At 68.5% G+C, this 57,671-nt stretch carries 49 protein-coding genes (2 of these 49 running past the window's edge); 25 read left to right on the top strand and 24 right to left on the bottom strand.

Annotation, left to right across the window (positions count from 1 at the left end):
* Positions 1–326, top strand: the 3' portion of a protein-coding gene (locus tag LQF09_RS01960; RefSeq protein ID WP_002925001.1) for a trimeric intracellular cation channel family protein. It extends 307 nt beyond the left edge of the window; 326 of the gene's 633 nt are visible here — the last part of the coding sequence; its start codon lies off the left edge, out of view; it ends in the stop codon at positions 324–326.
* A 25-nt stretch (positions 327–351) separates the two neighbouring features.
* Here LQF09_RS01960 and LQF09_RS01955 read toward each other — a convergent pair whose 3' ends face one another.
* Positions 352–2,802, bottom strand: a complete 2,451-nt coding sequence (locus LQF09_RS01955; RefSeq protein ID WP_270069031.1) for an EAL domain-containing protein — start codon at positions 2,800–2,802, stop codon at positions 352–354.
* Positions 2,803–2,999: 197 nt separating this feature from the next.
* Here LQF09_RS01955 and trhP point away from each other — a divergent pair, with 197 nt between their 5' ends.
* The 3 genes from trhP to LQF09_RS01940 all read left to right on the top strand — a co-directional run bounded on the left by trhP (position 3,000) and on the right by LQF09_RS01940 (position 5,975).
* Entirely contained in the window at positions 3,000–4,406 is a 1,407-nt protein-coding gene (gene trhP, locus LQF09_RS01950; protein ID WP_270069030.1) for a prephenate-dependent tRNA uridine(34) hydroxylase TrhP, read from the top strand.
* Positions 4,407–4,414: 8 nt separating this feature from the next.
* On the top strand, positions 4,415–5,083 hold the full coding sequence (locus LQF09_RS01945; protein ID WP_270069029.1) for a DsbA family oxidoreductase: 669 nt from the start codon (positions 4,415–4,417) through the stop codon (positions 5,081–5,083).
* A 79-nt stretch (positions 5,084–5,162) separates the two neighbouring features.
* Positions 5,163–5,975: an EcsC family protein gene (locus LQF09_RS01940; protein ID WP_002925008.1), complete on the top strand. Its 813-nt coding sequence runs from the start codon at positions 5,163–5,165 to the stop codon at positions 5,973–5,975.
* Positions 5,976–5,990: 15 nt separating this feature from the next.
* Here the strand turns inward: LQF09_RS01940 and LQF09_RS01935 are convergent, their stop codons facing one another.
* Complete coding sequence (locus LQF09_RS01935) at positions 5,991–8,558, bottom strand: EAL domain-containing protein (RefSeq protein ID WP_270069028.1); 2,568 nt, start codon at positions 8,556–8,558, stop codon at positions 5,991–5,993.
* Between the two features lie 185 nt (positions 8,559–8,743).
* On the opposite strand from LQF09_RS01935, the gene LQF09_RS01930 reads away from it, so the two are divergent.
* The 5 genes from LQF09_RS01930 (at position 8,744) to LQF09_RS01910 (ending at position 13,577) form a co-directional block, all read left to right on the top strand.
* Positions 8,744–9,937, top strand: coding sequence for a glycosyltransferase (locus LQF09_RS01930; protein ID WP_270069027.1), 1,194 nt, complete (start codon positions 8,744–8,746; stop codon positions 9,935–9,937).
* Between the two features lie 466 nt (positions 9,938–10,403).
* On the top strand, positions 10,404–10,607 hold the full coding sequence (locus LQF09_RS01925) for a heavy-metal-associated domain-containing protein (RefSeq protein WP_002925013.1): 204 nt from the start codon (positions 10,404–10,406) through the stop codon (positions 10,605–10,607).
* Between the two features lie 107 nt (positions 10,608–10,714).
* The gene (locus tag LQF09_RS01920) at positions 10,715–12,121 is read left to right on the top strand and encodes a 3'-5' exonuclease family protein (protein ID WP_270069026.1); all 1,407 of its coding nucleotides are present in this window, start codon (positions 10,715–10,717) and stop codon (positions 12,119–12,121) included.
* A gap of 142 nt (positions 12,122–12,263) precedes the next feature.
* Complete coding sequence (locus tag LQF09_RS01915; protein WP_002925016.1) at positions 12,264–12,650, top strand: group II truncated hemoglobin; 387 nt, start codon at positions 12,264–12,266, stop codon at positions 12,648–12,650.
* 6 nt (positions 12,651–12,656) lie between these two features.
* On the top strand, positions 12,657–13,577 hold the full coding sequence (locus LQF09_RS01910; protein WP_270069025.1) for a DMT family transporter: 921 nt from the start codon (positions 12,657–12,659) through the stop codon (positions 13,575–13,577).
* Here LQF09_RS01910 and LQF09_RS01905 read toward each other — a convergent pair.
* The 4 genes from LQF09_RS01905 to LQF09_RS01890 are packed head-to-tail and all read right to left on the bottom strand — an operon-like array spanning position 13,569 to position 17,591.
* A complete protein-coding gene (locus LQF09_RS01905) occupies positions 13,569–14,900 on the bottom strand; it encodes a DASH family cryptochrome (RefSeq protein WP_270069024.1) in 1,332 nt (443 codons plus the stop codon). The genes LQF09_RS01910 and LQF09_RS01905 overlap by 9 nt on opposite strands.
* Positions 14,897–15,052 (bottom strand): DUF2256 domain-containing protein, encoded by a 156-nt coding sequence (locus LQF09_RS01900; protein ID WP_083491447.1) that lies wholly within the window; start codon positions 15,050–15,052, stop codon positions 14,897–14,899. The genes LQF09_RS01905 and LQF09_RS01900 overlap by 4 nt, the downstream gene beginning before the upstream one ends.
* Positions 15,053–15,064: 12 nt before the next feature.
* A complete protein-coding gene (locus LQF09_RS01895) occupies positions 15,065–16,606 on the bottom strand; it encodes a cryptochrome/deoxyribodipyrimidine photo-lyase family protein (RefSeq protein ID WP_270069023.1) in 1,542 nt (513 codons plus the stop codon).
* Positions 16,575–17,591 (bottom strand): NAD(P)/FAD-dependent oxidoreductase, encoded by a 1,017-nt coding sequence (locus LQF09_RS01890; RefSeq protein ID WP_270069022.1) that lies wholly within the window; start codon positions 17,589–17,591, stop codon positions 16,575–16,577. Before LQF09_RS01890 ends, LQF09_RS01895 begins: the two co-directional genes overlap by 32 nt.
* Positions 17,592–17,833: 242 nt before the next feature.
* Between LQF09_RS01890 and LQF09_RS01885 the strand changes: the two genes are divergently transcribed.
* Together LQF09_RS01885 and LQF09_RS01880 are read left to right on the top strand one after the other, a co-directional pair.
* Positions 17,834–18,313, top strand: a complete 480-nt coding sequence (locus LQF09_RS01885) for a DUF3429 domain-containing protein (protein ID WP_002925024.1) — start codon at positions 17,834–17,836, stop codon at positions 18,311–18,313.
* Between the two features lie 39 nt (positions 18,314–18,352).
* On the top strand, positions 18,353–19,693 hold the full coding sequence (locus LQF09_RS01880; RefSeq protein WP_270069021.1) for an ABC1 kinase family protein: 1,341 nt from the start codon (positions 18,353–18,355) through the stop codon (positions 19,691–19,693).
* A gap of 25 nt (positions 19,694–19,718) precedes the next feature.
* Here the strand turns inward: LQF09_RS01880 and LQF09_RS01875 are convergent, their stop codons facing one another.
* A complete protein-coding gene (locus LQF09_RS01875; protein WP_270069020.1) occupies positions 19,719–20,603 on the bottom strand; it encodes an alpha/beta fold hydrolase in 885 nt (294 codons plus the stop codon).
* A 107-nt stretch (positions 20,604–20,710) separates the two neighbouring features.
* Here LQF09_RS01875 and LQF09_RS01870 point away from each other — a divergent pair, with 107 nt between their 5' ends.
* The 3 genes from LQF09_RS01870 to LQF09_RS01860 are packed head-to-tail and all read left to right on the top strand — an operon-like array spanning position 20,711 to position 22,646.
* The gene (locus LQF09_RS01870; RefSeq protein ID WP_270069019.1) at positions 20,711–21,475 is read left to right on the top strand and encodes a 2'-5' RNA ligase family protein; all 765 of its coding nucleotides are present in this window, start codon (positions 20,711–20,713) and stop codon (positions 21,473–21,475) included.
* Positions 21,472–22,101, top strand: a complete 630-nt coding sequence (locus LQF09_RS01865) for a chromate transporter (RefSeq protein ID WP_002925031.1) — start codon at positions 21,472–21,474, stop codon at positions 22,099–22,101. Before LQF09_RS01870 ends, LQF09_RS01865 begins: the two co-directional genes overlap by 4 nt.
* Positions 22,098–22,646: a chromate transporter gene (locus LQF09_RS01860; protein ID WP_002925043.1), complete on the top strand. Its 549-nt coding sequence runs from the start codon at positions 22,098–22,100 to the stop codon at positions 22,644–22,646. The genes LQF09_RS01865 and LQF09_RS01860 overlap by 4 nt, the downstream gene beginning before the upstream one ends.
* A gap of 24 nt (positions 22,647–22,670) precedes the next feature.
* Here the strand turns inward: LQF09_RS01860 and LQF09_RS01855 are convergent, their stop codons facing one another.
* Positions 22,671–23,279 carry a MarC family protein gene (locus LQF09_RS01855; RefSeq protein WP_002925045.1) on the bottom strand — a complete coding sequence of 203 codons (609 nt, stop codon included), beginning with the start codon at positions 23,277–23,279 and terminating at the stop codon, positions 22,671–22,673.
* Positions 23,280–23,555: 276 nt separating this feature from the next.
* Between LQF09_RS01855 and LQF09_RS01850 the strand changes: the two genes are divergently transcribed.
* Positions 23,556–24,479, top strand: a complete 924-nt coding sequence (locus LQF09_RS01850; RefSeq protein WP_270069018.1) for a LysR family transcriptional regulator — start codon at positions 23,556–23,558, stop codon at positions 24,477–24,479.
* Positions 24,480–24,611: 132 nt separating this feature from the next.
* Positions 24,612–25,922, top strand: a complete 1,311-nt coding sequence (locus LQF09_RS01845) for a Glu/Leu/Phe/Val family dehydrogenase (RefSeq protein ID WP_270069017.1) — start codon at positions 24,612–24,614, stop codon at positions 25,920–25,922.
* Between the two features lie 26 nt (positions 25,923–25,948).
* Here the strand turns inward: LQF09_RS01845 and LQF09_RS01840 are convergent, their stop codons facing one another.
* The 5 genes from LQF09_RS01840 to LQF09_RS01820 form a co-directional block, all read right to left on the bottom strand.
* The gene (locus tag LQF09_RS01840) at positions 25,949–29,026 is read right to left on the bottom strand and encodes an efflux RND transporter permease subunit (protein ID WP_270069016.1); all 3,078 of its coding nucleotides are present in this window, start codon (positions 29,024–29,026) and stop codon (positions 25,949–25,951) included.
* Entirely contained in the window at positions 29,023–30,075 is a 1,053-nt protein-coding gene (locus tag LQF09_RS01835; RefSeq protein WP_002925051.1) for an efflux RND transporter periplasmic adaptor subunit, read from the bottom strand. The genes LQF09_RS01840 and LQF09_RS01835 overlap by 4 nt, the downstream gene beginning before the upstream one ends.
* Before the next feature lie 178 nt (positions 30,076–30,253).
* Positions 30,254–31,891 (bottom strand): electron transfer flavoprotein-ubiquinone oxidoreductase, encoded by a 1,638-nt coding sequence (locus LQF09_RS01830; protein ID WP_270068140.1) that lies wholly within the window; start codon positions 31,889–31,891, stop codon positions 30,254–30,256.
* Positions 31,892–31,952: 61 nt separating this feature from the next.
* Entirely contained in the window at positions 31,953–32,792 is an 840-nt protein-coding gene (locus LQF09_RS01825; RefSeq protein ID WP_002925055.1) for an SDR family NAD(P)-dependent oxidoreductase, read from the bottom strand.
* A 24-nt stretch (positions 32,793–32,816) separates the two neighbouring features.
* Positions 32,817–33,584, bottom strand: coding sequence for an SDR family oxidoreductase (locus LQF09_RS01820; RefSeq protein WP_270069015.1), 768 nt, complete (start codon positions 33,582–33,584; stop codon positions 32,817–32,819).
* Between the two features lie 152 nt (positions 33,585–33,736).
* On the opposite strand from LQF09_RS01820, the gene LQF09_RS01815 reads away from it, so the two are divergent.
* The gene (locus LQF09_RS01815; RefSeq protein ID WP_002944534.1) at positions 33,737–34,624 is read left to right on the top strand and encodes a cache domain-containing protein; all 888 of its coding nucleotides are present in this window, start codon (positions 33,737–33,739) and stop codon (positions 34,622–34,624) included.
* A 21-nt stretch (positions 34,625–34,645) separates the two neighbouring features.
* On the opposite strand, the gene LQF09_RS01810 is transcribed toward LQF09_RS01815, so the two are convergent.
* The 10 genes from LQF09_RS01810 to LQF09_RS01765 all read right to left on the bottom strand — a co-directional run bounded on the left by LQF09_RS01810 (position 34,646) and on the right by LQF09_RS01765 (position 45,676).
* Entirely contained in the window at positions 34,646–35,785 is a 1,140-nt protein-coding gene (locus LQF09_RS01810) for a helix-turn-helix transcriptional regulator (protein ID WP_002925061.1), read from the bottom strand.
* A gap of 38 nt (positions 35,786–35,823) precedes the next feature.
* On the bottom strand, positions 35,824–36,768 hold the full coding sequence (locus LQF09_RS01805) for an electron transfer flavoprotein subunit alpha/FixB family protein (RefSeq protein WP_002944532.1): 945 nt from the start codon (positions 36,766–36,768) through the stop codon (positions 35,824–35,826).
* Between the two features lie 8 nt (positions 36,769–36,776).
* The gene (locus LQF09_RS01800; RefSeq protein WP_002925064.1) at positions 36,777–37,526 is read right to left on the bottom strand and encodes an electron transfer flavoprotein subunit beta/FixA family protein; all 750 of its coding nucleotides are present in this window, start codon (positions 37,524–37,526) and stop codon (positions 36,777–36,779) included.
* Positions 37,527–37,565: 39 nt separating this feature from the next.
* Entirely contained in the window at positions 37,566–38,018 is a 453-nt protein-coding gene (locus tag LQF09_RS01795) for a MaoC/PaaZ C-terminal domain-containing protein (RefSeq protein ID WP_002925065.1), read from the bottom strand.
* A complete protein-coding gene (locus LQF09_RS01790) occupies positions 38,015–39,097 on the bottom strand; it encodes an alkene reductase (protein ID WP_002925067.1) in 1,083 nt (360 codons plus the stop codon). The genes LQF09_RS01795 and LQF09_RS01790 overlap by 4 nt, the downstream gene beginning before the upstream one ends.
* An 8-nt stretch (positions 39,098–39,105) precedes the next feature.
* Positions 39,106–39,873 (bottom strand): SDR family NAD(P)-dependent oxidoreductase, encoded by a 768-nt coding sequence (locus tag LQF09_RS01785; protein WP_002925069.1) that lies wholly within the window; start codon positions 39,871–39,873, stop codon positions 39,106–39,108.
* A gap of 234 nt (positions 39,874–40,107) precedes the next feature.
* Positions 40,108–41,493, bottom strand: a complete 1,386-nt coding sequence (locus LQF09_RS01780; RefSeq protein ID WP_270069014.1) for a DUF1329 domain-containing protein — start codon at positions 41,491–41,493, stop codon at positions 40,108–40,110.
* A gap of 19 nt (positions 41,494–41,512) precedes the next feature.
* Complete coding sequence (locus LQF09_RS01775) at positions 41,513–43,174, bottom strand: DUF1302 domain-containing protein (RefSeq protein WP_270069013.1); 1,662 nt, start codon at positions 43,172–43,174, stop codon at positions 41,513–41,515.
* A gap of 204 nt (positions 43,175–43,378) precedes the next feature.
* Entirely contained in the window at positions 43,379–44,422 is a 1,044-nt protein-coding gene (locus LQF09_RS01770; RefSeq protein WP_270069012.1) for a ferredoxin--NADP reductase, read from the bottom strand.
* A gap of 30 nt (positions 44,423–44,452) precedes the next feature.
* A complete protein-coding gene (locus LQF09_RS01765) occupies positions 44,453–45,676 on the bottom strand; it encodes an acyl-CoA dehydrogenase family protein (RefSeq protein ID WP_002925077.1) in 1,224 nt (407 codons plus the stop codon).
* Positions 45,677–46,002: 326 nt separating this feature from the next.
* Here LQF09_RS01765 and LQF09_RS01760 point away from each other — a divergent pair, with 326 nt between their 5' ends.
* Positions 46,003–47,019, top strand: coding sequence for a WD40/YVTN/BNR-like repeat-containing protein (locus tag LQF09_RS01760; RefSeq protein WP_270069011.1), 1,017 nt, complete (start codon positions 46,003–46,005; stop codon positions 47,017–47,019).
* On the top strand, positions 47,019–49,445 hold the full coding sequence (locus tag LQF09_RS01755) for an efflux RND transporter permease subunit (RefSeq protein ID WP_002925081.1): 2,427 nt from the start codon (positions 47,019–47,021) through the stop codon (positions 49,443–49,445). The genes LQF09_RS01760 and LQF09_RS01755 overlap by 1 nt, the downstream gene beginning before the upstream one ends.
* 54 nt (positions 49,446–49,499) lie before the next feature.
* On the opposite strand, the gene LQF09_RS01750 is transcribed toward LQF09_RS01755, so the two are convergent.
* Positions 49,500–50,213 (bottom strand): TetR/AcrR family transcriptional regulator, encoded by a 714-nt coding sequence (locus LQF09_RS01750; RefSeq protein WP_270069010.1) that lies wholly within the window; start codon positions 50,211–50,213, stop codon positions 49,500–49,502.
* Between the two features lie 216 nt (positions 50,214–50,429).
* On the opposite strand from LQF09_RS01750, the gene LQF09_RS01745 reads away from it, so the two are divergent.
* From LQF09_RS01745 to LQF09_RS01720, 6 genes are all read left to right on the top strand, one after another.
* Positions 50,430–51,638 carry an acetyl-CoA C-acetyltransferase gene (locus tag LQF09_RS01745; RefSeq protein ID WP_270069009.1) on the top strand — a complete coding sequence of 403 codons (1,209 nt, stop codon included), beginning with the start codon at positions 50,430–50,432 and terminating at the stop codon, positions 51,636–51,638.
* 33 nt (positions 51,639–51,671) lie between these two features.
* Complete coding sequence (locus LQF09_RS01740) at positions 51,672–53,855, top strand: 3-hydroxyacyl-CoA dehydrogenase NAD-binding domain-containing protein (protein WP_270069008.1); 2,184 nt, start codon at positions 51,672–51,674, stop codon at positions 53,853–53,855.
* Positions 53,856–53,930: 75 nt separating this feature from the next.
* On the top strand, positions 53,931–55,019 hold the full coding sequence (locus tag LQF09_RS01735) for an acyl-CoA dehydrogenase family protein (RefSeq protein ID WP_270069007.1): 1,089 nt from the start codon (positions 53,931–53,933) through the stop codon (positions 55,017–55,019).
* Between the two features lie 15 nt (positions 55,020–55,034).
* Positions 55,035–56,264: an acyl-CoA dehydrogenase family protein gene (locus LQF09_RS01730; protein WP_270069006.1), complete on the top strand. Its 1,230-nt coding sequence runs from the start codon at positions 55,035–55,037 to the stop codon at positions 56,262–56,264.
* Between the two features lie 25 nt (positions 56,265–56,289).
* The gene (locus tag LQF09_RS01725; RefSeq protein WP_270069005.1) at positions 56,290–57,462 is read left to right on the top strand and encodes a CaiB/BaiF CoA transferase family protein; all 1,173 of its coding nucleotides are present in this window, start codon (positions 56,290–56,292) and stop codon (positions 57,460–57,462) included.
* A gap of 70 nt (positions 57,463–57,532) precedes the next feature.
* On the top strand, positions 57,533–57,671 hold the start of the coding sequence (locus tag LQF09_RS01720; RefSeq protein ID WP_002925102.1) for an AMP-binding protein. 1,484 nt of this gene lie beyond the right edge of the window; only the first 139 of its 1,623 coding nucleotides appear in the window; its start codon is at positions 57,533–57,535; its stop codon lies beyond the right edge, outside the window.

The raw sequence follows: 57,671 nt of genomic DNA, 5'->3' as shown, positions 1-57,671 counted from the left end.
TGGGCCTGTTCGCGATCTCCGGGGCCACCATCGCGCTCGCAGCCGACATGCCGGTACTGGTGGCGATGATGATGGGCGTGGTGACCGCGATCTTCGGCGGCGTCTCGCGCGACGTGCTGTGCAACGAGGTACCCAAGGTGTACAGCGATCATCGCCCCTACGCGATGTGCGCCCTGTTCGGCTGCGGCGTCTTCATCGTCCTCGACGCGATCAGCCTGCCCTTGCCCATCTCCACCCTCTCCGGCATCGCCGCCGCGACCGGCACGCGCCTGATCGCCGTCGCGCTCGACATCCGCCTGCCCGCCTGGCCAAAGCCCGGGGACTGAGTCCGGGGGCCGTCGCCACCGTCGCCTACATCGCCTGGATGAAGGCCTCCATGGCCGCGATGGTTCGATCGCGCATGTCGTTCAACCTCGCCAGGCCGGCATGCGCCTCGTCCTTGCGATCGCCGCGGTGCAAGCGCAACAGCTCGACGGCAAGCGCGTGGATCTCGACGTGAAGCTGGTCGAGCTCGCTCAACCGATCACTGCCCAGTGCGTAGGGATCAGCAATCACGCCGTCGAGCCAGCGGCCGAAGGCACATTCATGAGGATCGAGCGCTGGCGGCGCTGCGCGCTCGCCGGCAAGGCACTCGGCGATGGCCATGATCCAGCCGCGGTGCTCGACCGTGGCATACAGCAAGGGCATTGCCTCGGCCCCAAGCCGGCGCTGGCGGGTCCACCGCAGCGGCGGACGCCAGCCCGCAGCCCAGCCCGGCAGCGCTGATGGCGGCATCGGCCGCGCAATGCCATAGCCTTGGGCGCATTCGCACCCCAGCCGCAGCAGCAGTTCGCCCTGCGCCTCGGTCTCCACGCCCTCGGCAACGGCACGGCGGCGAAAGGCACGCGCAAGGCCCAGCACGCCATCGAGGATGGCAAGATCGTCGGCGTCGTGCAGCATGTCGCGCACGAAGCTGCGGTCGATCTTGAGCTCGGCGGCCGGCAAGCGCTTCAGATAGCTCAGGGAGGAGTAGCCGGTACCGAAGTCGTCGAGCGAAAAGCTGACCCCCATGCGCGTGCACGTGGCCATCGTCTCGGCGACCCGGTTCATGTCGGCCAGCGCACTGCTCTCGAGCACCTCGAGCTGCAGCTGGCCGGGCGCAACTTCCGGGTGCAAGGACAGCAACAGGTAGAGGCGCTCGGCAAAGTCGGCCCTTTGCAAGTGATTGGCCGCGATGTTGACGCTGACGGGCACGCGCAAGCCCTCGGCCTGCCACGCTGCGATCTGACTCAAGGCCGAGTCGATGACCCATTCGCCAAGCTGGACGCCGAGCTCATGGCGCTCGATCGCAGGCAGGAAGCGATCGGGCGGAAGCAAGCCCTGCTCCGGGTGTTGCCAACGGACCAGCGCCTCGGCACCGATCAGCTCGCCGCTGTGCATGTTGACCTTGGGCTGGTAGTGCAGCGCGAACTCGTCCCGCAGCAGGCCCTGGCGGATGCGCTCGACGCTTTCGTGATGGCTGCGCAGGTCATAGTCCTGGTCGCTGTCGAAGAGGTGGTAGCGATCCTTGCCGGCAAGCTTGGCCTGGTACATCGCCTGGTCGGCCTGGCGCAGCAACTGGTCGGCCTCGACATCCTCGCGCTGCGGGTAGAGTGTGATCCCGATACTGCCCGACACCTTCAGCAGCTGGCCATTCACCTCGACAGGCTCGGCAGCCGTAGCCAGCAGCCGCCGCACCAGCGGCCGGCAGCTTTCGGCATCGGGCAGATCGCTGAGCACGGCGACAAACTCATCGCCCCCCAGGCGAGCAAGCGTGTCGCAGTCCCGCATGGTCTTGCGCATTCTCAATGCAAGTGCCATCAGCAGCTTGTCGCCCACGTCATGCCCGAGGGTGTCGTTGACCGCCTTGAAGCCATCGAGATCGATGTACACGACCGCCAGGCGCTGACCACTACGCGTTGCACGCGCCATGGCCTGATGGAGGCGGTCCGCAAACAGGACGCGGTTGGGCAGCGCAGTGAGGGCGTCGTAATGTGCAATATGCTCGAGCTGGCGTTCGTGCTCCTTCTGCACCGTAATGTCCGAGAACAGACCGACAAAATGCCGGATCGCACCGCGTGCGTCGCGCACCGCGCTGATGGTGAGCAATTCGGCGAACAACTCTCCGCTCTTGCGCCGGTTCCACACCTCGCCGTACCAGTGCCCCTTGTCGTACAGGCTTTTCCACATCGCCGCATGGAAGGCCTGGTCATGGCGATCGGACTTGAGCAGGCTGGGGTTGCGCCCGAGCACTTCCTCTCGCGCGTAGCCAGTGATGCGCGCAAACGCCTCGTTGACCTCGACAATGTTTCCCTGGGCGTCCGTCACGATGATGCCTTCCCGGGCGTGCGCAAACACGGCCGCTGCCAGGCGGGCATCGGCGTCGCGCTGGTGGCGCAGCCGCGCATAGCGGATCGCTCGCCGCAACACCTCGCTGTCGCCCCCCTTGGGGAGATAGTCATCGGCACCGAAAGCAATCGCCAGACAGGTCACGGCCGGATCGTCCACACCGCTCAACACGATGATCGGCGCCTCGGTCAGCGCTCGGCAGCGCTCGACCGTGCCGGCTCCGTAGGAGTCCGGCAGACTCAGGTCGAGCAATACCACGTCGGGCTGGGCTCCAGCCTCCGCAAACAGGGCCTCGGCCGCACGCATGGAATCGGCAACGCGGATGTCGAAATGCTCATGCAACGCATCCCGCAACTGCCAGCGGATGAGTTCGACGTCACCCGCATCATCCTCGATCAGCATGATCTGGGCCGGGGCAAGAGCGGAAGCGGGCATTCAGGGGCTCCGTGGACAACGCGCGTTCCCAGGCCGGGCTGGCCTGCGCACAGGGAGGCGTAACATGTTAATCCAGTATTCACCGATGCCGCGGCCCCTGCCGCGAACTCAGCCACAGTTCGACGGCCCAATCGATACGGCGCACTCGGCTAGAATGCCGGCGTCCAAGACCACAGGCCCGGCTCCACTCCATACTCATGCCCACTTCACGCCGCCCCGAGCTGCTCGCCCCCGCCGGCACCCTCGACATGATGCGCACCGCCTTCGCCTACGGCGCGGACGCCGTGTACGCCGGTCAGCCGCGCTATTCGCTGCGCGTGCGCAACAACAGCTTCGGCCAGCTTGAAACCCTGGCAGCCGGCATCGACGAGGCCCACGCTGCAGGCAAGCTGTTCTATCTGGTGGCCAACATCTACCCGCACAACGCCAAGCTGCGCACCTTCGAGGACGACATGGCGCCAGTCATCGCGATGAAGCCCGACGCGCTCATCATGGCCGACCCCGGGCTGATCATGATGGTGCGCGAACGCTGGCCCGAGGTGGACGTCCACCTCTCGGTGCAGGCCAACACCACCAACTACGCGTCCGTACGCTTCTGGCAGTCGGTGGGGGTCAAGCGCATCATCCTGTCGCGCGAGCTGTCGCTCGACGAAGTCGCCGAGATCCGCGACACCTGTCCGGACATGGAGCTCGAGGTCTTCGTTCATGGTGCGCTGTGCATCGCCTATTCCGGGCGCTGCCTGCTGTCGGGCTACTTCAACCACCGCGACCCCAACCAGGGCACTTGCACCAACTCCTGCCGCTGGGACTACAAGGTGCAGGAGGCCGGTGAAGACGGCGCCGGCGACGTCCAGGCCCGCGGCAGTGCACCGATCGGCACCCCGAAGGACGCCGGCGCGGTCGGCACCGCCACCCGCAGCCGGCTCGACACCACCACCGGCCTTGCGCTCGGCGGCGGCCCGCGCCACATCGGTGGCAGCAAGGTGTGGCTGCTGGAAGAAGGCACCCGCCCCGGCGAGCTGATGCCGATCGAAGAGGACGAGCACGGCACCTACATCCTCAACTCGAAGGATCTGCGCGCCATCGAGCACGTCCAGCGCCTGGTGGACATCGGCGTCGATTCGCTCAAGATCGAGGGCCGCACCAAGAGCCCCTACTACGTCGCCCGTGCCGCCCAGGGCTACCGCCGCGCGATCGAGGACGCCGTCGCCGGCCGCCCCTTCGATCCCCGCCTGCTCGGCGAGCTCGAGGGCCTGGCCAGCCGCGGCTACACCGACGGCTTCTACCAGCGCCATGCCACCCCCGAGCACCAGAACTACCTGCGCGGCCATTCGGAATCCGGGCGCAGCCTGCTGGTGGGCGAGATGGTGGGCTGGGATGCCGGGCGTGGCCTGGCAGAAGTCGAGGTCAAGAACGGCTTCGGTGTCGGCGACCGGCTGGAGTTCGTGCAGCCGGGCAGCAACCTCGAGTTGCGCCTCGACCGGCTGCTGGCCGCCGACGGCAGCGCACTCGACCGCGTTCCCGGCAGCGGCCGCCGCGTGTGGTTGCCATTGCCACCCGCCGCCGACCCTGCCCAGCCCTGCTTCATCGCCCGCTTCCTGTGAGTGCCTCAATGATCCTCGACATCGACCTCGTCTCCGACTTCGTCTGCCCCTGGTGCTACCTCGGCAAGGTGCGTCTCGACCGCGCCCTGGCGGAGCTGAAGGCCGCACGCCCCGACCTCGAAGCGCGCGTTAACTGGCTGCCCTTCTTCCTCAACCCCGACACCCCGGCCGCAGGCGAACCCTATCGCGCCTTCCTCGAGGCCAAGTTCGGCGGCCCGATCAAGGCCGAGGCGGTGCTCGACACCGTGCGTGCTGCAGCCGCGGAGGACGGCCTGAGCTACGCCTTCGAGCGCATCCAGACCCGCCCCAACACCTTGCAGGCGCACCGCCTGATGTACCGCGCCCAGGCCCAGGGCCAGAAGCCCGAGCGCATCCAGAGCCTGGCCCAGGCGCTGTTCGCCGCGCACTTCCAGGAGGGCCGAGACATCGGCGACAAGGACACCCTCGCCGACATCGCCGCGGCCTGCGGCGACCGCCGGGAAGCCGTGCGCGAATGGCTGGACGGCCGCGGCAGCATCGACGCCGTCGAGCGCATGGCCGCTGGCGTGCGCAGCCAGGGTATCGAGGGCGTGCCCTTCTTCATCCTCAACCGCAAGCTGGCGGTGTCGGGCGCCCAATCGGCCGCCGTGCTGGGTGCGGCCATCCTGCAATCGCTGGAAACCGGCAAGCCCTCCTGACGCCGGGAACGCGAGCGTGCGGCAGCGCGTCTGAAGCGATGGACACCCCCGCCGCAACCGACCACCACCCCGGCCCCTCATGAGCACCCACACCCTGCAGCTTGCCGACGCCGACCTGGAGGCCCTCGCCCACGCGCGCGGCCTGCTGGAAAACCCCAGTCTGGTCGCGCGCCTGAGCAGCTTCGTCGGCAGTCCGCTGGAGCAAGGCATGGCGCGCCTGCCCACGAGCTGGCGGGCAAAGGTCGGCGGGCTGGCCCATGAAGCCCTGCTGCGCGCGATGAGTACGGCCGCGCGTACGCTCGAACCCGAGCCTCGTCCGGCCTCGCCGCGCCTGCACAAGCTGCTCGGCTCGGTCAGCGGCGCCGGCGGCGGTGCCTTCGGCCTGGCCGGGCTGACGGTCGAGATCCCACTATCCACGGTCCTGATCATGCGCGCCATCCTCGACATCGCGCGCGCGGAAGGCGAGCACATCGACAGGCCGGCGACGCGGCTGGCCGCCCTCGAGGTGTTCGCCCTCGGCGGCACCCAGCGCAGCGACGACGCCACCGAATCCGGCTACTACGCGGTACGCGCAGCGCTCGCCACCACGGTCAGCGAGGCCGCACGCCACCTGGCGCAGAAGGGGCTGAGTGCCGAAGGCGCGCCCGCCCTCGTGCGGCTGATCACCATGGTGGCGGCACGCTACAAGGTGCAGGTCACGCAGAAGGCGGCCGGCATGCTGGTGCCCGGCATCGGCGCGGCCGCCGGAGCGACGATCAACCTGATGTTCATGAACCACTTCCAGGACGTCAGCCGCGGCCACTTCACGGTACGCCGGCTGGAGCGCCACTATGGCGCCGAGGCCGTGCGCACGGCCTGGGAGGCGCTTGCCGACTCCCCGCGCCCGCACTGAACGGGTGCGCCGTCCTCAGCTCCCGCTGCAGCAGACCGCGACGAACTCGTCCCACGGCAAGGGCCGGCTGAAGTGGAAACCCTGCGCCAGGTCGCAACCCTGGGCGTGCAGCACCATCAGGTGTGCCTGCGTCTCCACGCCTTCGGCCACCACGCGCAGCCCCAGGCTGTGGCCGAGCGACACGATCGCCGACACCAGCGCCGCATCCCGCGGATTGCGATCGATACCGCGCACGAACAGGCGGTCGATCTTGAGCTCGTCGATCGGGAAGCGCTTCAGGTAGGCGAGCGAAGAGTAACCGGTACCGAAATCGTCGATCGCCAGCCCGACACCGAGCGCGCGCAGCTGATCGAGACGGGCGATCGCGCGCTCCGAGCCCTCCATCAGCATGCTCTCGGTCAGCTCCAGCGTCAGGCACTCGGGTGGCATGCCGGTCTCGGCCAGCACGCTGCCGACCATGGCCACGAAACCCTCGTCACGGAACTGGCGCGCGGAGATGTTCACCATCATGCGCAGCGGTGGCCGGCCGGCCTCGCGCCAGTTGCGGTGATGCTCGCAGGCGCAGCGCAGCACCCATTCGCCGATCGGTACGATGAGTCCGGTCTCCTCGGCCAGCGGGATGAAGTCAGCTGGCGACACCAGGCCAAGATCCGGGTGGTTCCAGCGCAACAAGGCCTCGACGGCCTCGAGCCCGCCCCCGCCGATGCGCACCAGCGGCTGGTAATGAAGCTGCAGCTCGTTGCGCGGCAAGGCGCGGTGCAGCGCGGTCTCCATGGCCAGGTGTTCGAGCGAGCGGGCATTCATGGCTGGCTCGTAGAGCTGGAAGCTGTTGCGGCCCTCGTCCTTCGCCCGATACATGGCCACATCCGCGTTCTTGATCAGGGTGTCGGCATCGAGCGAGTCGTCGGGGTAGATGCTGATGCCCAGGCTGGTGGTGACGACCAGCTCGTGCTCGTCGATGAGCACGGGCCGGCGCAGTGCAGCCACCAGGCGGCGCGCAGTCATTGCCGCCTCGTCGGGGCCGGCCAGATTGTTGAGGATGACGAGAAACTCGTCCCCGCCCATGCGTGCGACGGTGTCGTCCTCACGCAGACAGGCACGCAGCCGGCTGGCGATCTCGACCAGCAAGCGGTCGCCGATGCCGTGGCCGAGGCTGTCGTTGATGCGCTTGAAGCGGTCGAGGTCGACGAACATCACCGCGAGGCGGCTGCGCATGCGCGCGGCATGGGCGAGCTCCACCTGCAGGCGGTCCTCCAGCAGGCGGCGATTGGGCAAGCCGGTGAGCGGATCGTAGTAGGCGAGGTCGCGGATGCGGGCCTCGTTCTCCTTGAGCCGGCTGATGTCGGTAAACAACGCCGCATAGTGGGTCAGCGCACCGTCCTCGTCGTGGATCGCGGTGATGTGGAGCAACTGCGGCGACACCTCGCCGGATTTGCGCCGGTTCCACACCTCGCCCTGCCACTTCCCGGACTCGAGCAGCTCTTCCCACATGCGCTGGTAGAACGCCGGGCTCTGACGACCTGAATTGAGCAGCGAGGGGTTGCGCCCGATCACCTCCTCCGGCGCGTATCCGGTCAGGCGGGTGAAGGCAGGATTGACCGACACGATACGGACATCCGCATCGGTCACCATGACCCCTTCGAGCGAGTTCTCGATGACCTTCTCGGCGAGATAGAGATTGCGCCTCGATGTATGGAGGGCAGCATCGCGCTCGTGCAGCGCATGTTGCAGCTCATGCACATAGGCGAGCTCCATGCCGCTCAGGATGTCCTTGAAGCTGATCAGGTCGCACAACTCGCCGTCGGCCCCGATCACGCCGACATGGCGGATATGGCGCTCGGCGAGCAGCGCGCGCACCCTGTACAGGCTGTCATGCTCGGTGCAGGCGATCAGCGGGCGGCTGGCAAAATCGCCCACCTCACCACAGGCCACGCGCTGGGCCACGAGGCGGGTGATGTCGCGTTCGGTCAGGATGCCGTAGCGGCCCGACGGAGAGGCCTCGGCCTCAAGGCCGAAGTCGACCACGACGGCGTCTGCGCCGCTTTCCCGCATGCGCGCGGTGGCCTCGGGCAGGCGGGCAGCGGCAGGCATGGCATGCAGGCCGCCCTTGACCAGCGAGTCCACCTTGCGCAACTTCAGGTAATGCTCGATGCCCTGGTTGAGCACCACGTCCGATTGCGACACGACGCCCATGCGGCGGCCATCGTCGTCGACGACCAGGTAATGGCGCACATGCTCCTCGCGAAAGCGGACAGTGAGCTCGTGCAGGCGGAACGACGCCGGCACGGTACGCAGCGGGGCGCTCATCACCTCGCGCAGCGGCCGAGTGAAGGCGGCCGGATCGCTCATATCCACCGCGAGCGCGTCGCGCTCGGTCCAGATACCGACCGCCTCGCCCCCCTCGACCACGATGACCGAGCTCACCCGACGCTCGCTCATGAGCGCCGCAGCCTCGTGCACAGGCCGTTCGGGGCCGCATTCGAGCACGACGGGCGAGACGATCTCGCCGATGCAGACATCGTCGCCAAGGGCGATCGAGAGGATTTCGTCGCACAAGGCGCCAGGAGTTCGCGGCAGGTTCATGGATTGCGGTCGGTGCGCGGGACCAAGGCCCGTGCCCTATGTCTTTGGTCGTAAGCGCGCGATTGTCTCATCAACACCACGCCTTTGCCCGACGACCCTGTCACGCAGGTGCAACGATTGCCACCGCCGCGCCCCACCCGCCAACGGTCACCGTGCGGTAACACGGCGGGCCCAAGCTTGGTTGCATGCTCAAGGTATTGATGGTGTCCGACGTCTATTTTCCGCGCGTAAACGGGGTATCGACCTCGATCGCGAGCTTTCGCCGCGCGCTTTCCGCACAAGGCGTCGATGTCCGCCTCGTCGTCCCGCGCTATGGCCGCGAGGCCGATGAAGAGGGCGTCATCCGCATTCCCGGCTGGCGCCTGCCGCTCGACCCGGAGGACCGCCTCGTCGCACGTCGCGCCATGTACGAGGCCGTCCGACGCGAAGCGCGCGACTGCGACCTCGTGCATGTGCAGACGCCCTTCGTTGCCCACTATGCCGGCCTTGCCGCCGCCCGGGCCTGCGGCCGGCCGGTGTTGCTCACTTACCACACGCTGTTCGAGGAGTACCTCCAGCACTACATCCCCTTCCTGCCTGCGGCCGCGCTGCGCGGGCTGGCGCGACGGATATCGCGCCAGCAGTGCGACGCCGTCGACCAGGTGATCGTGCCGTCCACAGCCATGCGTACGCGCCTTGCCGACTACGGCGTGCGCACGCCGATGGAGGTCCTGCCCACCGGCATCCCGGTCGCCGACTTCGCCCGCGGAGACGGCGCGCACTTCCGTCGCATCTACGACATCCCGGAGGCCGCGCAGATGGCCTTGTTCATCGGTCGCGTCGCGCACGAGAAGAACATCGGCTTTCTGCTCGATGTCGCCGCAAGGCTGCGCAGCCAGCGTCCCGGCTTCGTGCTCGTGATCGCCGGCGAGGGTCCGGCCACGCGTAGCCTGCAGCGTCGGGTCACGCAACTCGGCCTGGGCGCGGCCGTACGCTTCGTCGGTTACCTCGAGCGCCGCAAGCGCCTGCCGGACTGCTACGCCGCAGCCGATGTCTTCGTCTTCGCCTCGCGCACCGAAACCCAGGGACTGGTCCTGCTCGAGGCCATGGCCGCAGGCCTGCCGGTCGTCGCGCTGGCCGCCATGGGGACCACCGACATCCTCGCCCCCGAACGCGGCGCCCGCATCGCTCCCGACTCGCCCGCCGGTTTCGCGGCAGTGATCGAGGATGTGCTCGCCAACGGCCGCCTGCGCAAGCAACTCGCCACCGAGGCGCCCGCCTACGCCGCCGAATGGGCGGACGCGCTGATGGCTGCTCGCCTCGCCGCGCTCTACCGCCGCTTGCTCGAAGGCGGCGGCGATTGTTCCCCGGTAGGAGCGGCGCAAGCCGCGAGGGGTTGAAGGCGACCGCGTCCTGATCCGGCCCGCAGCAGCTCGCGACTGGCGTCGCTCCTACAGCGAGGACAAGCCGCGGCGATTGCTCCCCGGTAGGAGCGGCGCAAGCCGCGAGGGGTTGAAGGCGACCGCGTCCTGATCCGGCCCACAACAGCTCGCGACTGGCGTCGCTCCTACAGCGAGGGCAAGCCGCGGCGATTGCTCCCCGGTAGGAGCGGCGCAAGCCGCGAGGGGTTGAAGGCGGCTGCGTCCTGATCCGGCTCACAACAGCTCGCGACTGGCGTCGCTCCTACAGCGAGGGCAAGCCGCGGCGATTGCTCCCCGGTAGGAGCGGCGCAAGCCGCGAGGGGTTGAAGGCGACACGGCTGGACTCCTGCCCTAAAAGGCTCGTGACGCCTCATGTCGAACTTGCCGACGATGCCGGCAGCGGACAAGATGCAGCGAACACCGTCCCCAATTTCCGGAGCCGCCGATGCAGACCACCACCCTCACCATCACAGGCATGCGCGACGAGCACTGCCTGCGCCTCGTCACCAATGCCATCCAGGACCTGCCCGGAATCGGCTACCTCGAGATCTCGCTCGAAACCGGTGCAGCAACCATCGAGCACGGCACCTTCGTGTCCGCGGCCGACATCTACCAGGCCATCGAAGACGCCGGCTTCGGCGCACGCTGACGGCGTTTCCGCACGGCCGGGGCTAATGGCAGCTCGCAGGCACGGAACCCCGGACGGCCTGCGCCGCTCACACCTGCCCGCCCCCACGCACCCGGTCCTCGTCCGCTGTGAACGCCCTCCTCCGAGCCCACCCCGGCGACCTCGCCTTCGTCGATATCGAGACCACCGGTGGTCCCACACAGCACGACTCGATCACCGAAGTCGGCATCGTCCAGGTCGACGAGGACGGCGTGCGCGAGTGGTCGACGCTGGTGCGCCCTGCGTCACGCATCCCCGACTACATCCGGCGCCTGACCGGCATCGACGACGACATGGTGGCGAGCGCGCCTCGCTTTGCCGAGATCGCGGACGAGGTCTTCGACCGCCTCGACGGCCGCCTCTTCATTGCCCACAACGCACGCTTCGACCACGGCCACCTGCGCGCCGCCTTTCGCCGTGCCGGGCTCGACATCCGTCCGCAGGTGCTGTGCACCGTCAAGCTGTCGCGCCGACTGTTTCCCGACCACCGCCGCCACGGCCTGGACCACCTCATCGAGCGCCACGGCCTGATGGTGGCCGATCGCCACCGCGCGCTCGGCGACGCCCAGCTGCTGTGGCAGTTCTGGCAGAAGATCCACGACCGCTTCCCAGCCGGCCACATCGAAGCGGCCGTGCGCGAGCTGATCGGCCACCCCAGCCTGCCGCCCCACCTCGACCCGGAGCAGATCGCCGGCCTGCCTGACTCGCCCGGCGTTTACCTGTTCTATGGCGAGCGCGCCACCGGCGCGGCAGATGGACACTTGCCGCTCTACATCGGCAAGAGCACGCGGCTGCGCAGCCGCGTGCTGTCGCACTTCGCCGCCGACCACAGCAGCGACCGCGAACTCAGCCTCAGCCAGCAGGTGCGCCACGTCGAATGGATCGCAACCGCGGGCGAGATCGGCGCGCTGCTCGAGGAGGCCCGCCTCGTCAAGCAGCTGCAGCCCACCCACAACCGCCAGCTGCGGCGCAACCGCGAGCTGTGCACCTGGCGCCTCGCCACCGACATCGTCGGCGACTGGCGGCTGGAACTGGTGCACGCCGCCGACCTCGACTTCGGCCGCCGCGACGACCTCTACGGCTTCTTCCGCAATCGCCGCGAGGCTACCAACCGGCTGCGCGCACTCGCCCGCGACCACGCCCTGTGTCCGCCCCTGCTCGGCCTCGACAGGCACCCCCGGGGCGCGCGCTGCTTCGACTTCCAGTTGAAGCGCTGCCACGGCGCCTGCCACGGCAGCGAATCGCCCCAGGCCCACGCCCAACGCCTGATCGACGCCCTGCATGCGCTGAAGGTCGAGCACTGGGCCTGGCCCGGCCCGATCGGCCTGCGCGAAGGCGAGGCCACCCACGTCATCGACGGCTGGCGCTGGCTCGGCACCGCCACCGACGAGGCCACCCTTGCCAGGCTGCTCGAGGCCGGCCGCCCTGCATTCGATCTCGACATCTACAAGATCCTGGTCAAGGCGGTGAAGCGGTTGTCGGTCGTGAAACTGTGAGCGACGCACCGCAGCGGGTTGCCGCGTAAACGGGGCGAAAAGCTCGCGATTTGCGTCGGTCCTACAAGACCCTTGCCCAACTCTGCGACAATCCTGCCCAAGGCGCCCACACCGAGGCGCGCACCTCACCCCAAGAAACCCGATGGAACAACAGACCACCTACGACCGGATCGGCGGCGAGCCCACCGTTGCCCGCCTGTGCGACCGCTTCTACGGCCTGATGGCCGAAACCCCGCAGTTCGCCGAACTGCGCGCCATGCACCCCCAGGACCTGCAAGGCTCGCGCGACAAGCTCTTCATGTTCCTGTCCGGCTGGCTGGGCGGGCCCGACCTGTTCGTGCAGAACTTCGGCCACCCGCGCCTGCGCGCCCGCCACATGCCGTTCGCCATCGGCACCCGGGAGCGTGACCAGTGGGTCGCCTGCATGCTGCTGGCGATGGAAGAAGTCGGCATCGAAGAAGGCGTCCGCGAGCGCCTGCTGCAGAACTTCTTCAACACCGCCGATTTCATGCGCAACCAGCCGGGCTGAACCGAATTGCACACACCATCCCCCCCGCATGCCGACGCCGTGCGCGGCCTGCTCGCCGCGCTCGCCGTGGTGGTGTTCTGGTCTGGCTTCAACATCGTGTCGCGCTTCGGCGCCACCGCGAGTTTCACGCCCTTCGACATTGCCGCGCTGCGCTTCGGCGTGTCCGGCGCAATCGCGCTGCCGCTCTACCTGCGCTTCGTGCCGCGCAGGGACTGGCCACGCCACATGGTGCTGGCGGCAGTAGGCGGGCTGGGCTACGGCCTGCTGGTGTACTCCGGCTTCGCGTTCGCGCCGAGCGCGCACGCCGGGGTGTTCGTCAATGGCGGCATCCCGTTCTGGACCATCGTCATCATGGCGGTGATGTCGGGCTTTCGCATCGCACGCCCCACCGTGATCGCGCTCGCACTGTCGACCTGCGGCCTGCTTCTGATCGGCTTCGAGAGCCTGCTCGCACCCACGCACGGACGCGAATGGGTCGGCGACCTGCTCTTTTTCAGCGCCGCGCTGTGCTGGGCGGTATTCGGGCTGCTGATGCGGCGCTGGCAGATCAAGCCCCAGCTCGGCATCCTCGGCATCGCCAGCTTTTCCGCGCTGGCCTACCTGCCGGTCTATCTGCTCTGGCTCCCGGCCAACATCGCCGCGGCAAGCTGGGGCGAGATCGCGCTGCAAGGGGTCTACCAGGGCATCGTCGCCTCCATGCTTGCCGCGGGCTTCTACAGCTATGCGGTGCAGAAGGTGGGCGCGAGCGAAGCCTCGATGATGCTGGCACTGGTACCCGCCTTCACCGCGATCGGTGCTTTCTTCATCCTGGGCGAGGCGCTCGGCCTCAGCACCATCATCGGCATCGCGGTGGTATCGGTCGGTGCCCTGCTCGGTGCCCTGCCCCCGGCAGCGCTCGCCCGCCTGCGCGCGCTCCGTTCACGCTGAACTGCCGGCGTGCCGGTGCGCGCCGAGCCAGCGCGCCCGGTAGTCGCCATCCGCGTCGTAACGCGCCGCCTGCCTGTCAGGGTCGAAACGCCGTCCGCCGCGCGGATCGGTGCCGCGGCCGGCGATGTACAACCAGTTGCCCTGGTTGCTGTACGTGTCGTAATCGACCAGCTGGGCCTCGAACCATGCCGCCCCGGCACGCCAGTCGCAGCCAAGATCGTGGATCAGGTAGCTGGCAACGACCTGGCGCATGCGGTTGGACAGCCAGCCGGTAGCTGCAAGCTCCCGCATGCCGGCATCGACGAAGGCCTGCCCTGTGCGCCCTGCGCACCAGGCCCCGAAGGCCGCCGGATCATGCGCAGGCGGCGAAGCGCCGTCGTCGAGCCCGCGCGCCCGGTACAGGCGCCGCCCGTGCTGCAGATGCAGGAACCGGAAGTAGTCCCGCCACAGCAGCTCGAACCACAGCCAGTAGCTGCCGTCGCTCGCCCCCTGCTCGGCCTCGTGACGGCGCAGCGCGGCGAAGACCACACGCGGCGACAAAGCCCCCAGTGCCAGCCAGGGCGAGAACTTGCTCGAGAAGTCGACGCCGCTCAGCCCGTTGCGCGTCACCTTGTAATGCCGGGGCCTTGCGCTTGCGAAGTAGCTCGCCAGATGCGCGAGCGCTGCCCGCTCACCGCCCGCGAATTCCGGCCGCCACCACGGGAAGGCAGCCTCGCCGCAGCCTTCGTAGCCCCGCTCCGGCCGGAGCGCCTGGCAAGAGCCACCCCCCACCTGGACCATGCCGGGCAGCTGATCGAGCGACGGACAGGGCGGCAGCGCGGCGAGCGGCGCCAGTGGGGCCGCCGGCAACACGCCCGCCATCTCAACCGCCCGCCGAAAATCCGTGAACACCTTCGGCAGTACCTCGACCTCGAACGGCAGCAGCCCGGGATCGAGCAGGGTGGACTGCCACACCGCCTGCACCTGCAGCCCTGCCGCGCGCAACGACACGAGCTCGTCCACCTCCTCCGGCGCGGCGATCGCCTCGCATGCCACCCGGTCCGTGCCCAACGCACGGGCCAGCGCCGGCAGGACATCGGCCGCTGCGCCACGCACCTGAAGCAGGCGACTGCCACGCGCACGCAAGGCCGCATCCAGATCGGTAAGCGCGGCATCGAGGAACGTGCGCCGATGCGCACTCCTGCGCGTGAAACCCCAGCGCGTGGACGTATCGGCCGCAGGGTCGTGGCAATATACCGGCAGCAAGCGCGCCGCCGACGCGCTGGCCGCGGCCAGCGCCAGGTTGTCGCCAACACGGAGGTCGGTGCGGAACCAGTAGATCACGCCATCCCCCCGGGCTTGCGGGCGCGCCGGCAGCGCTCCGAGCAGTAGCGCACTTCGGCCCACACCTTCTCCCACTTCTTTCTCCAGGCGAACGGCCTCCCGCAGACCGCGCACAGTCTTGTCGGCAGGTCGGCCTTACGTCGCATCGCCATCGCCGATCCGCCTCAGAACCCCAGGTCCAGCTGCGCAGCGGCAGCCGTCGAGCCGGCCGCCTCGCGCCGCCGCGCCTGTGGTCGCCTGCGCGAGCCGTGGCGGTCGACGATCGCCGCCTTCGCCGCGCGTATCTCAGGCTGAGCGCGCAAGGCGTGCACACGAGCCTTGGCGGCCCGGGTGGCAGCCTCGAGCTCAACCACGGGCAGGACGATTTCCTCACCCACCCGCAATCCGCAGCGCGCCTGCACCGACACCGGCATGCGCCAAGGCTCGAACAGCCAGCTATCGGGCACGCGACGCAGGGCCGGCAGCCAGCGGCGCACGAACACGCCCTGCGGGTCATGATCGCGCGCCTGCTTGATCGGGTTGTAGACACGGGTAGTGTTGATGCCGGTGGTACCCGACTGCATCTGCAGCTGGCTCCAGTGGATGCCCGGCTCGTAGTCGATGAAGGCCCGCGCAAGCCATAGCCCGACCTCGCGCCAGTGCAGCCACAGCGGATAGGCCGCCACCGACACCAGCATCGCGCGCATGCGGAAGTTGAGCCACCCCGTCTCGCGCAGCATCGCCACGCAGGCGTCCACCAGCGGCCAGCCCGTACGCCCGGCCACCAGCGCGGCGAAATGCGCCGGATTCCACTCGCCCTCACGCAGCCCGTCATAGCCACGGTGCAGGTTGCGGAATTCCAGCGCCGGCTCGCTCTCGAGCTTCTGGATGAAGTGGCAATGCCAGTAAAGGCGGCTGAGGAAGGCCGACAACCCGGCGCGGCGGCGGTCGCCCTCGGCCAGCACGGCGACACGCACGCGGGTGGCCTGCACCACCTCGCGCAGGCTCAGGCAGCCCCAGGCCAGGTAGGGCGACAGCCTTGAACAGGCACTCGGCGCCTTCAGCGGCGACGAAATGCCGCCACGGTACTGCCCGCTGCGCTGGTCGAGAAAGTCATTGAGCACGTCGAGCGCGGCGCGCCGCCCGCCGCGCTGGCGCCGCGGGGGCTCGAAGACATCGAGACCGAGCGCCGCCGCCTCCGGCGCGCGCGCGCCGGGCTGCAACAGCGCCGGTGGCGTGACGAAGACGAGGGCTGCGGGCAGCACCGCCTGCGGCGCCGCCACATGCGCCTCCCAGGCAGCCTGCCAGCGGTCGCGGTCATCGAGCCTGCGCACGACGCCAAACTGTGGCAGCTCATGCCAGCGTACCCCGCGCGCCCGACACCAGCGCGCCACCGCGCGATCACGCGCATAGCTCGCCCCGTTGCCGGTCTCCTCGTGCGCGTACAGCTCGGTGAATGGGGCGGCCGCGTGCAGGCGGTCGAGTACCTCCACGGCCTCACCCACCAGCAGGTGCAGGCGCCCTCCCAGGCGGCGCAGCCCGGCATGCAGCTCGCGCGCCGCTTCGAGCATGAACTCGTAATGCTGGCGTGCGGCGTCGGTCTGGGCCCACAGCGAAGGCTCGACGATCAGCACGCACAGCACCGGCCCGCGCCGCGCCGCCGCGACGAGCGCCGCGTGATCGGCCAGGCGCAGGTCACGCTTGAACCAGACCAGGCCGTAGCTCATCACGCACGTTCGCCAGCACGCGCCCGGCAAGCGCATGGCCGCTGAGCCAGGCCCCCTCGACACGGCCGCCATTGAGCCAGTCGCCGCACAGGCCGAGGCCTGCCCCCGCATGCCAGGCGCAGCCGCCGTCCACCGCCGACGCGGTGATCGCATAGCGCCACCGATGCGCCGCCCAAGCCAGCGGTGCGCCGCCGCCAAGCTCGCAGAATGCGGCGATGAGCGCAGCGGCCACGTGGTCGGGGCTGTCTTCCAGATGCGCCTCGCTCCACTCGGCGCTCGCATGCAGTATCCAGGTCTCGGCGCCCTCGCGCCCCGGCTTGCTGGTGTCACGCGCGATCCAGCGCAGGGGCCCGCAATTGACAAAGGCCGCATCGAAGTCGAGCGCGAGCGGCGTCTCGAAGCGCAACATCAGCGCCCAGCACGCCTGCATGCGCGCACCTCCGGCAAGCTCGGCCAGCGCGGGCAGGACCGGCTGCAACAGAGGCAGGGCCTGCGGCGCAGGCACGGCAAGCAGCACACCGTCGAAGGCCTCGGCGAGCACGCCGCGCTCGGCAGTGGCCAGTTCCCAGCCATGTTCGTAGCACTGCAAGGCAGTCACCGTGGTCTGCACGCGCAGGTCCAGCCCATCAGCAAGCAGGCGCGCCGGCGCCGTCATGCGTGGCGTGCCGACGTAGCGCGCCTCGGCACCGCCGCTATCGCGCCGCCGGTCGGCATCGAACACCACCAGCCGCGGCTCCCAGCGCGCCGCCGCGCCTGCAGCCTGCCAGCGGTCGAGCTCGGCCTGGAACGCCGGGTCGCGCGCAGTGAAGTACTGCGCGCCATGGTCGCAGGCCCAACCCTCGCCGCGGCGCGTGCTCATGCGCCCGCCGGGTCCCCGGCTCTTGTCGAACAGCGTGACGCGTACTCCTGCAGCGGCAAGCGCGCGGGCGCAGCACAAGCCGGCGATTCCGGCGCCAACGACGGCGTAATGGAGAGGCGGGTTCATGGGAGCCTCCGTGGTGAAGGGAAGTTGGGCAGCGCTTCGGCGCGGCCGAGTCAGCAACCCGAAATATACTCTCTTTGTCCTGGACAAAACAGAATTCAGTTACTAGCATCAGCCTCATAAACGCATTTCTAGCGCAGATAAGCACGTACGCCCAATAAATCGTCCTGGACATCTACCGTACAGTGACGATCATTCGAGTCCACTTAAGCAGTCTCCGAAAACCCTTGGCGGCCCCTGACCCGATGAACATCGCCTCTACCAACCCCATGCCCGGCGACAGCCCGAAGCTGCCCGGCACCGCCCGCTGGCTCGGCTATGGCGGCCTGATCCCCTTCCTCGTGCTCGCGCCCGCCAGCCTGCTCGACGCCCATCATGGCCTGGCCTGGAGTGACGCGCTGTACGCCTACGGCGCGGTGATCCTCAGCTTCGTGTGTGCGCTGCACTGGGGCTTCGCGATGAGCCTGCCCGGCCTCACCGACAGTCGACGGGTGCGCACCATGCTGTGGAGCGTCGTACCCTCGCTGATCGCCTGGCCAGCGCTGCTGCTGGTGCCGATGGAGGCTGCCGCCTTGCTCGTGAGCGGCTTTGTGCTGCACTACCTGCAGGACCGCCGCCTCGCCCGCCATGCCGCACTGCCAGCGTGGTACCTGCCGCTGCGCCTGCAGCTCACCGTCGTGGCTTGCCTGAGCCTGGTGGCCGGCGCCTTCATCCCGCTACCGTGATGTGCTTCAGATCCACCCTCTGACCGGGAGGCAATACGCATGAACACGATGGCCCGCGCCACTGCAGTACCAGGTGGCCGCCTCGCCCGGCTCGCGCGCCTGGGTTCGCTCGCCACCGGCGTCGCCGGCGGCATGATTGCCGAGGGCGCACGCCAGCTGGCGGCAGGCAAGCGGCCGACGGTGGGCGACCTGGTACTGACCCCCGCCAACGCCCGCCGCGTGGCCGACCAGCTCGCGCAGCTGCGCGGCGCGGCGATGAAGGTCGGCCAGCTGATGTCGATGGATGCCGGCAACCTGCTGCCGCCGGAGCTTGCCGCGATCCTCGCCCGCCTGCGCGAGGACGCGCGCACGATGCCGATGAGCCAGGTCGTGCAGGTGCTGGAAACGCACTGGGGCCAGGGCTGGGAGCAGGGTTTCGAGCGCTTTTCGTTCACGCCGTGCGCCGCGGCGTCGATCGGCCAGGTGCATCGCGCCCGCACGCACGACGGTCAGGAACTGGCGATCAAGCTGCAGTATCCGGGCGTGCGTCGCAGCATCGACAGCGACGTGGACAACGTCGCCACGCTGCTGCGCGTCTCGGGCCTGCTGCCGCGCGCACTGGAGCTTGCCCCGCTGCTCGAGGAGGCCAAGCGCCAGCTCCACGAGGAAGCCGATTACCTGCGCGAAGCAGGCAATCTGCAACGCTTCACAGGCCTGCTCGGTGCCGACGCCGATTTCGTGCTGCCCGCCCCGGTGCATGCACTGACCCGCAGCGACATTCTCGCCATGCACTGGGTTGAAGGCGTCGCCGTGGAATCGCTCGACAGCGCCGCGCAGCCGGTGCGCGACCGCATCGCCGGCCTGCTCATCGGCCTGTTGTTCCGCGAGCTGTTCGAGTTCGGCCTGGTCCAGACCGACCCGAATTTTGCCAACTACCGCTACGACGCCGCCAGCGGCCGGATCGTGCTGCTCGACTTCGGTGCCACCCGCGCCTATTCGATGACGGTCGTCGACGCCTACCGCCGCCTGATGAGCGGCGCAATCCGCAACGACCCTGCAGCGATGAGCGCGGCCGCGCAGGAGATCGGCTACTTTCAGGAACACCTGCACGCCAGCCAGCGCGATGCCGTAATCGCACTCTTCGCCGAGGCCTGCGAGCCACTTCGCCATGACGGAGCCTACGACTTCGGCGCCAGCGACCTCGCCCGCCGCATCCGCGACGCCGGCCTGCGGCTGAGCATGGAGCGCGACTTCTGGCACACGCCGCCTGCCGACGCCCTGTTCCTGCACCGCAAGCTGGGCGGGCTCTACCTGCTCGCCGCCCGGCTCGGCGCGCGGGTACCGGTGGGCAGGCTGGCGGCTCCCTACCTCGAGCGCCCGGCCGGTACTCGGCCAGCCTAGGCCCCGTCAGGCCGCGGGACGGGCATCAGGCCCGCGACAGGAAGGCTTCCAGCGCAGCCGCCACCTGTTCGGGCTGGTCGTGCTGCAGGTTGTGGCCGGCATCGGCAATGGTGACGACACGGTGGTCGGCAAAGCAGTCGAGCCGGCGGCGCAACTCGGCAGCGTCGTCGCCAAAGCGCTCGGTCACGTAACCCTGCTCGGCAAGCACCATCAGGGTCGGGGCGGTGACCTGGCGCCAGCAGGCCATCACATCCTCGATACGGTAGACGAAGGGCGAAGGCACCTTGTGCCAGGGGTCGCAGGCCATCTCCACCCGCCCATCGCCCGCCATGCGGCCGACGTGCGCAGCAAGGAATGCCGCCTTGTCCGGCGCCAGGCGCGGGTTGACCGCGCACAGCCGACGCACGAACGCGGCATGGTCGGCGTGCGTCGGCAAGCGCGGCGGCCTGGCTTGGGCGTCGAGCCATTTGTCCAGCAACACTGGCGCCTCCGCCTCGGGCGGCGGCTTCAGACCGAGGAAGTCCATCATCACCAACTGCGCCACCCGCCCCGGACGCAGCCCGGCATAGACCCCTGCGACGGCCGCGCCCATGCTGTGTCCGACCAGGCGCGCCGGCTGCCCCTGCGCGTAATGATCGAGCAGGGCGTCGAGGTCGGCGTAGTAGTCGGGAAACCAGTAGCCATGGCCAAGCCAGGTGCTGCCGCCAAAGCCTCGCCAGTCGGGCGCAATGACCTGCCAGTCCTGGCGCAATGCATCGACCACGAACTGGAAGGTGGGCGATGAATCCATCCAGCCATGCAACAGGAACAGCTGCGGCGCCTGCTCGCGCCCCCAGCGACGCACGTTGTACTCGAGGCCGCGGATCGTGATGCGTTCGGTGGTGGAGGGTTTGAGGACGCTGTAGTGCATGCGGGAAGATCTCTTTTCCGGGACAATCACCCTTTCATTCTAGCGATCGAATTCAAGCCCGGACTCATCCGCTTCGCTTGCGCCCGCCCACCGCTCCGCCCTCCCGCATGATCACTCCCGCCGCGCTGCGCCAGCGCTTTCTCGCCGAGCCGCTGACCCTGCGCAACGAACGCCGCGACTTCGGCGACTGGCATCGCGGCCGGCCGCACTACCTGCTGTGGGCGATCGACGTGGACCTGCCTGCGGTGCGCTCGCGGATCACCGCCGCACAGCGCGCACTCGACGGCCTGCTGCTCGACGGCTACCGACGCCAGCCGCACATCACGCTTGCCTTGTGCGGTTTTCCGGCGCGCACCGCCAGGCCGGCGGTGGATGAATTCGACCGCCACTGGCTGCAGGCACGCATCGACGCGCTCGCGGCAGCGCGGATCACGCCCTTTACGGTCGCCATCGGAGCGCTGGAGAGCTTTTCATCAGCCCCTTTCCTGCATGTCGATGGCGCCGATGGTCCGCTCGGCGCACTGCGCGCCTGCCTGCATGCGGACACGCCCCACCCGCAGGGCGAATACGTGCCGCACGTGACCGTAGGCCTGTACGCCGACGCTTACCCGACGCACTCCGTGGCGCAGCGTTTCGACGCCTGCGCGCCCGTGGTACCGCTGCGCTGCGCGATCGAGCGCATCAGCCTGATGGGCTACGTCGCCGCCGAGATTGGCGGCGCCCTGTTCACCCTGGCCGAGTGGGACCTCGCCGCACACCGCCTGCAGTGGCGAAGCCGCTTGGCCGCAGCCGAACTCTTCCGCTGTCGTGAGCCCGTGCGCGCGAACCGCGACACGGCGCCGGCATCGGACCTCCCCATGGAGATGCCATGAGCCCATCCGCCCAGGGACCGGCAGCGCTCGCAGACGCGCCCAAGCGCCCCGCCTCGCCCTTCGCGCTCTTCGTCGCGTTCAGCCTGCTCGCGCTGCAGGGTTTCGGCGGCGTGCTCGCGGTCGCCCAGCGCGAGCTGGTCGACCGCCGCGGCTGGCTGAGCCGCGAAGCGTTCATCGAGCTGTATTCGATCGCACAGATGCTGCCCGGACCCAACGTGGTCAACCTGTCGCTGATGATCGGCGACCGCTACTTCGGCTGGCGCGGCGCACTTGCGGCAATCACCGGCATGCTGCTCGCCCCCTTCCTGATCGTGATCGCGCTCGCAGCGAGCCATGAGCGCCTGGCCGAGTTTCCCGCGGTGGCGGGCGCGCTGCGCGGCATGGGTGCGGTGGCAGCAGGACTGATCCTGGCGATGGCGGTGAAGATGCTCGGCACGCTGCGCGGCAACCTGCTCGGCCCCTGGTTGTGCGCACTGCTCGGGCTGGGCGCGCTGGTTGCGATCGCGGTATTCCGCCTGCCCCTGGCATGGATCGTGATCGGCCTGGGCGTGCTCGGCTGGGGGCTCGCGCGCTGGCGGATCGCCATCCTCGACGCGCGGGCGGCACGCCCGGAGGACGCATCTTGAATACGCTGCCCGCGGGCGAGCTGCTCGAACTCTTCCTGCACTTCCTGACCCTGTCGCTGCTGTCGATCGGCGGTGCGATGTCGACGGCGCCGGAGATGCATCGCTACTTCGTCACCGAGCGCGGCTGGCTTGGCGACGCCGACTTCACCACCGCAGTCGCACTCGCCCAGGCCGCGCCCGGCCCCAACGTGCTGTTCGTGCCGGTGCTCGGCTTCCAGGCTGCGGGCCTGCCCGGTGCCGCGGCGGCGCTGGTGGGCATCCTGCTGCCGTCGACACTGCTTTCGCTCGGCGTCAGCCGCTGGGGCGCGAGCCGGCGCGACACGGCCCTGGTGCGCGCCTTCACCGCCGGCCTGGCCCCCATCACCGTCGGCCTGGTGTTCGCCACCGGCTGGCTGCTCGCGCTACCCTTCGTCGGCGACCCGGCGCACCGCAACGGCGCGCTGGTACTGATCGCGCTCACCGCGCTGGTGACGCTGAGAACGAAACTGGCGCCGATCTGGATGATCGCCGCAGGCGCAGTGCTGGGCGCAGCGGGACTGGCCTGACTCCCTTGCTGGCAGCCCCCCCGCTCATGCCTGCACATAGGCGCGGATGCCGGCGGCGATGAACTCCACCGCCAGTGCCGCAAGCACCAGGCCCATCAGGCGAGTCATGATGTTGAGTCCGGTACGCCCGGCAAGACGGCTGATCGGGCCGGCGAGGCTGAAGGCGAACCAGACCACGGAGCCCATCACCAGGCCGGCCCCCAGCAGCATCAGCACCGTACTGGTGCCCTGGTCGGCGTAGATGATGACCGTGCTGACCGTCCCAGGGCCGGTGAGCAGCGGAATGGTCAGCGGCACCACGGCAATGTTGGCGCGCTCTGCAGCCTCGTCGGTCTCCTCGGGAGTCGTACGGCTGGGGGCGGGTTGGGCGTTGAACATCGAAATGGCGACGATGAACAGCAGCACGCCACCACCGACCTGGAGCGAAGCCACCGTGATGCCGAAGCCGGCCAGCAGGTACTTTCCGCACAAGGCGGTGACCGCGATCACGACGAAACTCGCCAGCGCTGCAGTACGTGCGGTTCGGCGACGCTCGAGCGCCGACTGGCCCTGGGTCAGGCCGATGAAGGCCGGGATCGCGCCAAAGGGGTTGATGAGCGCGGCCAGCGTGATGAAGATCTTCGCAAATTCCATTCGATGCACTCCAAACGGCCAATGGGGAACGCCCCCGCATGGTCCCGCGTCCGGCAGACTACGATGCCGGCGCGGTCGGCGGCAAATTCCGCAGGCGCCGCCAGTGCTCGAGGCGCGCAAACCCGCTTGCGGCTGACTCAGCCTGTCCCGCCGCGCTATCCTCGCCGCCTTCTTGCGGCCTTCTTTCGGCCTGCTCGCGGCAGTGAGCGCGGCCACGCCGAAGCCGGCGCACATCGACCAGCCCGCACGGAGTGCCTGCGGCACGGAGACCTACTTATGGAACTGAAATGGCTGGAAGACTTCATCAGCCTGGCCGAAACGGGCAGCTTCTCGCGCTCGGCCGAGCAGCGTCATGTGTCGCAGCCGGCGTTCTCGCGCCGCATCCGTGCGCTGGAGGCGTGGCTGGGGGCGCCGCTGGTGGACCGCAGTGCGTATCCAACCCAGCTCACCGCGGCTGGAGAGGCCTTCAAAGGCCCGGCTGCAGACCTCATCAGCCGGCTGCATGCGGCCCGCGCACTTGCGCGCGGCATGCAGCCGGTAGCGGGCAATGCCCTCGTGTTCGCCGTGCCGCACACCCTGGCCTTCGCCTTCTTTCCCGCCTGGCTGGGGCAGCTCAAGCAGGCCTTCGGCGAACAGCCCACGCGCCTGATGGCAGGCAATGTCCATGACGTGGTCACCACCCTGGTCGAAGGCGGGTGCGACCTGCTGCTGTGCTACCACCATCCCGCCTATCCCGTATGGCTGGATCCCGCGCGCTTCGAGGGCCTCAGGCTCGCCACCGAGACGGTGCGGCCCTATCTGCCACGGGGGCTCGTCGGAAACGGGCGCTGGCGGCTGCCGGGCACACCGGAGACGCCCATCCCCTTCCTGCGCTATGGCCCCAACACCTATCTGCGCAGGATGGTCGACACCATCCTCGATCGCGCCGGTCAGCCGGCGCACCTGGCGCTGCACTACGAGTCCGACATGGCCGAGAGCCTGAAGGCGATGTTGCTTGCCGGACACGGCCTGGCCTTCCTGCCCGCCAGTGCAGTGACGCGCGAGCTCGAACGCGGCGAACTGAGCGTTGCCGGCGATGCCCGATGGACGCTCGAAATGGAAGTGCGGCTCTATCGCGACCGTGCCAACACGCGCCCCGAGCTGCTGCGACTGTGGGCGCATCTGACGGCCGATGTGGCGTCGGCGGACGGCGCGCGCTGACGCTGCGGCCTCGTCCTGCAGGTGCGCTTTCGCAGTTTATGCGCGAAACGCATGACCCGATGAAGCAACGGTATCCGCGGCCAGGCGACCCCGCCGGAGAATGCGCGCTTTCCACGCGAGGAGACCCCGCACATGAGCACGCAACCCGCCCGTCCCGCCAGCTTCGACAAGCTGGGTGGTCTGTCCTACCTCAATCCGGCTGCGCCCGAACCGTGGTCGAGCTTCGTCGAGCAGATCGAGCGCGTACGCCCCTATCTCGGCTCGCTCGAGCGCTGGATCGAGACCCTCAAGCACCCCAAGCGCACGCTGATCGTCGACGTGCCCATCGAGCGCGATGACGGCACCGTCGCCCACTACGAGGGTTACCGTGTGCAGCACAGCCTGTCGCGCGGACCGGGCAAGGGCGGGGTGCGCTTCCATCCCGACGTCACGCTCAACGAGGTGATGGCACTCGCCGGCTGGATGACGATCAAGAACGCCGCGGTCGGCCTGCCCTTCGGCGGCGCCAAGGGCGGCATCCGCGTCGACCCGGCAAGCGTGAGCAAGGGCGAACTGCAGCGCATCACCCGCCGCTACACCTCCGAGATCGGCGTCATCATCGGCCCGAACAAGGACATTCCGGCACCCGATGTGGGCACCAACGCAATGACCATGGCGGTGATGATGGACACGTACTCGATGAACCGCGGCGGCACCGCCACCGGCGTGGTCACGGGCAAGCCGATCGCGCTCGGCGGCAGCCTGGGCCGCCAGGAAGCCACCGGCCGCGGCGTGTTCATCACCGCCCGCGAGGCCGGCCGCAGCATCGGCCTGCCGGTCGAGGGTGCGCGCGTGGTGGTGCAGGGTTTCGGCAACGTCGGCGGCATTGCCGCACGCCTGTTCCACGAGGCCGGTGCGCGCGTGATCGCGGTCGCCGACCATACCGCCACCCTGGTCAACGAGGGTGGCATCGACGTCCCCGCAGCGCTCGCGCATACGGCGGCGAACGGCGGCCTCGCGGGCTTTGCCGGTGCCGCGGCGATCGACATCGAAGACTTCTGGCAACTCGGCTGCGAGTTCCTCGTGCCGGCCGCGCTCGAAGGCCAGATCACCCCGCAGCGCGCCGAGCGCATCCGCGCCCGTGTCGTCGTCGAAGGCGCCAACGGCCCCACCACGCCCGCGGCCGACGACGTGCTGCGAGCGCGCAACGTGCTGGTGGTACCCGACGTGATCGCCAACGCCGGCGGCGTGACGGTGTCGTACTTCGAATGGGTGCAGGACTTCTCGAGCTTCTTCTGGAGCGAGGAAGAGATCAACGAGCGCCTCGAGCGCATCATGATCAACGCCTTCAACGCCATCTCGCATGTGGCGACCGAGAAGCAGGTGCCGCTGCGCACCGCGGCCTTCATCATCGCCTGCAGCCGGGTGCTCGAAGCGCGCGCCGAGCGCGGTCTGTACCCCTGAGCGCGGCACCCGGCCGAAACCAGGCGCTAGGCCGGCCCGCCGGCCTGCGCATCCGCACCGAGGCGGAACAGCAACGCGTACAGTGCCGGCACGAACAGCAGGGTGATCGCGGTACCCACCGCGACACCGCCGATCAGCACATACGCGAGCGGCCCCCAGAAGGTGTCCAGCGTCAGCGGGATGAAGGCGAGGGCCGCTGCAATCGCGGTCAGCACCACCGGGCGGGCGCGCTGCACCGCGGCCTCGACCACGCCGTCGAAGGGGCCCATGCCGGCCTCGAAATTGTCCGCGACCTGCTGGGTCAGGATGAGGGTGTTGCGCATCAGGATGCCGGCGAGGCCCGTCAGCCCGAGCAGGGCGACGAAGCCGAAGGGCTGGTCGAACAGCAGCAGTGCAATCACCGCACCGACGAGACCGAGCGGCGCGGTCGCCAGCACCACGAAGGTACCGGTGAATGAGCGCATCTGCAGCATGATGAAGATCAGCATGCAGGCCACCATGAGCGGCTGCAGCGCCTGGATGGAGGCGTCGGCCTTGCCCGACTGCTCGACCGCACCCGAGATCATGATGCTGTAGCCGGGTGGCAGCTGGCTGCGCACGCCCGCAAGCGAAGCCCACACCGCCGCGGTGACGTCGTTGGGCTGGGCACCCTGTACATCGGCCTGCACCAGCAGTTCGGGCTCACGGTTGTAGCGTTTGATCACCGGCTCCTCGAAGCGCACCTCGAGGCGGCCGAGCTGCCTTGCCGGCAGCTTGCGCCCGTCAGGGGTAAGGATCTCGAGCATGGACAGGCTCTCCGCATTGAGCCGTGCGCCGCCGCTGGCACCGCGCGCGATCACGTCCACCGTGCGGATATCCTGGCGTACCTGGGCGATGCGCGTGCCCTCGAGGTGGAACTGCAGCTGCTGGGCCACGTCCTGCGGCGTGAGCCCGAGCAGACGCAGGCGCTCGACGTCCATCGCCAGGTGCAGCACCGGCGCGCGCTCATCCCACTCGAGGTGCGGATCGACGATGTGCGGGTTGGCCGCCATCACCTCGCGCACCTGATGCGCGATGCGGCGCAGCTCGAGCTGATCCGGCCCCAGCACGCGGTAAGCCACCGGCCATACCACCGGCGGCCCGTAGAGCAGACTCGACACCCGCACCCGGGCCTCGGGAAACTCGCCTTCATCGACGTGGCGCTGCAGCTCGGCGATCAGCGCATCGCGCGCCGCCACGCCCTCGGTGACCACGAGCAGCTTGGCAAACGCGGGGTCGGGCGGCTCGGGGTTGGCGGACAGGAAAAAGCGCGGCACACCGGCGCCCACGTAGGCCAAGCTCGAGCGGATGCCGTCCTGGGTGGCGAGGATGGCCTCCAGCCTGCGCACGGTTGCATCCGAGGCCGCAATGCTGCTGCCCTGGGGCAGATAGACGCTGAGCAGCACCTCGGGGCGATCCGAACTCGGGAAGAACTGCTTCTGCACCACCGTCGCCATGCCCAGCACCGCCAGCACGAGCAGTCCCAGGGTGCCGAAGACCACGGTCTTGCGCCAATGCACGCAGCCGGTGATGAGGCGGCGCAGGCGGCGGAACATTGGCGTCTGGTACACGCTCTCGTGGCTGTGGACGTTCTCCGGCGCCACCGTCGGCAGCATCTTGACGCCGAGGTAGGGCGCGAACACCACCGCCACCAGCCAGGACACCAACAGCGAGATCGCCAGCACCCAGAAGATGTTGCCGGTGTATTCACCAACCGCCGAGCGCGCAAAGCCGATGGGCAGGAAGCCGGCCACCGTCACCAGGGTGCCGAACAGCATCGGCGCAGCCGTCACCGTCCACGCGTGCGCCGCGGCGCGGATGCGGTCCCAGCCCTCCTCCATCTTCACCAGCATCATCTCGACCGCGATGATGGCGTCGTCCACCAGCAGGCCGAGGCCGATGATCAGCGCCCCCAGGGTGATGCGGTCGAGGTTGATGCCCATCAGCTTCATGAGCAGGAAGGTGATGCCCAGGGTCACCGGCACCGCGATGCCGACCACCAGCCCGGCGCGCCAGCCGATGGCCAGCATGCTCACGCCCACCACCACCACCACCGCCACCAGGAACTTGAGCTGGAAAAGCTCGACCGCGGCCGAGATCGCCTCGGCCTGGTTGGTCAGCACCTCGAGCGTGATGCCCAGCGGCAGGCGTTCGCGCTCGGCGTCGACGAAGTGGTCCAGGCGCTCGCCCAGCACCAGGCCGTTCTCGCCCTTGTTCATGACCACGCCGAGCAGCACCGCATCCTCGCCGCGCGAGCGCACCAGCTGTGCGGGGGGTTCCTCGTAGCCACGGTGGACATGGGCGATATCGCCCAGGCGCAGCACGCGGTCGGCAACCCGGATCGGCACCGCAGCGAGTTGCGCGGTATCGGAAAGGTCCGCATCCAGGCGCAGGTACAGGCGCGGCCCCTCGGTCTCGAGGCGGCCGGCAGGCAACAAGCGATTGCCGGCATTGATGGCGTCGAACACCGCCTGCGGCGCGATACCGAGGTTGGCCAGGCGCGCGTTGTCGAACTCCACGTACACGCGCTCGGGACGCTCGCCCAGCACCAGCACCTTGTGCACGCCGTCGACGCGCTGCATGCGGTCGCGGATGACCTCGGCCTCGCGCACCAGTTCGCGCATCGGCAGGCCGGGCGCGGTCAGCGCGATGAGCTTGAAATAGACGTCGGCGAAATCCTCGTTGACGATCGGCCCGATCACTCCGGCCGGCAGGCTGCCGGCCTCGTCCTGCATGCGCCGGCGCACGTCGTACTTGAGCTGCGGCACCTCGCCCGGCTTGGTGTATTCATGGAACTCGATCTGCATGTTGGCCGAGCCGGGGCGGATGGTGGTGATGATGCGGTACACATGCTCCACCTCCTGGACGCGCTTCTCCAGGCGGTCGACCACCTGCTCCTGCATCTCCTCGGGAGTCGCGCCCGGCCACACCGCATTGACCACCATCACCCGCATCGTGAATGCAGGGTCCTCGGCCCGCCCCAGCGACAGGAAGGCATACACGCCACCGAGCACCGCCAGCAGCAGGAAGAAAAAGGTGATCGAGCGCTCGCGCACGGCGAGCGCAGACAGGTTGGGGAAGCTCATCGCCCAAGCTCCCGCACCGCCATGTCCTCGACCAGCAGGTGGGTGCCGAGCGCGACGACCCGGTCGCCGGCCGCGAGCGGCCCGCGTACGCGAGCGGCCTCGCCATCGGTCCCCACCACGGTCACCGCCACCGCCTCGACGCGCCCATCGCGCAACCGCCACACCCGCGGCCCCTGGCCACGATCGTTGAGCGCACCGAGCGGGACGACGAACTCGCCCTCGGCCTCCGCCAGCGGGGCATCGAAGCGCGCACGCAGCACCGCACCGAGCACCAGCGCATCAGGCGGGCCCAGCACGGTATAGCGCGCACGCAGCGTGCGCCCCTGACGATCGACCGCGCCCGCCGTCTCACGCAAGCGCAAGGCCAGCGTCACGTCCTCGCCCAGCGTCGCTTCGCCGTCCTGCGGCGGCTGCGCGCCCTCGGGGAAGTACACCTCGAGCTCGCGCTCGCCCGCCTGTGCCAGCATCGCCACCGCCTGACCTGGGGCCACCACCTGTCCAGGCTCGCCGGTGACGTCGATCAGCACGCCGTCTGCCGGCGCCAGCAGCCGTCCATAGCCGAGCGCGTTGCGCGCCTGGGCAAGGCGCGCCGCGGCGGCATCGCGCCGTGTCTGCGCCTCGCGGCGCGCCAGCTCGAAGCGCTCCAGCGCCTGCGCGCTGGTAAAGCTCTGCTCCTGCAGCTGACGGTTGCGGGCGAGATCGGCAACCGCGGTCGCCAGAGCCGCATCCGCGGCGGCGAGGTCGGCTTCGGCGGCACGCGCACCTTGCTCCAGGTCGCGCTTGTCGAGCTCGAACAGCACCTGCCCGGCCGCGACCTGCTGACCTGCGTCAACCCGGCGCTCGGCGATCCGCCCCCCGACCTGGAAGGCGAGCGGCGTCTCCACCCGTGCCCGCACCGTACCCGACAGCCCGAGCTGGCCCTCGGTGCTCGCCGTCACGGCCACGGTCTTCACGAACGGCGGCGCCTTGTCCTGCACCGGGGGCACACTGCGCTCGCAGCCCGACAGGACGAACGCACCCAGGATCAGCGGGAGCACGAACAGGCGCATGGGGGACTTCCGTTCAGATGAGTTCAGCATGGGGGGCGAATCGTACGGCATCGATGAGGACGCCGAGATCATGCCACACCCCATTCGCGCCCATGCAGGGTTCCGAACGGAGACGTACGGAAGCTGAACGTGGCGGCTCGGCGTTCCGGCATGTGATGGCCGAGCACGCGTGCGCCGCTTACATCCCCTGGTAGATCGGTCCTTCGCCGCCCTGCGGCACGACCCAGTTGATGTTCTGGGTCGGGTCCTTGATGTCGCAGGTCTTGCAGTGCACACAGTTCTGGGCGTTGATCTGCAGGCGCGGCCCAGCCTCTTCGTGGACGATCTCATACACCCCGGCCGGGCAGTAGCGCTGCTCGGGGGCGTCGTACTTGGCCAGGTTGATTGCGATCGGCACCGCGCCGTCCTTCAACTGCAGGTGGCAGGGCTGCTCTTCCTCGTGGTTGGTGTTGGACAGGAACACCGAGGACAGGCGATCGAAGGTGAGCACGCCGTCGGGCTTGGGGTAATTGATCTTCGCGCATTCGGCCGCCGGCTTGAGCTTGTCATGGTCGGCGCTGTTGCGCAGCGTCCACGGCGCCTTGCCGCGGAACACCACCTGGTCGATGCCGAACAGCAGCGAACCCAGGTACAGGCCCTTCTTCATGTAGGGCTTGAAGTTGCGCGTCTTGTGCAACTCGGCGTACAGCCAGGAGTCGCGGAAGGCGGCCGGGTAGGCGGTGAGCGCGTCGCGCTCGCGTTCCTTGGCGAGCGCCTCGAAGGCGGCCTCGGCGGCGAGCATGCCCGACTTGATCGCGGCGTGGCTGCCCTTGATGCGCGCGGCGTTGAGAAAGCCCGCATCGTCGCCGATCAGCGCGCCGCCCGGGAAGATCAGCCGCGGCAGGCTCTGCAGGCCGCCGGCGGCAATGGCGCGCGCGCCGTAGGCCAGGCGCTTGCCGCCTTCGAGATACTTGCGGATCTCGGGGTGCGTCTTGTAGCGCTGCATCTCCTCGAAGGGCGACAGGTGCGGGTTCTCGTAGTTGAGGCCGACCACGTAGCCCACCGCCACCAAGTTGTCCTCGAGGTGATAGACGAAGCCACCGCCGTAGGTGGCGTTGTCCATCGGCCAGCCGGCGGTGTGCACCACCAGGCCGGGGCGATGGTTCTCGGGCCTGACCTCCCACAGCTCCTTGATGCCGATGCCGTAGGTCTGCGGGTCGGCGCCCTCGCGCAGATTGAACTTCGCCTCGAGCTGCTTGCCCAGATGGCCGCGACAGCCTTCGGCAAAGAGCGTGTACTTGGCGTGCAGCTCCATGCCCGGCTGGTGGTGCGGGCCGGGCGTGCCGTCACGGTTGAGGCCCATGTCGCCGGTAGCCACGCCCTTGACCGCGCCTTTTTCATCGAACAGCACCTCGGCGCCGGCAAAGCCGGGATAGACCTCGACGCCGGCCGCCTCGGCCTGCTCGCCGAGCCACTTCACCACGTTGCCCAGGCGCACGATGTAGTTGCCGTGGTTCACGAAACAGTCGGGCAGCAGGCCGTTGGGGGCCTGGCGGGCACCGGTCTCGGACAGGAACAGCACGCGGTCTTCGGTGACCTCGGTGTTGAGCGGGGCGCCCTGTTCCTTCCAGTCGGGGATCAGCTCGGTGAGCGCCTTGGGGTCCATCACCGCGCCCGACAGGATGTGGGCACCGATCTCGGCGGCCTTCTCGATCAGGCACACCGACAGCTCCTGGCCCTTGGCCGTGGCGAGCTGTTTCAAGCGGATCGCCGCCGCCAGCCCGGCCGGGCCGCCGCCGACGATCAGCACGTCGAATTCCATCGACTCGCGTTCGATGCTCATGAAGATCCCTTCGTAAAACAGAATAGCAGTCGCACCCGGCGCGGGTGGCCCGCGGTCATGCGTTGCGCCAGTCGGGCACGACACCGTGTTCGAGCGCGAACGCCTGCGCCTGCACGGTACGGCGCTGGAAGCGGTCAGCCTCCGGCTGCGTCGCCAGCCAGCACATCACCGCGGCTGGCACCTCCGGTGGCGCCACCCCCTTGCGCATTGCCAGCACGCCTTTGTCGCCAATCGTGGCGCGCAGTGCTTCGGTCGTGACCACACCGGGGTTGATGGTGAACGCGCGGATGCCTTGCTCGCCGAACTCCGCGGCAAGCACCCCCGACAGGCGTGACACTGCCGCCTTGCCCGCCCCGTAGGCATACCCCCAGCCGCCCTTGCCGGCGGCCACCGGCGGGTCGCTCTCACCGGCACCGGAGGTGACATTGATCACCGTGCCGCCGCCGCGCGCGATCATCGCCGGCAGCAGGCACTGGGTGAGCACGACCGGCGCCATCACGTAGCCCTGGAACACCCGTTGCAGGGTCTCTCCCCCAAGCGCCATGAAGGGCAGGTTGAGGTCGCTGCCCTGATAGATGGCGTTGTTGACCAGCACGTCGACCTGCCCGTAATGGGCGAGTACGGCTGCAGCTGCGCCACGCACCGAGGCCTCGTCCAGCAGGTCCATGCGCAGCACCAGCACCTCGCGCCCGAGCGCGCGTACTGCAGCGGCGGTCGAGGCCAGGCTGCCGGCAAGGGGACGGCCCTCGGCATCGGTCAACGCATGCGCGTGTGTCTCACCCTCTTCCAGGGTGCGCGCGCTGATCGCCAGGTCGTAGCCCGCACGCGCGAAGGCGAGCGCGGTCTCGCGCCCGATCCCCCGGCTCGCGCCGGTAATGAATGCAACCTTGCTCATGATCGGACGCCGTCTCCGCTGGGTTCAGAAGCGCTCGGGGCGCGTCATCGCATCCATGCCGCCATCGACGAAGACGACGGTGCCGTGCACGAAGCTGGCCTGCGCGGATTGCAGGAAGCACGCCACGTTGGCGATCTCATCCGGCGCGCTGTTGCGTCCGATCGGTGCCACGAAGTTGCGGATCGCCTCGCCATAGCGCGCGTCGGCGCGCGAGGCGTCGAGCAGCGGCGTCTCCACTGCGCCCGGAGCCAGGACATTGAGCCGGATCCCCTTGGGGCCGAGCTCGACGGCCTTCTTGCGCGCATACACCGTGATCGCGTACTTCGAACCCGCATAGGCCGCCTGCGGCATCGCCATCGCGTCGGCCTGGGTGCGCGCACCCGCTTCGTCATTGGCGAGCATGGCGCCGACCATCGGCAGCTTGTCCATGCCCTGGTGCACCGAGGCTACCGAGCCGATCAGCAGCACGGCAGGCTTGGTGCCGCGCTCGAGCGCAGGCGCCAGGCCATCGACCAGCGCGCTCATGCCGAAATAGTTGACGCTCACGATCAGGCTGCTCGACGGCGCGGTCGGCCCCAGGCCTGCACAACAGACCAGGCCGTCGAGCGTACCGCCGCAGGCCTCGAGCACCGCATCGACGGCGGCCTTGCGCCCCTCGGCGGACGCCAGATCGGCGACGATGTCGGCGTTCTGGCGGTCGATGCCGATGACGCGCTGGCCTGCGGCGAGGAGTTGATCGCGGATCGCGGCGCCGATGCCCGACGCGGAACCGGTAACGACAGTGACGCTCATGTGAATCTCCCTCGACCCCCGGTGGGGGAACATGTCAATGCCGCAGTATCACCAGCGCAACAACGGCCCGGCATCGTCCGCGCGGACTAAGCCCTCGCCCCCCGGCCTGCTCTAGAATCGCGCTCATCGACCGTTCCTCCAGGAAGCTTGCCATGAAGCCGCCGCAGCATCTGCTCCTCGCCCTGATGATCGGTCTCGCCACAGCGGCGATGCCGGTGCATGCAACGGAAAGCGCCGCGACAACGCAGCGCGCACAACAAGCCGCCGACAGCGGCTCGCGCGCACAGGCCCTGCTCGACCGCGCCGAACGACACCTGGTGGACAAGGGCGATGAGGCGCTCGCCAGCTTCAGCCGCGCCGGGGAGTTCGTCGAAGGCGAACTCTACGTGTACGCGATCGACACCCAGGGCAACTTCCTTGCCAGCGGCGGAAGCTCGATCACGCTGATCGGGCGCAACGTCACCGACCTGCAGGACAGCGAGGGGCGCAGCTTCATGCGCGAGATCCTCGATGGTGCTCGCGCGCAGGGCGCAGGTCGCGTCGAGTACCGCTGGCGCAACCCGAGCACGGGACGCAACGATCCCAAGATCGCCACCTACCGCAAGGTCGGCGAACGCATCCTCGTGGTCGGCTACTACACCCCGTTCGCCAGCCTGGAACTGGCCAAGTCGCTGCTGTGGCGTGCCGTACACCAGTACAAGACCCAGGGCGACGCCGCCTTCGCCCGCTTCAACAGCCTCAACGGCGGCTTCGTGCAGGACGATCTCTACGTGTTCGTGATCGGTCTCGACGACGAGATCGTGTACGCCAACGGCGGCCACCCGCGCTTCGTCGGCCGCAAGGGCGGCGAGCTGGCCGACACCAACGGCAAGCGCTTCATCCGCGAAATGATCGATGTCGCCCGCGACCGGGGCGAGGGCGAAGTCGAATATACCTGGCGCAACCCGCTCACGCAGAAGGTCGAGCACAAGCGCAGCCACGTCATCCGGGTGGATAACTACCTTTTCGGCGCGGGCGCATTCACCGGCCCTGCGCGCTGAACCGGCGCCCAGGCGCCGGGTTCAGGCGATACGGCTCAAGGCGGCCACGCTGTTGAGCATGATGCGCACCAGCTCGGTCTGACGCCTGACGCCGGTCTTGGAAAAGATCGAGCGCAGATGGGCGCGCGCCGTGTTGCGACGGATGTTGAGCGCCTCGGCAGCCTCTTCCAGTGACAGGCCGTTGGCCAGCTCCATGGCGAGCGCAGTCTCTGCCGGTGTCAGGTTGAAGAGCTGCTTGGCCGCCGCCGTGCTGGCGAGCGACTTTCCGGCCGCATCGCGGATATAAACCATCGCCGCGGGGTGGCCCTTGCCCTCGGCCCACTCCTGCGAGGGCACGGGCTCGACCACGATCCCCAGGCTGACCTGCCCCGAGGGGCGCGACACCGACATGGCCTGCGCCAGCGTAGGCGGACTGCCGGCGTGGCGGAGAAAGGCATTGCGGATGAGCTGCTGCAACTCACGGTTGTCGCTCGGATAGGAGGCCTCGAGCCGCCCGCCGACCAGCTTCAGGCCATCGTTCGCAGCCACCAGCTCGCGCGCGATCAGGTTCTGCTCGAGCACCTTGCCGCTCTCGTCGAGCACGATGGTGCCGACCGACAAACGGCCGATGGCATCGGAGTACAGCGCCCCCATCGACTCGCTGCGATCGAGCAGGTTGTGCACATGCAGCGCCCGGCGCAGATGCGGCAGCAGCGCCTCGCAGCGCGCACGATCGACCGCGTCGAAGTTCTGCGCCGCCTCGCCGCGCGTGATACGAAAGCGCAGCTTGCCACCGTCGGGCGTCGAGATGTCCGCACCCATGACATGGAACACATCCTTGGGCGCGCACCAGTGCTGGAAATAGGGCATGCGCCGCCACTCAGCCTGGGTCATCAGGTCATCGACGGTGAACACCTTGTCCACCGGCTGATTGACGAAGGGCGTGCTGTCGTGGCCATAGGGCAGGTAGGTCACCCGGTCGCCGCCCTCGACCCCGACCGCGATCATGAGGCCAAGATTGCCCTCGTCGGGGCTGCGCAGGATCAGGGTGACGTAGTTCGCCTGGAACAGCGCACGCAGCATCTCCAGCGCATTCGGCCAGCCACGGCTCTCGAGCGACGCGTCGTAGAGCGCCGAGACGATGCGGTCGTAATCCGCGAGATCCAGATCAATGTTGGCCAAAACCCTATCCCTCATCGACGCAGCCGCTGCACGCGCCGCTAAGCCTGTGCGATCCCGGACGTCAGGGCCGGCACCGCCTCGAAAAGATCCGCAACCAGGCCGTAGTCGGCGACCTGGAAGATTGGCGCATCCGGATCCTTGTTGATCGCCACGATCACCTTGGAATCCTTCATGCCTGCCAGGTGCTGGATCGCACCCGAGATCCCGACCGCCACGTAGAGCCCCGGCGCCACGATCTTGCCCGTCTGGCCCACCTGGTAATCGTTGGGAACGAAACCGGCATCGACCGCCGCGCGCGACGCACCGAGCGCTGCGCCCAGCGTATCAGCAAGGGGTTCGAGCACGCGGTGATAATTTTCACCGCTGCCCAGCCCCCGACCACCGGAGACGACGATCGCCGCTGCGGCCAGCTCGGGGCGCTCGGACTTGCTCAATTCGCGGCCGACGACGCGCGACAGCGCCAGGTCCGGGCCGGCTTCGAGCGTGCTCACCACTGCGCTGCCGCCGGCAGTCGCCTGATCGAAGGCGGTGGTGCGCACGGTCAGCACATCCAGCGCCTGGTCAGACTCGACCGCCACCATGACGTTCCCGGCGTAGATGGGGCGCAGATAACGGCCCGGCGCATCGATCGCCACCACGTCGGACACCGCTGCCGCGTCGAGCAGTGCGGCCGCGCGAGGGGCGAGATTCTTGCCGAAACTGGTGGCCGGGGCAAGCACAGCCCGGTAGCCGCCCGCGCCCGCCACGCGCTGCACCAGCGCAGCGAGGTTCTCCGCCAGCGGCTCGGCATAGTGCGCAGCCTCGACCAGCAGCACCCCGCTCACACCCGCCAGCGTTGCCGCCTCGGCGGCAACCGCCGCACAACCGTGGCCGGCAACCAGGACGTCGACCTCGCCACCGAAACGGCTCGCCGCCGTCACCGTGTTGAGGGTCGCCGCAATCAGGCGGCCGTTGTCGTGTTCAGCAATGACCAGTGTCTTCATCGTTCGCCTCAGATCACCTTCGCTTCGTTGCGAAGCTTGTTGAGCAGTTCCGCCACATCGGCGACCTTGATGCCGCCCTTGCGCGCGGCGGGCTCCGCGTGACGCACATGGCGCAGACGCGGCGTGATGTCGACGCCGAGTTCAGCGGCCGGCAGCACCTCGAGCGGCTTCTTCTTCGCCTTCATGATGTTGGGCAGGGTCGCGTAGCGCGGCTCGTTGAGGCGCAGGTCTGCGGTCACCACCGCCGGCAGCTTGAGCTCGAGCGTCTCGAGGCCGCCATCGATCTCGCGCGTGACCGCTACCACACCCTCACCTACCGCCACCTTCGAGGCGAAGGTGGCCTGCGGCCAGCCCATCAGCGCAGCAAGCATCTGCCCGGTCTGGTTGGCATCGTCGTCGATCGCCTGCTTGCCGCAGATCACCATCTGCGGCTGTTCGCGCCCGGCCACCGCCTGCAGCAGCCTGGCGACCGCCAGCGGCTGCAGCTCGGCGTCCGTCTCCACCAGGATGGCGCGATCTGCACCCATCGCCAGCGCACTGCGCAGGGTCTCCTGACTTGCTCCGCTACCGCAGCTCACCGCGACCACCTCGGTGGCGACACCCGCCTCGCGCAGGCGTACCGCCTCCTCGACGGCGATCTCGTCGAAGGGATTGATCGACATCTTCACGCCGGTCAGCTCGACTCCGCTCTGGTCGGACTTGACCCGTACCTTCACGTTGTAATCGACGACCCGCTTCACCGGGACAAGAACCTTCAAGTCTTTCTCCTTGCTCACTTATTGATTGCGCCCGCGCGCTCAGGCCGCAAGCGGCTCGCGGCGCAGCATGACGACATTGGCATTGAAGCTCACCACCACCTCGTCGCGCTGGTTCAGCAACTCGAAGCGCGACACCAGGATGCCCCGCTCCGGCCGGCTGGCGGGGCTGCGCTCGACATGGGTGACGCGCACTCGCAGCGTGTCGCCTGCCACGCCCGGGCGATGGAAGCGCAGGTTCTCCCAGCCACGGCCGGCGATCGACGCCGTCTCATCGCTGGGAATGGAATGACTCAGGCGGATGGTGATCGACAGCAGATGGACGCCCGCGGCAAACAGCTGCCCGATCGGCGACCTGGCCGCCGCTGCCTCATCCACATGGGGCGGAAACGGATCCCACTCGCTCGCAAAGGCCTTGATGTTGGCGGCGCTCAGCACATAGTGCTCGGACGATTCACGCGGCACATCGAGTTCGACGTCTTCCCAATAGATCATGCGCTCACCCCTTCGGCGACCGGGTAATCGGTATAGCCGGCAGCGCCCGGCGTGTACAGCGTCCTGCGGTCGAAGCGGGCGAGCGGCAGGCCGTCGCGCAGACGGCGAACGAGATCGGGGTTGCCGATGAAGTCGCGCGCGAAGGACACGGCCTCGCCCTGCCCGGCCGCGAGCGCAGCCTCGGCCGAGGCGGCGTCGAAGCCGTCGTTGAGGATCAGGCTGCCGTCGAAGCCCGCGCGGGCGAGCGCGAAGGCATCGACGTCGGGCGACTCGGCGCGCATCACGTGGGCGTAGGCCAGGCCCATGTCCTTCACCTGGCGCAGCAGCTCGGCATGGGTGGCGACCGTGTCCTCGTCCTGAATGTCGTTGTAGCTGTTGCCGACGCGAAAGCGCAGACCGACGCGCCCGGCGCCGATGGCTGCGGCCATCGCCTGCAGGCACTCGGCCACGAAACGCACGCGATTGGCGACGCTGCCGCCATAGGCGTCGGTGCGCTGGTTGGTGCCCGAGCACATGAACTGCATCGGCAGGTAGCCGCTGGTGCAGTGCAGCTCGACGCCGTCGAAACCGGCCTCGCGGGCCTTGATCGCGGCCTGCGCATGCTCGGCCACCGCGGCGTGCACTTCTTCGGTGGACAGCGCGTGCGGCGTGTCGTAGGGCTGCATGCCGGCGCTATCGGTGAACACCTCGCCCGCGGCGCGGATCGCCGACGGTGCGACGGTGGCCACGCCCTCGCCCTTGATGTGGTGGCTGCCGATGCGGCCGCCGTGCATGACCTGCAGCACGATGCATCCGCCGCGCGCATGCACGGCGTCGGTCACCTTGCGCCAGCCGGCGACCTGCGCGGCGGTGGCGATCCCGGGCTGGCGGCAGTAGGCCTGGCCCTCGGCGCTCGGCGAGGTGCCCTCGGCGACGATCAGGCCGGCCTCGGCGCGCTGGGCGTAGTAATCGACCATCAGCTCGCCGGGCACGCCCTGCGCGTCGGCGCGGTTGCGCGTCATCGGCGCCATCACGATGCGGTTGGCGAGCTCGAGGTCGCCCAGGCGCACCGGGCTGAAAAGGCGGGAAAGCGCTGCCATGACGGCGCTCACAGCGCGGTCACCAGCACCGACGAGCGTCCGCCATCGACCGGCAGGCTCGCGCCAGTGATGTAGGACGCCTCGTCGCTGGCGAGGAACAGGATCGCGTTGGCGAGCTCCTCCGGCTGCCCCACCCGGCCCATCGGAATCAGCTTCTCGGTGTTCCTGCGCGAGGCCTCGTCAGCCAACATGCCGGCCGTCGCCGGGGTCTCGACCACCGCGGGGATCACCACGTTGACGCGGACGCCATGCGGCGCGCCCTCGGCGGCTGCGGCGCGCGAGAAGTTGTCGATCGCCGCCTTGGCCGCCGAGTACCCGGCCATCCACGGCGTGCCGAGCTGGCCGCAGATCGACGATACGTTGACGATCGCGCCGCCCTTGCCCTTCATCAGGCGCATCGCGGTACGCGTGCCCCAGAAGGTGCCATCGACCGAGGTCGCGAAGTTCGCATGCCAGTCGGCGGTGCTCATCTCCTCGATGCTGCCCCAGGTGTAGGCCATGGCGTTGTTCACCAGCACGTCGAGGCGGCCATGGCGCTGCGCCGCCGCTTCGAGGGCGGCGGTGAAGCCCGCCTCGTCGCTGACGTCGGCAACTACAGCCTCGGCCTTGCCGCCGGCTGCGACGATACCCGCCACGACCTCGTCCAGTGGCTCGCGGCGGCGGCCGCACACCACCACCGTCGCGCCCTCCTGCGCAAGCCTCGACGCCGTCGCCGCACCAATCCCGCTGCCGCCGCCGGTCACGAACGCCACCTTGCCCTGCATACGAGCTGCCATGTCATCTCTCCTCACTGATGCCGCACGTCGGCTGCGGCGCACCTGCTTGACCCTTGCGGACGATCGGCGGGTTCGCGTTTCGTCCGCCTGTTGCCCAAGGGTAGGAAAAGCCCCCCGCCACGCCATCGTCCGATGAGACTAGCGACAATGGACGAGAGAGGCCGGAGGCTTGCGTTGACGAACAAGGGGCGGCGAGCAAAACGCCCGCCGCCCCTCACTGCTGCACTCGCGTGATCAGAGACCTGCGCGCCGCGCGGCCTCGGGCCCGAAATCGCGCTCGCTGAGCTTGCCGGTGTTCAGCGTGTAGCCGTTGCGCTGCTCGTTGACGAGGTTGAACGCCAGGTAGGTCCCGGTCTGCAGATCGTGGTACAAGCCCACGCCTGCCTGCCAGGTGTTGGCTTCATAGGCGTAGAAGTAGTTCATCATCGAAGTACGCCACAGCCCGCCGCGGGCGTCGTAGTTCTCGGCCATCTTCATCAGCCAGCTGTCCTCATCGACGTACATGACGCGCTTGCCGTAGAGGTGGCGATAGCCTTCCTTGAGCGTCCCCTCCAGCACCCACACGCGATGCAGCTCGTAGCGCATGTAGTCGGGGTTGATGTGGCCGGGCTTGAGCAAATCCGCGTACTTCACATCCGGCGAATGCAGCCGGTAGGTGTTGTAGGGAATATAGAGCTCGCGCTTGCCGACGATCTTCCAGTCGTAGCGCTCGGGCGTGCCGTTGAAGAGGCGCACCTCATCCACCGTGATCGAGCCACCCGTGCCCGGGAAGGACATGTCGAAGCCATAGCCCGGCGACTGGCGGACACGGCGGGTGCCCGGGTCGTAGCGCCAGCTCTGGCGCGGCGCGGCCTTGTGGTTCCAGAACTCCATGCCGGTGTTGATCTCGCCCTTGTCGCGCTCGGGCAGCAGGGTCTCGTTCATGTAGTAGGACGATTGCCGGCCCTCGGCGGTGCTGGTGCGCTTGCCCGGCTCCAGGTGCGGCGCAAGGTTGCGCGACTTCACCCGCCCCCAGTTAACCTTGCCGTCGGCCAGCACGTAGGCGTTGTCGGAAATCAACTCCTCGGTAAAGGGCCGATAGGTGAAGATCGACGAGGTCCACAGCAGCTCGAGCCCCGTCTTGGGGAAGGGGAACAGGATGCCGCCGGTGGTCGCGATCACGCCCTCCCCGCCATCCACCAGTTCCGCGTTGGCGGCGTTCTCGCGCGTGACGTCGCACACAGCGTCCGGGAAGCGGAAGTCGCGCCGGCTCTGGTACACCGGCATGCGGAAGGTCTGCGGGTATTTCTGGAACAGCGCCTTCTGGCCGTCCGACAGGCGGTCGGCGTACTGCGCCATGTTCTCCGCGGTGATGACGAAGAGCGGCTTGTCGTCCGCATAGGGGTCGATCGGATGGCTGCCCGTGCCCTTGAAATCCACATGCGGCGGCACGCCCAGCCACTTTCCGCTCCACTCGGGGATGCTGCCGTCGGCATTCCCCGCACGCTCGGCGCCGACGCAGGTCAGGTCCTTGCCAAGGCGGGCGATTTCCTCCGCCGTGGCGCGCGCCTGAAGATCGGGCGCCTGCAGCAGCGCGGTCGCAGCGACGGTAAAGAGGAGTCCCTTGATCGTTACGTTCATTGTCGTGAGCCTCTGATGTTCAGAAGGTGTACTTCGCGTTGAAGGACACGTAGTCGCGGTCGGCCATCGTGCGCTGCTGCTTCACGCTGGGCGAGCCGAGGTAGTTCACCCAGGTGATGCCGAGCGCGAGGTTGCCGAGGTACTTGAAGTCCGCACCCAGGGTCAGGCGCTTCTCGTCACGCCCCATGCCCGAATAGGCGCTGCCTTGCACGTTCTGCGTCCAGATCGCGCGCGTGCTCAGGTCCCAGCCGCTGAAGATGCTCGGGTAGTCGAAGATGGCGCCCAGGCCGACCAGGGTCGAACCGCGCGTCTGGCCGTCGTAGACGTACTTCGACGAGGTATCGACCGCGACGCCCCCCATGCTGATGGTCAGGGGATCCACACCCATGATGCGCTGATGCACGATCTCGCCCATCAGCGTGGTCTGGTGCGCGAGCTTGCTCGGCCCGAGGATGTAGAGCGCGTTGGCGTTGCCCTGCAGGTAGCTGCCGCGTGCGGGCGAGCCGTTCTCCAGATAGACCGGCGCGCCGTCGCGGTAGCTCAGGTCGCCACCGAACTGGACCGAGTCGCCGATCTTGCTGCTGACGCTGATGCCGGTCAGCCTGATGTCGTCGAAATAGGCCAGCTTGTAGTAGGGCGTGCTGCCCGGCGAAGCCTCGCGACCGAAACGCGAGAACGACGAGTACTGCGTATCGCCGGTGAAGTCGAACAGCATCGCGCCAATGCGGTCGTGGTAGCGGTAGTGGAACACCCCCACCTCGAGCGCATCGCTGAGCTGGTAACGCAGGCCCACGCCCCACTGTCCGGAATCCTTGGGCTTGATCTCGCCGGCGAAATTCGCCACCGCAAAGCTGTTGTCGGGCAGGCTCGAGATCACACCTGGCGCAAGGCGCAGGAACTCCGCCCCAGGCCCGAAGACATCACTGCCGAAGAAGTCCCCGACCGGGTTGAGGCGGGTCTCTTCCCACTTGTACTGGTAATAGCCGGTCAGGCTGAGCGCATCGGTCAGCGTCAGGCTCGCCGACAGCTGTCCGACCGGCAGGTAGGACTCCTTGGCCTCCGTGCCCGGCACGTTGAACTTGGTCGCATCGACCGGCAGCTGGCCCTGGCTGATGTTGGGCCAGAACAGGCTCTCGCCCCAGGCCACGACGTGGCGGCCGAGCTTGACCGACAGGTACTGGTCGTTGCCGACCACCCAGTTGCCGTAAACAAAGGCATCGAGCAGCTGCGCGTCCTGGCCGCTGCGTTCGCGCGTCTTGCGCACGAACTGGTTGGCAGGGCCGATCTTGTTGACGGTGTCCGGCGAGTCATTGTCGTTGCTGCTGCGGTAGACGCCATCGTAGAAGATGTTGCCACGCAACATGGCGCCGACGTTGTCATGCCTGAGGCGGAGTTCGCCCAGGGCGCTGGCGCGGTTGTTAACCAGCGCACCGCGCTTGAAGTTGCGCGTGGCGTCGTCGCTGTTGAGGTCGTTCAGGTACTCCGCGGCCGGACGCGACGTTCGCGCTGAAGCCGTGTAGGACAGCGTCAGCGACGAATCGAGCGTGGTCTCGTCGCCCAGATAGATGGTCTGCGCCGCATGGGCGCCGCTGCCGATGAAGGCGATCGCGAGCGGCAGCGTGCGAAACGCCAAGCCACGCAGCGACCCTGCACCCTTGCGGGCAGGTGCCGAAAGTCTCATACCCTTGCTCCTTTCTTCGAGTTTTATTTCGTGTGGATAAGCAAGCCGCGACGCAGCGCGCCGGGCAGGCCAAAGGCTGCCCGCGGGTCATGCCCGAGGCATCACCCATTCGGACTAGCGAGCCGATGGAGACGGCGACCGTCCGGCCCGGAAGCCGTTGAATCGGATAAGTCGGGGCGGCGTGCAGCGGGCGATGCTGCTGATTCAGCCCGGGAATCGCACGCGCAGTCGCTCGGTGGTGGGCAGCGCCTGGCAGCTCAGGGTCCAGCGCTTGGCGAGATCCTTGGCATCGAGCACCTCGTTGTGGCGCAGGTGCACCTCGCCCTCGACCACCTGGCACATGCACGATGCACACATGCCGGCCTGGCAGGAATGCGGCGCGTTGATGCCGGCCCTGAGCGCGGCGTCGAGCAGGGTCTCGGTGCCGGCCACGTCCAGCATATGCACCTCGCCATCGAGCTCGAGCTCGACCGTTGCGCGCTCGACCGCCGCGGCCGGTGCGGGTGCCGCCGCATTGATGGCGGCGACATCCTCTTCGTCGGGCAGCGACACGAAGCGCTCGACGTGCACGCGCTCGGCCGCCATGCCGGCTTTGTCGAGCGCCGACACCATGGCGTCCATGAACAGGCCCGGGCCGCAGATGAAGGCCTCGCCCTGGGACCACGGTCGCGCCAGCTCGGCCAGCTGCGCCACCGACGGCACGCCCTGCACCGAATCGAGCCAGTGCACGACCTGCAGCCGCGCCGGGTGCGCGGCGGCAAGCGCGTTGAGTTCTTCGCGGAAGATCACCGAGCGCTCGTCGCGGTTGGCATAGAGCAGGCCGATGCGGCCCTGGCCGTGCGCCAGCGCCGAGCGCAGGATGGAGAACACCGGCGTGATGCCGCTACCGCCGGCGCAGAGCAGGAAATCGCCCTGCAGGGAGGCCGGCGTGAACACGCCGGCCGGCGCCATCACCTCGAGCGTGTCGCCCGGTCGCACGCGATCGCACACCCAGTTCGAGCCGCGCCCGCCCTGCACGCGCTTGACCGTCACGCGCAAGGTCTCGTCCAGCGTGGGCGCGCTCGACATCGAGTAGCAACGCGGCAGATGACGGCCCAGCACCGGCAGGCGCAAGGTCAGGAACTGGCCGGGCCGGTACCTGAAGGTCTCGGCCAGCTCGGGCGGCACCGCGAAGACGATCGACTTCGCGTCGTGCGTCTCCTCGACAACCGCCTGGACCTTGAGGGTGTGGTAGCGCTGGGCTGTCATCTTGCGTCGTTCTCCGTGCGCGGCGGACCGTCAGATGTAGGGGTCGGCGTTGGGCAGACCCAGCATCACCGCACCGTGCGCACGCGCATAGGTGTCGGTGTTGTTGGCGATGTGGCCGCGCGCCTGGTGGATGTCGCGGAACACGCGCTCGATCGGGTTGCTCTTGTAGGTCCCGGAGGCCGCACACGCACGCATCAGCTCGCTGGCCGCCGCGGCGCACTGCTTGGGCACCTGCGAGGCCTGGGCGCGCTGCATCAGGCGCTCCTCCACCGGCATGCGCTCGCCGGTCTTGGCGCATTCGACGATGCGCGCGTAGTTGCGGAACAGCACCAGCTTGAGCTGATCGGTGGTCATCATCGCCTCCGACACCGCCTGCTGGGCATTGACGTCCTCGGCGGTCTTCGCGCCGTGCTTGCCCACGTGAGCTGCAGCCCGCTCGCGGAAACTCGCGATCGCACCGTCGAGCGCGCCGATGCAGGCCGACGACACCGCACGCTGGAAGACCTGGGTGAAGGGGATCTTGTAGATCCAGCCAGGGTTGGTCTGGCGCCCGGGGCAGCCGGCGTCGCTATGGTCGTTGGTGCGGTGCGTGCGGTGCTCGGGCACGAAGCAGCCATCGACCACGATGTCGTGACTGCCGGTCGCGCGCAGACCGAGTACGTCCCAGTTCTTCTCGACGCGGAAATCGGCCTTCGGCAGCAGGAAGGTAGCGTGCTCCAGCGCGCCGGAACCGTCCTTCTTCGGCAGCAGGCCGCCGAGGAAGATCCATTCGCAGTGCTCCACGCCGCTCGAAAAGCCCCAGCGTCCCGAGAAACGGTAGCCACCGTCGACCGCCTCGGCCTTGCCGGTGGGCATGTAGGTCGACGCAATCAGCACGCCGGTGTCCTTCGCCCACACGTCCTGCTGCGCCTGCTCGGGGAAGAGCGGCAGCTGCCAGTTGTGCACGCCGATCACGCCGTAGATCCAGGCGGTGGACATGCAGCCCTCGGCGAGCGCCATCTGCACGCGGTAGAACACCCGCGGGTCGAGCTCGTAGCCGCCGAAGCGCCGCGGCTGCAGGACGCGGAAGAGGCCCGCCTCCTTCATCTCCTGCACGGTCTCGACCGGCACCATGCCCTCCGCCTCGGCGGCACGGGCGCGCTCGGCCAGCCGCGGGGCCATGGCGCGTGCACGCTCCACCAGCTCGACCGCTTCCGGCGTCATGTAGTCTTCGGCCAGAATGCCGAGAATGTGATCCTTGCCAACTGCGCCCATCTTCGTATCCTCCGAGATCGACCACCAGGCTGGTGGTTCAAGGTGCGTCACGTGTTGCGATGGACGGAATTTTCCATAGCCGGCAAGCCCCATCATCGTCCGGACGGACTAACGTAAATGACTGAGCGCAAAGACCAAGGCCGCGCCGCAAGCGGGTTTCCGCCATGTTGCGCCGCGATAGGCCGAAGCGGCGCCAGGCGCTGCACCCGCAGTATTCCGCGATAACCCTTTTGGACGATGCCCCCGCCCCCGGGCGGGCCGAACATTGCCCACACTGCGCCATCCACTACGGGTGACGCACCCTGAATCGACGAGGAGACACCTACATGCGAGCACCCGTTGGCTTCGCCATGGTCCTGATCGTCGCCGCCGCGGGCTTCCATGCATTCTCGCCACGCACCGCCGTCACCCCGCCCGCCATCGCAACACCGGTCGGCAACATGCAGCTCACCAGTGTCCAGCAGACCTCGGCGGGCCTCGTCGTCGCCGGCGAGCTCGGCCACATCCTGCTGTCCACCGATCAAGGGCAGAGCTGGCAGCCGGCCCAGCGCTCGGTCAACCGCCAGGCCCTGATCACGCGCCTGAGCTTTGCCAGCGCGGACGAAGGCCTCGCGCTCGGCCACGAGGGCTGGATCCTGCGCACCCGCGACGGCGGCCGGACCTGGACCGAAGTCAACTTCGACGCCAGCAATGGTGAGCCGCTGATGGACGCCGCCCGCCTGCCTTCCGGAGACTGGCTGGTGGTTGGCGCCTTCGGCCGCGTGCTGCGCTCGACCGACGGCGGCGACAGCTGGGCAGAGGAAGTCATCGACGGCCTCACCGACTGGCATCTCAACACCATCGTCTCCTCCGCAGACGCCGGCAAATGGCTGATCGTGGGCGAGGCCGGCACCCTGCTGCGCTCGCTCGACGGCGCACAGAGCTGGGAGGTCGTCGAGCCCTTCTACAACGGCTCGCTCTACGGCGCCCTGCACCTGGGCGGCAGCACCTGGGTGAGCTACGGCATGCGCGGCCACGTCTTCCACAGCGAGGACGACGGCGCAACCTGGCAGGAAGCCCGGCTGCCCGCACCGATCTCGGTCTACAGCCATGCGCTTACCGCCGATGGCACCCTGCTGCTGGTCGGCCAGGGCGGTCTGGTGCTGGCCAGCACCGACCAGGGGCGCAATTTCAGCGTCAACTACCGTATCCCGCAGGGCAACCTCACCGACATCGCATTGCTGCCCGACGGCCAGGCCGTCATGACCAGCGACGAAGGCCTGGAGATCCGCCAGCTCACCGCCTCGACCCCGGCGCCCGGCTCCAACCTCAACCTCAGCAAGACCGAAAGCGGAGAATCCTGATGAGCGACACCGCAACCCGCAGCCGACTCGACGGGATGATCGACGTCGCCGCCCTCATGATCATCCGCTGGCGCAAGGCGCTGGGGCTGCTCTTCATCGGCCTCACCCTGGCGCTGGCCTATTCGGCGACCAACCTGCGTCTGGACCCCGGCTTCAACAAGCTGATCCCGCACAAGCACGAGTTCATGTCGGCCTTCCTGCAGTATTCGGACACCTTCTCCGGCGCCAACCGCATCATGGTCAGCGTGCGCTGGAAGGGCGAGGGCGACATCTACAACGCCGAGTTCATGAAGACCCTGCGCGAGGTAACCGACGAGGTCTTCTTCACGCCGGGCGTCAACCGCGCCAGCGTGCGCTCGCTGTTTACGCCCAACGTGCGCTACATCGAGGTCACCGAGGAAGGCTTCACCGGCGACGTGGTCATCCCCGCCCGCTTCGAGGCCGACGCGGCCAGCCTCGCCCAGGTGCGCAACAACGTCGCCAAGTCCGGCGAGATCGGCCGCCTGGTCGCCAACGACCTGCGCGCCGCCCTGGTGCGTGCCGACCTGCTCGAGTTCAGCCCCGAGACCGGCGAGCGCCTCGACTACGCCGACGTCGCCGCCAAGCTGGAGGCGATCCGCGCCCGCTTCGAGAGCGCCAACCCCGACATCGAGCTCAACATCGTCGGCTTCGCCAAGGTCATCGGCGACGTCATGGACGGCCTGTTCACCGTGCTCGCCTTCTTCGGCATCGCCTTCCTGATCACCGCCTTCCTGCTCGGCGCCTACTCGCGCTCGGCCAAGCTCGTCGTCACCGTGCTGGTGATCGCGCTGATGCCGGTGGTGTGGCTGCTCGGCCTGCTGCCGCCGCTGGGCTACGGCATCGACCCGATGTCGGTGCTGGTGCCCTTCCTGATCTTCTCGATCGCGGTCTCGCACGCCATCCAGATGACCAACGGCTGGGAGCAGGAACTGCTCAAGGGGCACAACTCGTCCGAGGCGGCAGAACACGCTTTCCGCAAGCTGGTGATTCCCGGCTCGATGGCGCTGGTCACCACCGCGCTCGGCTTCATGGTGATGATGCTGATCGACATCCCCATCCTGCACGAGCTCGGGGTTACCGCCTGCCTGGGCGTGGTCCTGATGCTGCTGACCAACCTGATCTTCCTGCCCATCGTCCTCTCCCACCTCAAGCTCGAACGCTTCGCGCTGGCACACCCGATCGCCGATACCCACAGCGACCACAGCCGCCACAAGTTCTGGTGGACGCTGTCGGCACTGGCCCAGCCGCGCCCCGCACTGGCCAGCTTTGCGGTGATGCTGGTGCTGCTGGCGGGTGGCACGCACCTGGCTCGCCAGGTGCAGACCGGCGACATCGGCGCCGGCGTGCCCGAGCTCCATGAGGACTCGCGCTACAACCTGGACAACGCGCAGATCCTCTCGAGCTACTCCATCGGCATGGATGTGCTGTCGGTGTTCGTCGAAACCGAAGGCTTCGAAGAGGCCTGCCTCAACTGGGAGGTCATGAATGCCGTCGAGCGCTTCGACCTGCGCATGCGCGGCGTCGAGGGCGTGCAGTCGGTGGAAACGGTTGCCCGCCGCGCCAAGATCTTTGCCTCCGGCAACAACGAGGCCAACCCGCGCTGGGCCGCACTGCAGCGCTCGGAAGCGGCGCTGCGCACCGGCGCCCGTGCCGCCAGCCCCGAGCAAGGCCTCAACACGGCGGGTTGCCAGACCATCCATCTGGTGGTTTACCTGACCGACCATGAAGCCGTGACGCTGCGCACCGTCACCGACGAGGTGCTCCGCTTCATCGCCGAGGACAGCACGCCCAACCTGCGCTTCCGCCTCGCCGGGGGCAATGCCGGCGTGGCTGTTGCCACCAACGAGGCGGTCGACCGCGCCCAGGTGCAGATGCTGGCCTCGATCTACGGCGCCATCATCCTGATCTGTCTGCTCACCTTCCGCTCGATCCGCGCGGTGCTGTGCATCATCGTGCCGCTGCTGCTGGTGAGCATCCTGTGCAACGCGCTGATGGCGACCCTCGGCATCGGCCTCAAGGTGGCGACGCTGCCGGTGATCACGCTGGGCGTGGGCGCCGGGGTGGACTACGGCATCTACATCTACGAGCGCCTCAAGTACGAACTCGACAACGGCGCCCCCACGCTGCGCGACGCCTTCTACGAAGCCATGCGCCAACGCGGCACCGCGGCCATCTTCGTGGCGCTGACGATGTCGGTGGGCGTGGGTACCTGGATGTTCTCGGCGCTCAAGTTCCAGGCCGACATGGGCGTGCTGCTCGCCTTCATGTTCCTGGTCAACGCGCTGGGCGCGATGTTCCTGCTGCCCGCGCTGGCATGCTGGCTCGACATCGGCCGCCGCGGCAAGACCGACGCGGCCGGCGGCAGCCAGGCCCTGGGGCCGCGCAGCGCGCCGCAGGCAAGCTGACAGCGAGCACACACAGCTGAAAGGGGGCGTCGGACACGATCCGGCGCCCCCTTTTCACGATCCGGAGCCGGGCACGGCCCTACGCACCCCCTCCTCCTCTCCAACCTCCTCCAGCCTGGCATCGGTCATTGCACGCGAGATGCGCACCAGCATCGGCACCAGCGATGGCGACTCCAGCAGCTCGGGGCGCTCCTCGACCAGGGTCGCCAGCAGCATGCGCATGCCCCGCACCAGCATGAACGCCGCCAGCTCGCCATCCGCCTCGCCGACCTCCTCGGCATGCACCCGCAGCAGTTGTTCCATGTTCGCGACCAGCTGCGCCGAGCTGACCTCGCCGCGCCCCAGCCCCTGTGCACGGCCGAACTGCATCTGGCGGGCGTAGCGCCGGTAGAAGTCCTTGCCCAGCCCGAGCAGACGCATCTCGGTGCGCACGGTGCGCTGGAACAAGGCCTGCAGCAACTCGTCGAGCGACTGACGATTGAGACGGAACAGCTCCGGCGAGGCGTCGATCGAGGCCTCGTCCATGATCCGCTCGCTGATCTGCATCAGGATCGCCTCCTTGTCGGGGAAGTACTGGTACACCGCCCCCACCGAAACCCCGGCCCGCGCCGCCACCTTGCGCGTCGTCACCGCATCGACGCCCTGCGTCTGCAGGATCTCGCTCGCCGCATCGATGATCGCCTCCAGGGTGAAGCTCGCGCGCGCCTGCACGGGCACATGCCTGAGCGCCGCTTCACGCCGCACCCTCTTTTGTTCGGTTTTTTGCATCGCAGCATTCCCATTTTAAAACAGCTGCTTGCAAACATACCAAGCGAACTGTTCGAGTTCTTGCTCGGATTTTAAGTCAAGGCCGTCCCGCGCCATAGGATTGCATCGACGGCTCGTCCGCCCGTCGCCCACGCACGCCGCCCGAAGGATGGATCGGAAGCGCACAAGGGCACGGCCCGAGCCCCCGAACACCTGAACCGAAACAGAGGGATAGTCATGACCGACGTCTTCATTTACGACCATGTGCGCAGCCCGCGCGGCAAAGGCAAGGCCGACGGCGCGCTCGCCGAGATCACCCCGGTGCAACTGGCCGCGCAGATGCTGCAGGCCGTACGCGACCGCAACAGCCTCGACAGTACGCTGATCGAGGACGTGCTTCTCGGCTGCGTGGTGCCGGTGGGCGAACAGGGCGGCAACATCGCCCGCGTCGCTGCGCTGGTGGCCGGCTTCGACCATGGCGTGCCCGGCATGCAGATCAACCGCTACTGCGGCTCGGGCCTGGAGGCGGTGAACTTCGCCGCCGCCAAGGTGGGCTCGGGGCAGGTGGACATGGCGATCGGCGGTGGCGTGGAGAGCATGTCGCGCGTGCCGATGGGCAGCGACGGTGGTGCCATGGCGCTCGACCCGCAGGTCGCCTTCAAGATGTACTTCACCATGCAGGGGGTCAGCGCCGACCTGCTCGCCTCCCTGCATGGCTTCACCCGCGAACAGTGCGACGCCTATGCGGTGGAGAGCCAGCGCCGCGCCGCCCAGGCCTGGGCCAATGGCTGGTTCGAGCGCTCGGTGGTCGCGGTGAAGGACGTGCTCGGCCTGCCGGTGCTGGCGAAGGACGAGGCGATCCGCCCCGAGACCACGCTGGAATCGCTCGCCGCCCTCAAGCCCTCCTTCCTCGAGATGGGCACGCAGTACGGCTTCGACGGCGTCGCGCTGCTCAAGTACCCGCAGCTCGAAGCGATTACCCACATGCACCACGCCGGCAACAGCTCGGGCATCGTCGATGGCGCCGCCGCCGTGCTGGTGGGCAATGCCGACGCAGGCAAGCGCGCCGGCCTCAAGCCGCGCGCGCGCATCCGCTCGGTCGCCACCGTCGGCTCGGAGCCCACGCTGATGCTCGACGCCCCGAGCTACGCCGCGCAGAAGGCACTGAAGAAGGCAGGCATGACCGCCGCCGACATCGGCCTGTGGGAGCTCAACGAAGCCTTCTCCTCGGTCGTGCTGTGCCTGATGGAGCGGCTCAACGTGCCGCACGACCGCATCAACGTCAATGGCGGCGCCATTGCCATGGGCCATCCGCTGGGCGCCACCGGCGCCATGATCCTCGGCACCCTGCTCGACGAGATGGAGCGCCGCCAGGTCGGCACCGGCCTGGTCACGCTGTGCGAGGCCGCCGGCATGGGTACGGCCACCATCATCGAGCTCGTCTGAGCGACACCGGACCACATCAAGGAATCGACAGTCATGACTGAAGTCATCCACATCTCGGTGGACGCCGACGGCATCGCCACCCTGCTCTTCGACCGTACCGACAGCAACATGAACACCATGGACATGAAGTTCATGGACGAGATCGCCGCCGCGATCGAGCGCCTCGCCACCGACGACAGCATCAAGGGCGCCATCTTCACCTCGGGCAAACCGGTGTTCGCCGCCGGCGCCGACCTCAAGGTCATGGAAGCCAACCTGGACAAGGTGGACGACACCCCAGTGGCCGAGCGCCTGAAGATGAACGCCTCGCTGTCGAAGCTGCTGCGCCGCATGGAAACCTGCGGCAAGCCGGTGGCCTGCGCCATCAACGGCACGGCACTGGGCGGCGGCACCGAGATCGCGCTCGCCTGCCACTACCGCGTGGTGTCGGACGCCCGCGGTATCCAGCTCGGCCTGCCCGAAGTGCAGGTCGGCCTGCTGCCCGGCGGCGGCGGCACCCAGCGCGTTTCGCGCCTGGTCGGCATCCAGGCGGCGATGCCGGTGGTCATGGAAGGCCAGGCGCTGTCGGCCGAGAAGGCGCTGAAGATGGGGCTGGTGCACAAGGTCGTGCCCGCCGACCAGCTGCTCGCCGAGGCGAAGCGCTGGCTCGTCGAGGAAGGCGACCCGGTGCAGCCGTGGGACAAGAAGGGCTTCAGGATCCCCGGCGGCGCCGGCCCGTCCTCACCCGCCGTGGCGCAGATGCTGGTGGTGAGCAACGCCATGCTGCAGGCCAAGACCTTCCACAACCTGCCCGCCCCCAAGGCCATCCTGTCCTGCCTGTACGAAGGCCCGCAACTGCCGATGGACAAGGCGCTGGACGTCGAGGCCAAGTACTTCACCCTGCTCCAGCTCGACCCGGTGTCACGCAACATGATCCGCACGCTCTTCATCAACAAGGGCAAGGCGGACAAGCTGATGCACCGCCCCGAAGGCGTACCGAAGACGACCCTCCGCAAGATCGGCGTGGTCGGCGCCGGCCTGATGGGCGCGGGCATCGCCTACCACTGCGCCAAGCTCGGCATCGAGACGGTGCTGATCGACCGCGACCAGGCCGCTGCCGACAAGGGCAAGGCCTACTCCGCCAAGCGCCTGGAGAAGGACATCGCCAAGGGCCGCATGACGCAGGACAAGGCCGACGCCATCCTCGCCCGCATCCACCCCACCACCGACTACGCCGGGCTGGCCGACGTGGAGCTGGTGGTGGAGGCGGTGTTCGAGGACCGCGGCATCAAGGCCGAGATCACGCGCAAGCTCGACGCCGTGCTGCCGGCGCATGCGGTGATCGCCTCCAACACCTCGGCGCTGCCGATCAGCGAGCTGGCCGAGGCCGGCGCCCACCCGGAGAACTTCATCGGCATGCACTTCTTCTCGCCGGTCGAGCGCATGCCGCTGGTCGAGATCATCCGCGGCCACAAGACCTCGCCCGAGACCCTGGCGCGCGCGCTCGACCTCGCGCAGGCGATGAAGAAGACGCCGATCGTGGTCAACGACGGCCCCGGCTTCTTCACCAGCCGCTTCATCGGTGCCTACATCAACGAGAGCCTGGCGATGGTCACCGAAGGCGTGAATCCGGCGCTGATCGAGAACGCAGCGAAGATGGCCGGCATTCCGGTCGGCCCGCTCACCGTCTCCGACGAGATCGGCCTGGACACCGCCTACCACGCCAGCCAGCAGCGCAAGAAGGACGAGGGCGACGCCTTCAAGCCGACGCCCACCTTCCGCCTGGTCGAGAAGCTGGTCGGCGAACTCGGCCGCCACGGGCGCAAGAACGGCAAGGGCTTCTTCGCATACGCCGCGGACGGCAGCAAGAAGCTGTGGCCGGGCCTCGCCGAACTGTTCCCGCCGCTCGCCGAGCAGCCCAGCGTGGATGAGGTGAAGGCACGCATGCTCTACGCCCAGCTCGTCGATGCCGCCAAGGCGATGGCAGAGGGCGTGCTGATCGATCCCGCCGACGGCGACGTCGGCTCCATCCTCGGCGTCGGCTTCCCCGCCTACCTCGGCGGCCCGTTCTCGATGATGGACACGATCGGCATCGACAAGGTCGTCGCCGAATGCGACCGCCTCGCCGCGCGCTACGGCGCGCAGTACGCGGCGCCGCAGCTGCTGCGCGACATGGCGGCCGAGGGCAGGACCTTCTACGGCGCCCGTCGCGTCACACCGCCCGCAGCCGTGCGCTGACCCGCCCGCCTCACCGCCACGAACCCCGCCGCCACCTCCTCCGGAGCTGGCGGCGCAGTCCCAAGGAGTCTCTGCGTGAATTTCGACTTTTCCGACGACCAGCGCCTGCTGCAGGACGCAGTGCGCACCATGCTGGCCGAGACCAGCACCTCGCAAGCGGTACGCGAGGTGCTGGAGGGCCGGGCCAGCCATGCCGAGGCCGTATGGCATAACCTGATCGAAATGGGCGCGGCCGCCGCCGCGATCCCCGAGCAGTACGGCGGCGCCGGGCTCGGCTACCTGGCGCTATGCCTGGTCGCCGAGGAAGCCGGTCGCCACCTCGCCGCCGTCCCCCTGGCCTCGAGCTTCTACCTCGCCGCCGAAGCGATCCAGCGCGCCGGCAGCGAGGCGCAAAAGCAGCACTGGCTGCCGAAGATTGCCAGCGGCGAAGTGGTCGCCACCGCCGCACTGGGCAGCCGCGAACGCTACCGCCCCGCCGCCCCGCTCGCCTTCGACGGACGAACGCTCACTGGCGCCAGCCCGGCGCTGGTCGACGGCGGCATCGCCGGGCTGGCGGTGCTGCGCGTCGGCGATGACCTGGTGCTGGTCGAGCTCGCGGGAACCGGCGTCAGCCGCAACCCGCTTCCCTCGCTCGACCCCACCCGCCCGCTCGCCGAGCTCCGTTTCGATCGCACCCCGGCCGAGCGCCTGACGGGCGCCAATGGCGCAGCCGTCGCCAGCCGCGTGCTCGACGGCGCTGCGGTGCTGCTCGCCTTCGAGCAGGTCGGCGGCGCCACCCGCATCCTCGAGGCGACACGCGACTACTCGCTCGAGCGCAAGGCCTTCGGCCGCCAGATCGGCAGCTTCCAGGCCATGAAGCACAAGATGGCCGAGATCTACACCGCTATCGAGCTGGCCCGGGTGCACGCCTACTACGGCGCCTGGGCACTGTCCTCGGACGCCCCCGAACTGCCCAAGGCGGCCGCAGCCGCGCGCGTGGCCGCCACCCGCGCCTACACCGTCGCCGCCGAGGAAGGCATCGAGCTGCACGGCGGCATCGGCTTCACCTGGGAGATGGACTGCCACCTCCACTATCGCCGCGCCCGTCATCTCGGTCAGATCATCGGCAGCGAACACGCCTGGCGCGCACGCCTGGCCGACGAACTCATCAAGGAGGCCGCGTAAGCGGAATACGCCCACATGGACTTCAGAGACACCCCCGAAGAAGCCGCCTTCCGCGCCGAAGTGCGCGCCTGGCTGGAAGCCAACGGCCAGAAGCGAACCCGCCCCGACGAGGTCTTCGGCGAAGGCCTGGACGATGCGGCCAAGCTCGCCGCCGCCAAGGCCTGGCAGGCGAAGAAGGCCGCCGCCGGCTATGCCGCGATCACCTGGCCGAAGGCGGCCGGCGGCCGCGGCGGCACGGCCATGCAGCAGGTGATCTACCAGCAGGAAGAAGCGGCCTACCTGGTGCCGGGCATGATCTTCGAGGTCAGCATCGGCATGGGCCTGCCCACGGTGATGACCTGGGCCGCGCCCGAGCTCAAGGCCCGCTTCCTGCGTCCCGGCCTCGCCGGCGAGGAGATCTGGTGCCAGCTCTTCTCCGAGCCCGGCGCCGGCTCCGACACCGGTGGCGTGCGCACGCGCGCAGTGCGCGACGGCGACGACTGGATCATCAACGGCCAGAAGGTGTGGACCTCGGGCGCGCACTTCTGCGATTACGGCATCCTGCTCACCCGCAGCGACTGGGACAAGCCCAAGCAGGAGGGCCTGACCATGTTCATCGTCGACATGAAGGCCCCCGGCGTCGAAGTGCGCCCCATCCACCAGATGTCGGGCGACGCGGAGTTCAACGAGGTCTTCTTCACCGACGTACGCATCCCCGACAGCTACCGCCTCGGCCCCGAATGCGGCGGCTGGAAGGTGATGCTGAGCACGCTGATGCAGGAGCGCCTGTCGGTCGGCGGCAACCTGCCTACCGACCTCCACGCCCACCTCATCGCGCTGGCGCAGCAGTGCGCATGGGACGAGCGTCCGGCGATCGAGGACGACCGCGTGCGCGCCCGCATTGCCGACGCCTACCTGCAGCAGAAAGGCGTGGAGCTGGTCATCGCCCGCGGCCTCACCGCGATCTCGAAGGGCAAGGCGCCCGGCCCCGAAATGGCCATCACCAAGCTGGTCGCCGCCAAGGCGATGCAGGACATCGCCGCCTTCGCGATCGAGCTCGCCGGCCCCGAGGGCCTGCTCGGCTTCGAGGCCCTCGGCGGGAATTGGCGCTACATGCAGCGCCTGTGGCTGGGCGCGCCCGGTGCGCGCATCGCCGGCGGCACCGACGAGATCCTGAAGAACGTTATCGCGGAACGCGTGCTCGGCCTGCCCGGCGAGATCCGCAGCGACCGCAAGGTTCCGTTCCGCGACCTGGAAAGCGCCTGAAGCGCCGCACGGAGGAGACAGTACGATGGCAAGCAAACCCCTCAGCGGCGTGAAGGTGCTCGACTTCACCCAGCTCCTGCCCGGGCCGATGTGCACCCTGCACCTGGCCGACATGGGCGCCGACGTGATCAAGATCGAGCCGCCCGGCGGCGAAGCCGGGCGTGGCCCGGCCGGCACGCCGATCTCGCACTTCTTCCTGGCGGTGAACCGCAACAAGCGCTCGCTGGCGATCAACCTGCGCGCCGACGGCGCGCGCGAGATCATCCATTCGTTGGCCAAGGACGCCGACGTCGTGGTCGAGGGCTTCCGCCCCGGCGTGATGAGCCGGCTCGGCATCGGCTATGACGATCTCAAGGCGATCAACCCGAAGCTGGTGTACTGCGCGATCAGCGGCTACGGCCAGGACGGCCCACTCGCCGAGCTCGGCGGCCACGACATCAACTACCAGAGCTACGCCGGCATCCTGGAACAGAGCGCCGCACCGAGCGGCAAGCCGCATCCGGGCAACTTCCCGATCGCCGACCTTGCCGGCGGCGCGCTGTCGGCGGCGATGGCAGTCCTCGCCGCCCTCTTCGACGCCCAGCGCAGCGGCCAGGGCCGCTTCATCGACGTGTCGATGACCGACTGCGCGATGGCGCTCAACGTCCAGCCGCTGGCCAGCCTACACACCTGGAAGCAGCCGGTTCCCGCCGGCCACGACACCTTGTCCGGCGGCCTGCCCTGCTACGGCACCTACGAGACCGCCGATGGCCGCCATCTGGCGGTCGGCGCGCTCGAACCGAAATTCTGGCAGGCCTTCTGCGCCGCTGCCGGTTGCCCGGAGCTGAGCAAGAGCGGCTGGGCGGCAGGCAAATCCGGCGCAGCGGTGAAAACCCAGGTCGCACAGATCATCAAGGCGCGCACCCTGGCGGAATGGACCGCAGCGCTGGCCGGCGTGGACGCCTGCGTGAGCCCGGTGCTGCGCATCGACGAGGTGCTCGCCCACCCCCTCACCGCCGCGCGCGCCATGACGGTGGACACGCCGCTGCCCGACGGCGGCAGCGCACCCTACTTCGCCTTCCCGGTGAAGATGAGCGATTACGCCTTCTCGCTCGACCGCCCGCCACCCGCGGTCGGCGAACACAACGAAACGGTGCTGCGCGAGCTCGGTCACGGCGAGGACGCCATCGCGGCGCTCAGGGCCGCCGGCGCGATCTGAACCCGCCGCCGTCCCGCGCATGGTCATGCCAGTCGGGACGATCACACGACAACCACACGACGGAGACATCATGAATCCACGCAGCTTCAGCCTCGCGGACCTGTTCGCGATCACCGCCGAGACCGTACCCGAGCGCGACGCGCTCATCATCGGCCACAACCGCCGCAGCTACCGCGAGATGGCCGAACGCGTTGACCAGCTCGCCGCCT

The sequence above is a fragment of the Thauera sp. WB-2 genome (assembly GCF_027594845.1).
GTDB lineage: Bacteria > Pseudomonadota > Gammaproteobacteria > Burkholderiales > Rhodocyclaceae > Thauera > Thauera mechernichensis.
This window is presented reverse-complemented; position numbering and strand designations above follow the sequence as displayed.

Coding starts and splice junctions, on each gene's coding strand:
- LQF09_RS01900 (WP_083491447.1), bottom strand. CDS start 15,052: ATGGCGATGCGACGTAAGGCCGACCTGCCGACAAGACTGTGCGCGGTC.
- LQF09_RS01935 (WP_270069028.1), bottom strand. CDS start 8,558: ATGAACCTGCCGCGAACTCCTGGCGCCTTGTGCGACGAAATCCTCTCG.
- LQF09_RS01875 (WP_270069020.1), bottom strand. CDS start 20,603: ATGCACTACAGCGTCCTCAAACCCTCCACCACCGAACGCATCACGATC.
- LQF09_RS01835 (WP_002925051.1), bottom strand. CDS start 30,075: ATGCGCCTGTTCGTGCTCCCGCTGATCCTGGGTGCGTTCGTCCTGTCG.
- LQF09_RS01885 (WP_002925024.1), top strand. CDS start 17,834: ATGAACATCGCCTCTACCAACCCCATGCCCGGCGACAGCCCGAAGCTG.
- LQF09_RS01890 (WP_270069022.1), bottom strand. CDS start 17,591: ATGAACCCGCCTCTCCATTACGCCGTCGTTGGCGCCGGAATCGCCGGC.
- LQF09_RS01730 (WP_270069006.1), top strand. CDS start 55,035: ATGGACTTCAGAGACACCCCCGAAGAAGCCGCCTTCCGCGCCGAAGTG.
- LQF09_RS01915 (WP_002925016.1), top strand. CDS start 12,264: ATGGAACAACAGACCACCTACGACCGGATCGGCGGCGAGCCCACCGTT.
- LQF09_RS01955 (WP_270069031.1), bottom strand. CDS start 2,802: ATGCCCGCTTCCGCTCTTGCCCCGGCCCAGATCATGCTGATCGAGGAT.
- LQF09_RS01870 (WP_270069019.1), top strand. CDS start 20,711: ATGATCACTCCCGCCGCGCTGCGCCAGCGCTTTCTCGCCGAGCCGCTG.
- LQF09_RS01745 (WP_270069009.1), top strand. CDS start 50,430: ATGACCGACGTCTTCATTTACGACCATGTGCGCAGCCCGCGCGGCAAA.
- LQF09_RS01805 (WP_002944532.1), bottom strand. CDS start 36,768: ATGAAGACACTGGTCATTGCTGAACACGACAACGGCCGCCTGATTGCG.
- LQF09_RS01945 (WP_270069029.1), top strand. CDS start 4,415: ATGATCCTCGACATCGACCTCGTCTCCGACTTCGTCTGCCCCTGGTGC.
- LQF09_RS01755 (WP_002925081.1), top strand. CDS start 47,019: ATGAGCGACACCGCAACCCGCAGCCGACTCGACGGGATGATCGACGTC.
- LQF09_RS01770 (WP_270069012.1), bottom strand. CDS start 44,422: ATGACAGCCCAGCGCTACCACACCCTCAAGGTCCAGGCGGTTGTCGAG.
- LQF09_RS01795 (WP_002925065.1), bottom strand. CDS start 38,018: ATGATCTATTGGGAAGACGTCGAACTCGATGTGCCGCGTGAATCGTCC.
- LQF09_RS01855 (WP_002925045.1), bottom strand. CDS start 23,279: ATGGAATTTGCGAAGATCTTCATCACGCTGGCCGCGCTCATCAACCCC.
- LQF09_RS01740 (WP_270069008.1), top strand. CDS start 51,672: ATGACTGAAGTCATCCACATCTCGGTGGACGCCGACGGCATCGCCACC.
- LQF09_RS01725 (WP_270069005.1), top strand. CDS start 56,290: ATGGCAAGCAAACCCCTCAGCGGCGTGAAGGTGCTCGACTTCACCCAG.
- LQF09_RS01765 (WP_002925077.1), bottom strand. CDS start 45,676: ATGGGCGCAGTTGGCAAGGATCACATTCTCGGCATTCTGGCCGAAGAC.
- LQF09_RS01825 (WP_002925055.1), bottom strand. CDS start 32,792: ATGAGCAAGGTTGCATTCATTACCGGCGCGAGCCGGGGGATCGGGCGC.
- LQF09_RS01775 (WP_270069013.1), bottom strand. CDS start 43,174: ATGAGACTTTCGGCACCTGCCCGCAAGGGTGCAGGGTCGCTGCGTGGC.
- LQF09_RS01790 (WP_002925067.1), bottom strand. CDS start 39,097: ATGGCAGCGCTTTCCCGCCTTTTCAGCCCGGTGCGCCTGGGCGACCTC.
- LQF09_RS01940 (WP_002925008.1), top strand. CDS start 5,163: ATGAGCACCCACACCCTGCAGCTTGCCGACGCCGACCTGGAGGCCCTC.
- LQF09_RS01760 (WP_270069011.1), top strand. CDS start 46,003: ATGCGAGCACCCGTTGGCTTCGCCATGGTCCTGATCGTCGCCGCCGCG.
- LQF09_RS01850 (WP_270069018.1), top strand. CDS start 23,556: ATGGAACTGAAATGGCTGGAAGACTTCATCAGCCTGGCCGAAACGGGC.
- LQF09_RS01820 (WP_270069015.1), bottom strand. CDS start 33,584: ATGAGCGTCACTGTCGTTACCGGTTCCGCGTCGGGCATCGGCGCCGCG.
- LQF09_RS01865 (WP_002925031.1), top strand. CDS start 21,472: ATGAGCCCATCCGCCCAGGGACCGGCAGCGCTCGCAGACGCGCCCAAG.
- LQF09_RS01930 (WP_270069027.1), top strand. CDS start 8,744: ATGCTCAAGGTATTGATGGTGTCCGACGTCTATTTTCCGCGCGTAAAC.
- LQF09_RS01845 (WP_270069017.1), top strand. CDS start 24,612: ATGAGCACGCAACCCGCCCGTCCCGCCAGCTTCGACAAGCTGGGTGGT.
- LQF09_RS01880 (WP_270069021.1), top strand. CDS start 18,353: ATGAACACGATGGCCCGCGCCACTGCAGTACCAGGTGGCCGCCTCGCC.
- LQF09_RS01780 (WP_270069014.1), bottom strand. CDS start 41,493: ATGAACGTAACGATCAAGGGACTCCTCTTTACCGTCGCTGCGACCGCG.
- trhP (WP_270069030.1), top strand. CDS start 3,000: ATGCCCACTTCACGCCGCCCCGAGCTGCTCGCCCCCGCCGGCACCCTC.
- LQF09_RS01895 (WP_270069023.1), bottom strand. CDS start 16,606: ATGAGCTACGGCCTGGTCTGGTTCAAGCGTGACCTGCGCCTGGCCGAT.
- LQF09_RS01815 (WP_002944534.1), top strand. CDS start 33,737: ATGAAGCCGCCGCAGCATCTGCTCCTCGCCCTGATGATCGGTCTCGCC.
- LQF09_RS01925 (WP_002925013.1), top strand. CDS start 10,404: ATGCAGACCACCACCCTCACCATCACAGGCATGCGCGACGAGCACTGC.
- LQF09_RS01840 (WP_270069016.1), bottom strand. CDS start 29,026: ATGAGCTTCCCCAACCTGTCTGCGCTCGCCGTGCGCGAGCGCTCGATC.
- LQF09_RS01750 (WP_270069010.1), bottom strand. CDS start 50,213: ATGCAAAAAACCGAACAAAAGAGGGTGCGGCGTGAAGCGGCGCTCAGG.
- LQF09_RS01785 (WP_002925069.1), bottom strand. CDS start 39,873: ATGGCAGCTCGTATGCAGGGCAAGGTGGCGTTCGTGACCGGCGGCGGC.